The organism is Nitrospiraceae bacterium, from assembly GCA_021373015.1.
GTDB lineage: Bacteria > Nitrospirota > Thermodesulfovibrionia > Thermodesulfovibrionales > UBA1546 > JAJFTJ01.
Map to the genome: position 1 here is coordinate 57,672 of JAJFTJ010000006.1, position 57,671 is coordinate 115,342.

The window sequence follows — 57,671 nt, forward strand, 5'->3', positions numbered from 1 at the left end:
ACAGGTAGTTGTGCCTGTGCCTGATGTCAAAGGAAGACTTGAGATATTAAAAGTACATGCTAAGAATATCCCTCTTGATGAGAATGTAAAGCTTGAAGTTATTGCAAGAGGAACACCCGGTTTTTCAGGCGCAGACCTTGCAAATCTCGTAAATGAGGCTGCCCTGCTTGCTGCCAGAAAATCAAAATCAAATGTTGATATGAGTGATATTGAATTTGCAAAAGACAAGGTTATGATGGGCGCTGAAAGAAAAAGCATGATAATAAGCGATACTGAGAAAAAAAATACCGCCTACCATGAAGCAGGACACGCTCTTGTCGCAAAATTTACCCCTGGCACTGATCCAATACACAAAGTAAGTATCATCCCTCGAGGAAGAGCTTTGGGTGTTACACAGCAGCTTCCGATCGATGACAAATACACTTATTCAAAAGACTACTTAACAAACACGCTTAAGGTTCTTCTAGGAGGCAGGGCTGCTGAAGAAATTGCTCTTCATCACATGACAACCGGCGCTGGAAATGACCTTGAACGCGCAACAGATCTGGCAAGAAGAATGGTCACTGAATGGGGAATGAGCGAAAAACTTGGGCCGCTCACGTTCGGCAAAAAAGAAGAACAGATTTTCCTTGGCAGAGAGATTGCAAGACATAAGGATTACAGTGAAAAGATTGCAGAAGAGATAGATGAAGAGGTTAAGCATTTAGTAATGAGCGCTTATGAAGATGCAAAGGGACTTCTCATAAACAATGTTGACATCCTTGAAAAATTTGCAAGCACTCTGCTTGAAAAAGAGACTGTAAATGCTTCAGAGATCGATGAAATTGTAGAGAGTGTTAAGAGCCCAAAGACTGAAGCCGAGATTGCGCCTGAATAAAACTTAGATTGAGATTATTCAATCCAGCGTGAAAATTTATTTGCATCTATTCTCTCGCTTGTAAAAATCTTTGATGCATCAAGAACTTGAGGATACCCTATGGAGATTCCAAGAAGAAGTCTTTTGGAATCAGGGATAGCAAGAAATTTTTTAATTTGTTTTGAATAATCCGTGAGAAATGCCTGAGGCACAGTTCCCAGCCCTTTAGCGTGTGCTGCAAGCATAAGGCTTTGTGCGAACATGCCTGCATCCATAATAGACCATTGAGTCAGAGATGCGTCTTGAAAAATAAAAATTCCATGAGGCGCGTTATAAAACTTGAAGTTTAAGATTTTTGCTTTTTTTCTTACTTCAGGAGAATTTAAGTCAATCCCGAGCTTGAGCCCTCTTTTATTAAGATTATCCTGTATCCTTGCTTCGATATCAGAGGGCCATGTTTTAGGTTCAGGCATGTCAGGTTCCGCCTCTATACCTTTTTCAAAAATTTCTATCAGAAGTTTGGACAATTCTTCTTTCTTTTTTCCTGAAACAATAATAATTTCCCATGGCTGGCTGTTCTTGTATGAAGGACTATGTCTAGCAGCATCAATTATTTCAAAAAGCATATTTTTTGACACAGGCTCAGGTTTGAATCTCCTTACGCTTAATCTGGTTTTGACACATTCGATTGTATCCATAAATTCTCCTGTAATTAATATATTATTGATTTATGTTTTGATTATACTGCTTTTTATAAATAAATTCTTTTATAGAACAAATCGGTTAAAATAATATTCAAAATTCAATAATAGGAGTATGAATTGAAAATTGAATGGCTTGACTTCTCGCTTGATTTCACAAAAAAAACTTACATTATGGGCATACTTAATGTAACTCCTGATTCATTTTCTGACGGAGGCAGTTTCTTTGACAAGAATACTGCAGTAAAACGTGCAGTGCAGATGGTTGAAGACGGAGCTGACATTATAGACATCGGAGGCGAATCCACCAGACCCGGTGCTGAACCTGTTGAGCTTGAAGAGGAGATAAGAAGAACAATCCCTGTTATTGAGTTGATAGCAAAAAAAATAAACATTCCTGTTTCTATAGATACATATAAGTCAGAAGTTGCAAGAAGAGCTGTTGATGCAGGAGCTTCCATTATTAATGACATAAGCGGATTGAGATATGATAAAAAGATGTCCGAAATTGCGGCAAAGCAAAATATTCCTGTAGTTATAATGCATATGAAAGGCAGACCCAAAGATATGCAGCAAGCTCCGTCTTATGAGGCGCTTATACCTGAGATAATGGACTATTTCAGACAGAGCATTGATATTGCTTTAAAATCCGGGATTCCACAAGACAAGATCATAATAGATCCCGGTATTGGTTTTGGAAAAAACTTCGATCATAATCTTGAAATAATAAACAGGCTCAGCGAGTTCAGACTGCTGGGCAAGCCGCTGCTTATAGGACATTCAAGAAAGGCATTTATCGGAGAGATACTTGATAATGCCCCTGTTTCTCAAAGACTCTATGGCACTGCTGCTGTTGCTGCGATCTCAATTCTAAATGGAGCAAATATAATAAGAGCACATGATGTTAAGGAAATGGCTGATGTCGTTAAAGTTGCAGACGCTGTTTTGAGAGAAAAAATTAACCAATAAAAAAGGCGGATCTTTTAGTCTCCGCCTTTTTTTGCTTTTAATTAATTCCTATTTCTTGGATTTTGACTTTGACTTTGTTTTTTCTTTTGTTTCAGACTTCATGCCTTTTGACTCATTCAGCTTATTGATAATTATATCTGTAAGATCAATATCTTTTTTGGCGTGTATTACTACCTCACTGCGGACTATCATTGAGTAGTCATTCTCTTTGCCAAAAGCATCAATAATCTCGACCGCTTCTTTGAGAATTGATTCAGTAAGTTCTGCTTCTTTTTTCTGAAGCTCTTCTCTTATATCAGCAACCAGTCTCTGTATGTCTCTTTTCATCCTTTCAAGTTCTTCTTCTTTTGACTTCTTTGCATCTGCTGAGAGCACAGAAGACTGTTTTTTGAGCTCGTCTTCAATCTTGCCCATTGCTTTAAGTTTCTCATCAAGAATCGATTTTTTTGATTTTTCAAGAGTCTCCAAATCAATCTTTGCTTTTTTCCCTGCTTCTGATTCAAGAACTACGCGCTGAATATTGATAAACCCAATCTTATCAGCAGCAAGCGCACTAACTGCGAATAACATTCCTGCAATCAATATTAGTAAAAAAATCTTTTTCATCACTTCCTCCTGTTATCTAACTATTTTCTATTTATTATTATCTTTAAAAGAATGATCCTATTGTAAACTCAAATCTGCTCTTGCCTTCCCCTTCTTTTGGTTTTAGATTATATCCCCATTCAATTCTTAATGGGCCCACAGGTGATATCCATCTAAAACCAAGACCTGTTGTATATCTCAATTCAGCTTCCTTTAAAGAATCATATGCCATCCCACTATCAAAGAAAACAAGTCCTTTCAATTTTAATTCGCTGATCAGCGGATAAATAAATTCTGTATTAAAAAGTATCTGCTGCTTTCCTCCCATTGGGTCTCCACTGCTGTCCTTCGGCCCTCCTTCACCAAAACCAAGGCCTCTGATCGTATAAATTCCTCCTACATAATATCTCTCATATAAAGGCAGCTTTTTCCCATTCACTCCTTCTCCAAACCCGTAACGGCCTCTTATTGAAAATGTATTGTCGTAAATCGGGAAAAACCATGCTGAATCAAGATTAACTTTTACAAAATAATTATCACCGCCTACTCCTGCATAAGTAACGTAAAAAGCATTCTTCGAGCCCTTGTGCGGATCAAGATAATTGTCTCTGGAATCCCTTACAAGCCCGGGAGTTATACTGCTTGTTATTTTTTTCCCTTGTTGTTCTTTTACAAGTTCCGAGGCATCTGGATCAATGTTCGATATATCTGCATTTTCAAAATTATACGTAATGCTGCCCTTCACATATTCTGAAAAATCCTTTCCAAAAGACACATCAAAACCTGTAGCCTTTTTGTCATATTGGCCGTATTGACGGGTAGTCCTATATATGCTGGCGCCAAATGATATAGGCTTGTCCATAAACCATGGATCTCTGAAAGCAAGTTCATAATATGTAACTCTGGTGCCAAGCTCACTTCTTAATCTAATGTACTGTCCTCTGCCAAATAAGTTCCCCTGTGTGACATCAAACATCCCCATCGCTCCGTCAACCGAGCTGTAACCGCCGCCTACGCTTATTGATCCTGTGGGTCTTTCCTTAACCTTGATATCAACGTCCAAGACCTTTTCCTCTTGTTTCGGCTTAGGAACCAGATCAACAGTCTCGAAATATTGAAGATTTGTTATTCTTTCATAGCTTCTCTTCAAAAGCTTGCTGTTAAATTTATCTCCTTCATCAAGACGAACCTCTCTTCTTATAACCTTATCTATAGTCTTTGTGTTTCCTGATATCTCTATCCTGCCTATGTTGTATACAGCGCCTTCTTCAATTTTATAAGTGATCTTTACATTAAGTTTGGAATCATCAGGTAAAACCTCGGGAGAAACACTCGCAAGTGCATATCCCTTTTCTGAATAGGCTTCTGTGAGTTCATTAATATCCTGTCTTAAAATTCTTCTGTTGAACACATCATTGGCTTTAAGTTCAATAAGAGGCTTTAACTCTTCTTCCTTATACGCCTTGTAACCCGTTATATTTACAGAAGCCACTTTATACTGTTTGCCTTCAGAGACTGTTATGGTAATTACCATCCTGTCTTTGCCTTTATTAAGCTCTATCTTAGGCTCTGAAACTGCGATATTTATAAAACCCTTGTTGTAATAGAGGTCTTTTATCTTTTCAACATCTGAATTCATCTCAGCCTTTTTGTAGTAACCAGAAGATGTGATAAAAGAGAATATCCACCAGTCCGTCGTCTTTATAGCCTTTTTTATCTCTTTTTTTGATATTTCCTTGTTACCTTCAATAACAACATCTTTTATCTTTATCTTTGGACCTTCATCTATCTGGTATGTTAAGGTCACTTCGTCATCATTAACTCTTTTTATTACAGGAACCACCTTTGCAAGCCAATATCCCTCTTCTTCATAAAATGAATGCAGTTTCTCTGCATTATCCTGTATCAGAACAGTATCAGCGATTGCCCCTGCTGTTACAGTAATCTTCTCCTTTAATTTCGCGTCTTCGAATTCATCGTTGCCCTGGAAGTCCAGCTTTATAATTGTGGGTTTTTCCCTGATAAGATAAATAAGTTTGACACCGCCTTCAAAAGGTTCTACCTCCACGCTCACATCATCAAAATAACCCATTTTGTAAATGTTCTTTATATCATTTGTAGTTTTTTCATTTGCCAGACTCTCGCCTGTTTTGTGGGTTATCTTTGCCTTAACAGCGCCCTCTTCAATCCGCTTTAGTCCCCTGACTTCTATTGAATTGACCATTGGAAGTCCTTGAGCAAAAATATTAGATATGTCTGCTGCAAGAATAATAATTGTGAAGACAGATATGATAACTATTAGTTTTTTCACCATACATTCCTTTTTAGGCATAATCACAGATTGATAGTATATCTTCTTAAAAGCCTGCCTGTAAATAAAAAAATAAGCGACTGGATTGACTTTTTCATGTAAAATTATACTGTGGCAGAAATAAGGGAAATAAATATAAAAAATCAGGATTCAGGGAAAAGAATTGATATAGCAGCTGCTGAAACTACAGGTATAAGCCGTTCAAAAATTCAAAGACTGATAAAAGATAAAGCAGTATCAGTTAATTCAAGACCTGTTGTTTCGAATTACCGTCTGCAAACAGGAGATATTGTTTCTATTAATATACCTGAAGAAAAAGAAACAACCCTTGTTCCTGAAGATCTGCCGATAAAAATAATACATAAAGATGACTATGTCGTTGTATGCGACAAACCTCCTGGGATGGTTGTTTACCCTGCGCCAGGACATAATTCAGGAACACTCATGAATGCAGTTCTATTTCATTGCAAAAAACTTGCGAATATAGGATGTCCCTTAAGACCTGGAGTTGTTCACAGACTTGACAAGGACACATCTGGAGTAATGGTAATAGCCCTGAATGACAGAGCATATTACAGTCTTGCAGAACAGTTCAAAAACAGGACTATCGAAAAAATATATATAGCACTGGTTTATGGAAATATAAAAGGTGAACAGGGAGAGATAAATCTTAGCATTGGTCGGTCTGAATCCGACAGAAAAAAAATGTCAACCAGAGCAAGAAAATGGAAAGAGGCTTTAACTTCATGGAAAGTGCTTGAGAGATTCGGCAATGCAGCACTTGTTGAAGCGACGATTAAAACAGGCAGGACTCACCAGATCAGAGTTCATTTTGCATCAATAGGACATCCTGTGCTTGGAGACAGCACATATGGTAAAAAATTAGAGATAGACATACCAGATAAGGGGAAAATTGTTTTTTCGAGGCAGATGCTTCATGCAGCAATACTCCGATTTAAACATCCTTTTACTTCTGAAATTCTCAGCTTTCAAAGTGATATTCCTGAAGATATGAACAGTTGCATTGAAAAACTCAGAGGTTAAAACTCAGACTCTATCTTTGAAATAGTAGTTCTCATGATAAATCTGCCCTTACCGTAATTGCCGTCAGGCTGTATTACAAGCGCCAGATAGTAGTCCTGATTAATCTTTCTCATTATGATTCCGCATCTGTCGGAGATTATTGAGAATTCTTTTGCCTCACCCAACCCCAGCGTTTCAGCAGCTTCGCTTATGTTTTTTATCATTGCAGATGCCTCAGCGCCTAGATCTTCGAGATTAACCAGTTTTTCTGATGTATATTCTTCCACAGAGATTCCGTCTGCCCCTATTATCATGGCAGAAGCAGCGCCATCAACCCTTAATACTATCTCTTTAAGAACTTCTGAAAAACTCATCTTTCCTCTTTCTAAGCCCTTGTGCCAGGGTTTCCATTTTATTTATAGATACCTCATGTTTTTTTTGCGCCATATTAAGCAGCATCTTTAGTTCTTCAAGTTTTTGCAGAATAAATTTATTATTGGGATCTTCTGACAAGATAGAATTATAAACATCAGCTGCTTTTAGATAATCACCCTTTCCGATATAAGACTCTGCCTCTTTTATCTTTATTTTTTTTATGTCAAAAACTGGTTTTTCTCTTTTCTCAGAAGCAGCCACCACAATATGATCCTTGGAATTCTCAGCTTTTTTTGATGCCTCAAAAATAGTAGCTGTAAGTGATTCAGCCGTATCCTCCATAACATCCAAATAATTCTGCGTCCCTTTATCAGCTCCGTCTATATTTCCCATATCCCTGAGGCTCAAACTGTTTCCGGTAATGTCCGCAAGAGAATCCGCATCTTCAGTCTTTGCCTCAGTAAAGGTTTTTTTGAATTCTTCGAAATCACCCTCATTCATGGAATATCGTGTATGTTCTGCCGGAAGCAATTCACGGCTATCCTCTTCCTCTTCATGTGTCTGTACAAAAACAGGTTTTGGCGGCGTATTTACTATCTGCGGGATTTGCTCTTCCTTTTCTTCTGGTTCAGGCTCATCAGACAGGTTTTTCAGTCTCTCTATATTGGGAAGCGCATCCTCATCATTAGGGTTAAGTTTTAAAACCTTTTCGTATTCTTCTACAGCCTTTCGATTCTGCTTCAGGTCTCTGTATGTCTCAGCCAGTTTTTTGTGGGCATAGAGATTGTCAGGAATGGCCAAAATGACTTTCTCGAATTCCTCCCTCGCCTCATGCATCATATTTTTTTCTAAATAAATCTTGCCCAATGCTACACGAGCGCTCATATAATTCGGCTGGGCATCAAGCCCAATCAAAAGAGTTCCAATAGCTTCCTCAAGCATTCCCATCTTTTTGTATTCATCAGCAAGAGGAACAAAAAGCCTGGAGTTTGGATCTCTGTCTACTTTTTCTTTTAGTTTGGATATGTCTTCATTAGCCATGTTGATAAAAAAATCTTATCAGATTAACAGTCAAAAGTTCAAGAAAAGAAAAACAGCTCTAAAACTCCCTGATAATACACAGACAGAATCAGCTCCAAATTCCTTTGATCCCTGTATTACATTTTGGACACAACCCGTCTTTAATATTATTTGCAAAGATTCGATACCCGATTCTTTCGATAAGCAGTGTTTTGCATTTCGGACAATAAGTATTCTCACCGCCTTCGCCAGGGATATTCCCCTCGTATACATATTTAAGCCCATTGTTTAATCCAATCTCATAAGCCATTTTTAGTGTCTTTACAGGAGTAGAAGGAAGATCAGTTAATTTATATGTCGGATAAAATTTTGAAACATGCCACGGGATCGAGCTGTCAATTGAACTTATGAACTCAGCAATTTTTTTAAGACTTTCTTCTGAATCATTATGATTAGGGATTATCAGAGTAGTCACCTCTACCCAAATCCCAAGTTTTTTCATCAGTTTTATAGTCTTTTTAACAGGTTCGGCTTTTGCACCGCAAATCTCCTGATAAAATTTTTCATCACCCTTAAAATCAATGTTATTTCCGTCAAGATAAGGCGCTATTGTCATTGCTGCCTCAGGGCTTGTATATCCATTGCTCACAAAAACATTCTTTATGTTTTTTTCATGAGCGAGTTTTGCGCAGTCATAGGCAAATTCAAAAAATATCGTGGGTTCCGTATAAGTGTATGATATGCTTTGGCATTCATTTCTTAAAGCCATATCAACAACTTCTTCAGGAGTCGTGATCTTTCCGTTTATCTGGCCAGAATTTATTCTAGGATACTGAGATATTTCGTAATTCTGGCAATGTCCGCATCTGAAATTACATCCGGCAGCTGCAATCGAAAGAGATTTTGAACCAGGGAGGAAATGAAACAAAGGTTTTTTCTCGATAGGGTCTATATTTATTGAGATGAGCCTCCCGTATACAAGACTGTAAAGTCTGCCTTCGATATTTTCCCGTACATAGCATATGCCTCTTTTACCGTTTGAGATTTGACAGTTATGAGCACATAGAAAACACCTTACTTTCTTGTCTTCAAGCCTCTCATAAAACATCGCCTCTTTCATAAACAGATTATAGCAGACATTTATTTGACTTAAAATAAAATGGTATGCAAAATAAGAGAACGAATTTTAATTTTACATAAAACAGGGAATTGATTAAAAATGGAAATTAACTTCACCAAAATGCATGGGTTAGGCAATGACTTTGTCCTGATAGACTGCAGAAAAATAAAACTAACTAACCATTCAAAGCTCGCAAAAGATGTCTGTCATAGACGCTTTGGCATTGGAGCCGACCAGATGCTTCTGCTTTATTCTTCAAAAAAAGCAGACTTCAAAATGAGGATATTAAATTCTGACGGCAGTGAAGTTGAAATGTGCGGGAACGGAATAAGGTGTTTCGCAAAATACATATGGGATAGAAATTTATCAAAGAAAAAAACACTTAACATCGAAACCCTTGCAGGAATTATAAGACCTGAGAGAAATGGGAAACTTGTCAGAGTTGATATGGGAAAACCTATTCTAGAAGGCAGAAAGATCCCTGTTAATTTCGAAGGAAGGATAATCGACCATCCTATAAAAATTGAAGACAGAATATTTAATATTACATGCGTTTCTATGGGCAATCCTCATGCCGTTATGTTTGTTGACAGGGTTGAAGATTTCCCTGTAACTTATTACGGGCCTATTATTGAGAAACACCCACTCTTTCCTAAAAAGACCAATGCTGAATTTGTAGAGGTAATAAGTCCTTCAGAGATAAGGATGCGAGTATGGGAAAGAGGTTCTGGCGAGACAATGGCATGCGGCACAGGTGCATCCGCTTCTGCTATTGCATCAATGCTTAAAGGATTTACAGAAAGGAAAGTGACAGTGCATCTTATTGGCGGAGACCTTAATATCGAATGGCGGAATAATAATCATGTTTACATGACAGGTCCCGCTGTTGAGGTTTATAAAGGAAAAATAAAAATCGGTAAAAAATTACCGTATGCTTGATCTAAAACTGTAACCCAATCGGCTCCAGTTTTAGGATTGCAAGGGAGGATTAAATGTTTAAAGGTTCTATAGTCGCAATTGTAACGCCATTTAAAAACGGAAAGATTGATGAAAAAGCTTTTGGTGATCTTATAGAGTGGCACATATCAAGCGGTACTAATGCCATAGTGCCGTGCGGAACAACCGGTGAATCTGCAACTCTTGATTATGACGAACACTACAGAGTAATAGAGATTACTGTAAAAACAGTAAATAAAAGGATACCTGTAATTGCAGGCACTGGCGCAAACGCCACTGACGAGACAATAATGATCACAAAAGAAGCAAAAAAACTCGGGGCAGATGGAGCGCTGCTTGTTGCCCCATATTACAATAAGCCGACTCAGGAAGGTCTTTACAGACATTACAAGACTATTGCCGAAGCTGTTGACATGCCAATAGTTCTTTACAATGTGCCTGGAAGAACCTCTGTTAATATTCTTCCTCCAACAGTAGCAAGGCTCGCAGAAATAAAAAACATTGTGGCTATTAAAGAAGCTACCGGCGATATGAAACAGGTCAGCGAAGTAATAAGATTATGCGGCGGCAAAATCGCAGTGATTTCCGGCGACGATTTTACAACGCTCACACTTCTTGCGCTCGGCGGAACAGGGGTAATATCTGTTTCAGCTAATGTTGCTCCAAAAGATGTATCTGACATGTGCGCAGCATGGCAGCAGGGAAATATTGAGAAAGCCAGAAAACTTCACTACAAATTAGAGCCCATTAATACAGTTATGTTTATCGAAACAAATCCAATTCCTGCAAAAACAGCGCTTGCATTGATGGGAAAGATCAAAGAAGAATTCAGGCTTCCGCTCTGCGAGATGTCGGAGGCGAATAAAGATAAGCTCAAAAAAGCATTGAAGGATTACGGACTGATCTGAAAAAAATTTATTCTTGCAATGAAATTGCACTGACAGGGCAGTTTTCTTCTGCTGCTTCGCAGCATCCGGCATAGTCACAGCCGTCAGGATCAATAACCTTAGACTTGCCTATTGTTTCATCAACATGGAAAACTGCCGGACATATCTCCTGGCATCTTCCGCAGCCGATGCATTTATCTTCATCAACAGCAACATTCATCAAAAGTATTTTAACATTTTGGAAAAGATTTTCCAGTTTGCTGGATACAAAAACGAATTCCTCACGGGATCATTGCTTATAAAACAATCAACATGATATATTAAAAACCATGGGGAAACTAACTCATCTGGACAAACATGGCAGACCAAAAATGGTGGATGTGAGCGCCAAACCTTTAACCTCAAGGGAAGCTGTTGCCAGAGGTTCTGTTTATATGAAAAAAACGACTCTCAATCTCATCATGAAAGGCAAGGTTGCTAAAGGTGATGTATTTAATGTTGCAAAGATAGCCGGGATCATGTCTGCAAAAAATACGGATAAACTTATTCCCCTTTGTCATCCACTAAATATTACTTCAGTCGACATTGACTTCAAGCCTGACAACAAAAAAAACAGGATAGAGATTGAATCAAGGGTAAAGATAACAGGACAGACAGGAGTTGAGATGGAAGCGCTTACAGCAGTTTCAGTTGCAGCCCTGACAATCTATGACATGTGCAAGGCAGTTGACAAGGAAATGACAATCTCTGAAATAATGTTGATAGAAAAAAGCGGCGGTAAAAGCGGAACTTTTCTTAGAAAAACAAAATAAAATTTACTGCCCTTTTATTTTTTTTAACCACTTTAGCGCTTTAACATTTCCTGCTTCGAATTTTAAAGCCTTCTCGAATTGAGTAATTGCTCTCTTGTTCAACCCTTCTTTAGCATAAAGCAATCCTAGATTTGCATAATGCTCTCCAATCATAGGTTCGAGCTTTATTGTCTCAAGCAGCGCATCTTCTGCTTCTTTGAGTCTGTTTGGAATTTTTGAAAGCGCTAAAGAAAGATAGCTCCAGTATTGCGCTACTTTCGGATTCATTTTTACCGCCTCGTTAAATAATTCTACTGCGGTTTCGTAATCATCCTCTTTTAATTTTTCTGTGCCGAGCATGAATTTCTTTTCTCCGTCTGATGCGCCGGTTGAATTCTCTTCCAAATCTGACGTGCCTAAAGGTGCAGGATGAGAATCAAAATATTGTTTTCTTTTTGTCTCGTCTTTTAATTCTTCATATGCGTTAGACAGGGCATCGAATATCGCTGTAAGCTTGTCTTTTAATGTAGTATCATGCGCATAAAAACATCTGTCAGGATGGAATTCTCTAGAAAGTCTGTAATAATTCTTCTTAATTGTATCAGCGTCTGATTTTCCATTAACCTCAAGCAGCTTATCAGGTCCAAGTCTGTTGAGATTGGGATAAATCTCCCTAACCTTTTTTACGAATTTATCTTCTTCCTCTGCAAAAGGCTGCAATATATCGTCAAGTGATATTGTTTCGCCTGTATCTTTAACATCTGCCTGTACAGTTTCTTTCTTTTCAAGAATTCCTAATGACCAGAGGATATAAAGTGTTTTCATTGCCTCAAAAGATCCCATAAATGATCCGTCAATAAGTTCCTTTATGGTTTTTATGCCGTCTACTTGAGGAAGCATTTTTTTGTCATCAGGACTTAAGTCCACATCCTGAAAAAGATTCCTTGGGTCTTTTGTAAGCCTTAAAACAGAGTCGGCATCAGGCATATGTGCTTTCAGCATTCCCCAGTTATTTATACGCTTCACTCCTTCATATATCAGCTTGCCCATACTCATCTGCAAGGTAATTACCTCGTCTTTTGGAACCTCTCCTTCAATAAATTCGCATTCTCCCTCTTCAAGAAGGAAAAGACTGTGTATAATCTCTTTAACCTGATACTTAACTCCCCAGAAAAGATCTTTCGCCGTAAGATAACCGAGTTCAACAAGGATAGCTCCCTGACGCTTCTTTGTCTGCTTTAAAATTTTTACAGATTCTTCATACTGGTCAACAGTAATCTTGCCTGCCTTAAGGAGCATCTCGCCCAGTCTGTCATCTTCATATGTTGATCCGGCAAATATTGCATCTCCTTTAACAAGGTAAACTTTCTTTGTAAAATTAGGAGTTGTTACTGCAAGAGTTCCTGTTAATCTTTCATGATTCAGCTTAAATAGTATTTTTTGAAGGCTTAAATTTCTTAGGTTGTATTTTAGTGTCTGAGCCATTTATCCACCTTTCAGTTATGTCTCCTTACTTCAAACCTGAAAATCTTTATATCTTTATCATCGGGAGAGATTCCTCCCTTAATTTTTGCAATTCTCAGCTGCTCATCAACAGTATCAACACCCTCAAGATCAGGAAGCAGCAAGCCCTTTTTGTAGCCTTTTGATATTATAACTCCGTATTTCTTAGTATCCAATTTATTTACATCTATTACTTCTTCAGGCGGTGTAAGCACATCAATAGAATATGTAAGTTCATCCAGTTCATCTTTCTTAACACTATTGAATCTTGGATCTTGTGTTGCCGCACAGATAGCATTTTTTATAATCTCTAACGCCACATTTTGGCAGGATGGAATAAATGTTCCTATGCATCCCCTTAATTCTCCATGTTTTTTAATGCAGACAAAAACTCCGGCCTGTTCTTTCATTTCCAGGGTTAGTTCTGACGGCGGGGATATAGCGCGTCCTTCTTTGATATAAGCCTCTATAGCTTCCTTCGCCAGCTTAACAAGAGAATGCATTTATTTCTCCCTTAATACGGCATAATCAGCAAGACTAAACATGTATTCCTTTTCCTTTGAATCAGGGAACACAGACAACTCTGCTTTTGCCTCCTCAATCATCTCTCGCGCCCTTTGCAGAGATTTATCAAGAACATTATATTTTTTAAAAAGTGTTAATACTTTATTAAGACTGCTTTCCGAAAAAACATCAATCACAGCTTTTATCTCTTTTCTCTCGTTTTCGTCAGCGCTCTCGAATAAATAAATAAGAGGCAATGTTATCTTGCTCTCTTCAAAGTCTTTACCGAGTTTTTTGCCGAGTTCATTTTCATCAGCCATATAATCAAGTATATCATCTGCCATCTGAAATGCAGCGCCTGCCTTAAGACCAAATCCAGCCAAGGCTTTTTTTTCAGCGTTTGTTCTAGCGCCAAGTATAGCGCCGATTCTGCATGATGCTGATATAAGCTCACCTGTCTTTGCAGATATTATTCTGAGATATTCTTCTTCTGTTATATCTATGTCTGCTGTTTTCTGAAGCTGTAATATCTCACCTTCTGTCATAGCTGTTGTAGCGCCTGACAAAGACTCCATTATCTCTTGATTCTTGAATGAAACAGCAGATTTAAGCGCATTAGAATACAAAAAATCCCCTACAAGAATAACAATCTGATTGCCCCATATTGAATTTGCAGCAGACTTTCCCCTTCGTATCTGCGCTCCATCCACAACATCATCATGCAGAAGCGATGACATGTGTATAAGTTCTACAATAGCCGCAAGCCTCAAGTGTTCATCGCCCTTATATCCTGAAATTCTTGCACTGGACAGAAGAAAGAGAGGTCTCAATTTCTTGCCTCCGCTGTCAAGGAGATATTTTCCCACAAGCGGAATTAACGGAACACTGCTCTCGAACAATTCCATTAATCTGTCATTTACAAGGCGAAGCTCGCTGTCATATTCATCAAAAACTTGTTTTATGTCCACTGTCTTATGATAAACCATATAATTAATTAGATGCGTATCTCCTCAAGATTAGCATTTTTTTTCGCAATTTTCCTTAAATCCTTGGGCCTGAATGCTCCCTTCTCAGTGACAATCGCTGTTATATATTTAGCAGGAGTAACATCAAAAGCGAGATTCCTTACCATTATATTGTCTGGCGCTATCTGGCACTTTCCGAATATGTGCGTAACTTCTTCAGTATCGCGTTCTTCTATAGGAATCATACTGCCATTTGGCATCTTGAAATCAATACTGCTCAGTGGCGCTGCAACATAAAATGGTATCTTGTTTTCTTTGCAAAGCACTGCAACAGTGTATGTCCCAATCTTGTTTGCAACATCACCGTTTCTTACAGTTCTGTCTGTTCCAACTATAGCAAGATTTATTTCTCCCTTTTTTATAAGAGCGCCGGCAGTATTGTCTGTTATAAGAGTCACAGGCACGCCCGCCTGCATGAATTCCCATGCAGTAAGCCTTGCGCCTTGCAGCACAGGCCTTGTCTCATCAGCAATAACCTGAATCTTTTTGCCCTGTTCAATAGCAGTATAAATAGCTGATGTTGCTGTGCCGTATCCGCCTGTTGCAAGACACCCTGCATTGCAATGTGTGAGAATTGTATCCCCGTCTTTTATGAATTTTGCTCCATATCGTCCTATTGCTTTATTAACCTCAATGTCTTCTTCATGTATCTTGAGAGCCTCTGAAATCAAAAGCTCTTTAAGCCTGTTTACGGATTCGTGTTTGTTTTCACGAAGCATTTTTTTAATTCTTTCTATAGCCCACTTTATGTTTACTGCCGTGGGTCTGGTCAAAAGGAGAAAGTCGCATATTTTATTAATGCCTTCAAAAAACTCTTTAAATTTTTTTGCTGTTAAATCCTGTGCTCCAAGAGCGATCCCCATGGCTGCAGCAATCCCGATAGCAGGCGCTCCCCTAATCCAGAGTTTTTTTATTGCCTCTACAATAAGCTGATAGTTGTTACACTCTATAAATTTTACTTCTATGGGGAGTCTGCTCTGGTCGAGCAATATTACCTTGCCGTCTCTCCATTCAATGGCTTTTACCATAATGCCTTTATTCCTTCAGGAATAAAATTTGATGCAATGAAAAATATTGTAAGACAGATTATTACGATTATTGTCGCCAGGCAGATGTAATTGTAGCTTTTGGGATTTATGTATTCACCCATCAGTTTTTTGTCATTAACAAGCATAAGTGCATAAACCAGAACAAATGGGAGCAAGAGTCCGTTAATAACAGCAGACAGCACCATTAAAAAAACAAGCGGAGCTCCCGGTATTAAAATTATAATTGACGCCAGAGCTATAGTAAGCGTGTATATCCACATGAACTGAGGCGCCTCTTCAAAGGTTTTGTTTACGCCTGCCTCCCATCCCATTGCCTCGCATATATAATAGGCTGTTGCAAGAGGCACTATGATTGCGCCAAGAAGCGCCGCGTTTGCAAGACTCACTGCAAACAGAATATAAGCATAATCTCCGGCAAAAGGCTTTAGAGCCAGAGCTGCCTCTGATGCCTCATTTATTCTGATACCATGAGGAAACAACACGGTAGCGCATGTTACTATTATGAAAAAACTTACTATGTCTGTGATTGAGCAGCCTATTATTACATCGAGCCTTGATGCCTTGTATTGTTCTTTTTTTATCCCTTTTTCTGCTATCGAAGACTGCAGATAAAATTGCATCCATGGCGTTATGGTCGTGCCAATTATTGCAATGCTAAGCATTATGTATTCTGAACTGTATTGAATTTCAGGCACAAAAGTGCTCTTAAGAACAGGAAGCCATTCTGGTTTTGCCATAAGACCAGAGACAACGTATCCAAAATATAAAAGGCACGCAAACAAGAGTATTCTTTCAACAAACCAGTAACTACCTTTTATGACCAGCATCCAGATAAGTCCGGCTCCTATTGGAACCATGATATATTTGCTTATCCCAAGCGTTTCCATACTTGCTGCCCATCCAGCAAGATTTGCAACCGTATTTCCAAAGTTCGCTATCAACAAACCCAGCATCATGAAAAATGCTGCCCTTACGCCGAACTTCTCTCGTATTAGATCGGAAAGTCCCTTGCCTGTCACAACACCCATGCGCGCTACCATCTCCTGAATGACAACAAGAGCTACTGTGGTTGGGACAAGAGTCCATAGAAGGGCATAACCGAATCTTGCCCCTGCAACAGAATAAGTCGTTATACCACTGGCATCATTATCAATATTTGCGGTTATTATTCCAGGACCCATTACAGCAAGGAAAAGGGTTATTTTTTTATAGAACTTCAAACCTTTCTCCTGGTTTTCTTTGCCGCCGACGGAAGAATCCTGTCAATTATGTCATCTATCGTTACAATCCCAAGCATACAACCATCAGCATCAACAACAGGCAATGCAACAAGATTGTACTTTGATATGATTCCTGCAACTTTCATTTCGTCAGCATCAGGCGTTACTGTTTTGGTTTTTTCCTCCATTATATCCACAAGTTTTGTCTCAGGAGAAGAAAGCAGAATCTCCCTCAAAGATACGACCCCTTTTAGCTTTTCTTCAGCATCTGTGACATATATGTAATAAACAGTCTCTACTTCCTCGGCATCTTGTCTGAATCTTTCAATAGTCTCGCCGACTGTTGTCTCAGGTCTGTAAGCAATAAACTCATTAGTCATAATACCGCCTGCTGTATCCTCTTCATGCCCAAGTAGTTCCTTTATATCTTCTGCATCTTCTTTTTCAAGGCTTCCAAGAATTTTTTGCGCCTTTTCAACAGGGAGATCGCTAAGAACATCCGCAGCCTCGTCAGGCGCCATCATCTCGATAATGTCCGAAGCTTTTTCTGTATCTAGATCAGTAATAATTGCAGTTTGTGTTTCAGGTTCAAGCTCTGAAATTGCATCGGCAGCGGTCTCTGCATCAAGATCTTGAAGAAATGTTGTTCCTTCTTTATGAGAAACCTGACTGATTATAGCTGCAAGGTCTGCAGGATGAAGCTCTGTAACCATCTGTCTTGGTATTGTAAGAGATATTGCAGTAAGCCTGGGTTCCAGCGGCTGAAGATAATTCCAGCTTATCATATTGTATGGAAGCTGAGCTTTGAATAATCTTAAAAAATCTTCACCGCCCCTCTCAACTCCAAGCCTTCTCATTATTCCTCTCATACCAACATCAACAGCTACAAGCACTGCCTCTGTGTTAAGACCTTCAAGCTTAACATCATTTACCCTTACAACCTTTGCACCATTAACATCAACAATCTGCTTGTCAAAAACATCTCTGACTAAAAGAAGATCTTCTTCATTGAACTGATATTTTCTAAGGTTTTCGAGATAAACATTTGCTGAGATTATTCTTTTGTTGAATATATTAAGATCAGTCCAAGGAAGATAAAAAGACTTTCTTTTTCTTTCTATTATCAAACGTGAGATCTTTGGCAAAGGATCCCCTTTTACAACTATCAGCTCCTTTACCTTTCCCAATTCCTCGCCCTTTGGATCAAGCACAGGCTTGCCTAAAATCTCACTGACAAAAAGTTCACCCCAAAAAGACATATCGCTGCTCCATTTTTGAAGATTTTATTAACTTTTGAGTATAACTCAACATATGCATTTCGACAATACAAAAATTGCAGGGTATCACACACAATTTTTACCTTGTAAGCTGAAGACAAACAAAAAATAATATTATCCTTTATTGCCAATTCCAGATAAAATACCTATATAAAATATTATGGAGGCAATATGGACGCGATAGATGCGATTTTGACCAGAAGGAGCATTAGAAAATATACAGCGCAGCCTGTTCCAAAAGAACTGATAACAGAACTTATCAGAGCTGCCATGAGCGCGCCTTCAGCCGGGAACCAGCAGCCATGGCATTTCATTGTTATTGATGATAGAAAAACTCTTGACAGCATACCTGAATTTCATCCTCATTCATTAATGCTTAAGAAGTCTCCAGCAGCTGTACTCGTCTGCGGAGACCCTTCACTTGAGACACACAAAGACTATTGGATGATAGACTGTTCGGCAGCAACAGAAAATTTTCTTCTTGCTGCACATGCCAAAGGGCTGGGCGCTGTATGGCTGGGGATATATCCACGACAAGACCGTGTTGCAAATATAAGAAAACTCCTTAATGTTCCAGAGAACATTATCCCTTTCTCCCTAATATCCATAGGATACCCTGCTGAAAAAAGACCTGCAGAAAATAGATTTAAAAATGAAAGAATTCACAAAAACAGTTGGTAAGCAGATATTTTTTAACAATCAACTGCAAGCCGTGAGTGTTTTGTATTTTCTTTGAACACTTGATAGATTTAATGAATCTGTTTTATAGTTTAACAAAAGATTATTGCAAATTTATGCCAGAGAGAAAACAGGTTAATTATGACACAAATTTATCTTGATAATATTGCTACTAATCCTCTTGACAGCAGAGTATTTGATGCAATGCTTCCTTATCTCAAGGAGAATTTCGGCAATCCCATGAGTTTTTATGAGCTTGGGATAAAGGCAAAGGAAGCAGTGGAAAATGCGCGGTCACAGACAGCTGGATTAATAAATTCTAAACCACAAGAAATAGTCTTCACATCCAGCGGAGCAGAGGCAAATAACTTTGCATTGAGAGGAATCGCCCATGCAAGACAGAATGAAGGCAAACACATTATAGTCTCAAGGATCGAACATAATTCGATAATAAACCCAGCAAGATTTCTCGAGAAAATGGGATTTACAGTCACATATCTTCCTGTGGACAAATATGGAATGGTGGACCCGGATAATGTAAAGGAATCTATCACCAAAGAGACAAAACTCATCTCATTGATATATGCAAGCAGCGAAGTGGGAACAATTGAGCCTATTAAAGAGATCGCTGCTATCGCAAAACAAAACAGCATTACATTCCATACTGATGCAGTTGCAGCAGCCGGGAATCTGCCTATTGATGTTAATGAGCTTGGCATTGATCTTTTAAGCATGTCAGCGCATCAGTTCTATGGACCAAAAGGCGCTGGCGCTTTATATGTGAGAGAAGGCACAAGAATAGTCCCTTTAATTTACGGAGGCGTGCAGGAGAACGGCAAAAGAGCAGGCACAGAAAATGTTCCTGCAATTGTGGGCATGGGCATGGCGGCTGAACTTGCAAAAAAAGAAATGTCAGCGAGAACAGATCACATGAAAAAATTAGCAAAAAAACTCTTTAAAGGAATCATGAGCATTGACAATGTTATTTTCACAGGACATCCTGACAAAAGACTGCATGGGCATGCAAGTTTTTGCATAGAATTTATAGAGGGTGAGGCAATGCTATTATTGCTTGGCGCAAAAGGAATTTATGCTGCAAGCGGTTCAGCATGTTCTTCAAAGGCATTAAAGTCATCGCCTGTCCTGCTTGCAATGGGCATATCGTCAAGTATTGCACAGGGTTCAATAATATTTACCATAGGCAAAGACAACAAGGAAGAAGAAATCGATTACCTGATTGCTGAGTTTCCTCAGATAATAAAAAGATTAAGAGATATTTCTCCCTATAATAAAAAATGGGGGATTGAAGGAGAAGGTGGAGAATGTATAGTCAAAAAGTAATGGATCATTTTACAAATCCAAGAAATGTCGGAGAGATTCCGGATGCCGACGGAGTCGGCACTGAAGGAAATCCGACATGCGGCGATGTAATGCAGATATTCATAAAAGTGGAAAATGACAGGCTTGTGGATGTAAAGTTCAAGACATTCGGCTGCGGAGCTGCAATTGCAGTAAGCAGTATGATAACAGAGATGGTAAAAGGCAAAACGCTTGATGAAGCTCTTTCTATTACAAAGGAACAGGTTGCAAAAGAATTGGAAGGACTTCCTCCTCAGAAAATGCACTGTTCAAATCTAGGCGCCGATGCTTTAAAAAAAGCTATCGAGGATTATAGGAGCAAAAAAGGGATTAAATGACTTTACTGAAAAACAAAAAGGGCTCAAGCATCGTAGAAACCTTAATAGTCCTGATAGCAATAAGCGTCTTGATAGTAACAGTTATGGGCTATTATGAAGATTTAGCATGGGAAGCAAAACAAACTGCGTTAAAAACAGAACTAACCAATATCAGACAGTCAATACTTCTTTTCAAAATTACAAAGGGAAGATACCCAAAAAGTCTTCAGGAACTTTTGACAGAGAATTTTGTCGTACCTGCTAAAGATACAATGATCAGGTCAAAATACCTGGAGCCTCACATTATTGATCAGAATAAAAACATACTAGACCCATTCGGAATTCCTTTCGTTTATGATCCCTCCACAGGCAAAGTAAAGTCTCAGAAAAAAGACTTCGAAAGCTGGTAACTTTACAAATAGTTTTTCAGGCTGTTAGAATATCATTCGCTTTTGAGTCTTTGACTCTAGAGGAGAGGTGGCCGAGTAGGTCGAAGGCAGCCGCCTGCTAAGCGGTTGTGGAGGTAAAACTTCACCCAGGGTTCGAATCCCTGCCTCTCCGCCATAAAATAGGATGGTGTATAAAATGACAGAGAAAAATAAGAAAATTTTAGCGCTAGCGCTCAGCTTGTTTCTTACGGCACTCGTTGCGTGCAAGAAACAAGAAAACCAGCCAGTGCCAGTTGCAGCAACCGCACAACAATTTTCAGATGCTAAGAACTCAGATCAATTGAAGCCTGCAAACACTGAGCCGATTCAGAAAAATGAATTAAAGATAGTAGTTCCTGCTGATGTAAAAGGAAAATGGAAGGCTGTAAAGATTATTGTTGAAAACAAATCAACAAAAAAAACTCAGGAATACGAGATTAATTTAAACAGTGATTTTACAGTTCCGGATTCCAACCTGAAAATAATTGTTGGAGAATTTCTCCCGCATTTTATGATGGATGTAGATGCAATTACTTCTACTTCTAATAAACTAATTAATCCTGCAGTTGCAGTAAGGATATTTGACGGGAAAAACCAGATATTCCCAACATCGGAAAAACAGTGGGGATGGTTGTGGGGAAGAAAAGAACTACAGTCAATACATCCATTTGATCATCCTGTTTACAACTTCAGCTTAAAAGAAGCTGTAATAAAATAATTACGGATATCGCGCCCTTAGCTCAGCTGGATAGAGCGTCGGACTACGAATCCGCAGGTCGGGGGTTCGAATCCCTCAGGGCGCGCCATATAATCCAGTGGATATAAAAACCGACGAATTTTTTATGAGACTGGCTTTAGAAGAAGCCTCTCTCGCCTTTTTAAAAGGAGAAGTTCCGGTTGGAGCTGTTCTTGTTAGTAAAGGCTCAATAGTATCGAAAAATCATAACCTCCGTGAGACTTCTAAAGACCCGTCTGCCCATGCTGAATTACTGGCATTAAGAGCTGGCAGTGAAAAAAGCGACAGCTGGCGCCTGAGCAATGCAACTCTATATGTGACAAAAGAACCATGCATTATGTGCGCCGGCACAATGCTGAATGCAAGAATCGCAAGGCTTGTTTATGGATGCAGGGATGAAAAAGGCGGAGCAGTCAACAGTCTCTATCAGATTCTTTCAGATAACAGGCTCAATCATCAGGTTGAAATTGCCTCAGGTGTTCTTGAAAAAGAATGCGCAGAAATGTTGAAAAATTTTTTTAAAGAAAGGCGGTGATTCACCCCGGTATTTAGAATATTTTTCATCGAACATGATATTCATTTATTTAGCTTCTTTATTTAAACTAAATAATTCTTAGTCTTTAGAATTTAGCTTTTTCTTTGGAGGGGTGCCAGAGTGGCTGAATGGGACGGTCTCGAAAATCGTTGTGGGGGCAACTTCACCGAGGGTTCAAATCCCTCCCCCTCCGCCAATAATAAAAAACTTCGGAGGAATAAATGTACGAAGATATTAAAAAAATGTTAACTCCAGTTCTTGTCTGTACAATCTCTATAACTGTTCTTCTTGTCCTTAGAAAACTAGGGTTTGGATTTTTTCATAAATGGGCTGAAAAAACAGAAACCAAACTCGACAATTTGATGATTGAATCATTCAAAATACCGACTATTTACATTGTCTTTGCTATAGGAATTTATATCGGAATAACATCATCAGATCTGTCTCAAAAATATATGTCTCAGATAACCAAAATAATTTACATAATTATCATATTTGCAGTCACAATAATATCTGCCAATCTTGCGGGTAAACTCTTCAGAAACTATATACAAAAATCAAATCTTCCTGTTCCGACAACAGGACTTGCATACGGCATTCTCAAGGGAACAATTATCGCAATCGGGATACTGATAATCCTGAGTTTTCTTGGAATATCCATAACTCCCATCATTACTGCTCTTGGGGTCGGAGGTCTTGCAGTTGCGCTTGCTCTTCAAGATACTCTTGCAAATCTTTTTGCCGGGATACATATACTGGTTGAAAAATCAATACGAATCGGGGATTTTATAAAACTTGACAACGGACAAGAAGGATATGTTGAAGATATCACTTGGCGTACAACAAGGATAAGGATGATACAAAATAATATGATTGTTATCCCCAACAATAAACTTTCACAAAGTATAGTCACAAATTATCACCTTCCTGAAAAAAGATCAGCTTTATCGATCGTCATACCTGTAAGTTACAGCTCAGATATAGATAAAGTAGAGAAAATTATTCTCGAAGAAACAAATGAGGCTGTTTTTGAAACACAGATTATATTGGACAATCCTCAGCCTTTTGTCAGGTTAATCCCGGGCTTTGGAGAAAGTTCACTGGATTTCACACTCACAGTTTCTGTCAGAGAATTTGCCGATCAACAGTCTGCACAACATGAACTGAGAAAAAGAATATTTAAAAGATTTAAAAAAGAGGGGATAGAGATACCCTTCCCGCACAGGATAGTGTATATGAAGCATGGCCAAGACACAGGGCAGTAAAGCTTATTAAAGCTGATGCAAGATGAACTTATACCCGGATTTTTTGCAGATAAAAGTTTCATTTTTTTGGACAGATTTAAAATGCTTGATTTTCCTGCAATTCGGACATTTTTTATAATTGAATAGAGCAGTAAACACCGCAATAAAATAAAACATATTTTATGCTACTATAAAATTAATGGAATTTGAGTTTTTAAAATCGCTGGTTATTATTTTTGCTGCTTCAGCGTTCGTAGTCCTGTTGTTGCATAGATTCAAGGTTCCTTCCATCGTAGGTTTTCTTATAGCAGGCGCCATAATAGGTCCCCACGGCATAGGATTGATTAGAGATTCACACTATGTTGAAATGCTTGCAGAGATAGGAGTTATATTACTTCTTTTTACAATCGGAATAGAATTTTCTTTGGCTCGACTTGCTCGAATAAAAAAAGCTGTTATAGGCGGTGGGATAGCACAGGTATCATTGACAATTTCATTGTCTGCTGTAATCGCATACATATTCAATAAAAATCTTAACCAAGCAATCTTCTTTGGTTTTCTTGTTGCCTTAAGCAGTACCGCAATCGTACTTAAAATACTTTCGGAAAAAGGTGAAATAGACTCTCCTCATGGCAGAACGATGGTAGGAATTTTGATTTTTCAGGATCTGTGCGTAGTTTTGCTTATGCTCCTCATTCCAGTGCTTTCTGGAAGTGGCATGAATTTAATTGAGATAGGATTTAAGACTGGGAAAGCACTTTTAATACTTACCGCAGTTATATTAAGCGCAAGATGGATTGTTCCAAAAATTCTCCATCAAGTAGTGCATACAAAAATCCGCGAACTGTTCATGATAACAATCATCCTTTTATGCTTAGGGGTAGCGTTTCTCACTTCAAGATTTGGCCTCTCGCTTGCCCTCGGAGCTTTTCTGGCAGGACTCATAATAGCTGAATCAGATTATGCTGATCAGGCAACTTCAGACATTTTGCCCTTTGCTGACAGCTTTATAGGACTGTTTTTTGTATCAATCGGAATGCTTATAAATCTGAATTTTATCTCTTCGAATTATTTGAATGTATTAACTGCAGTCGGAATAATATTATTTATTAAAATTATTACAGGATTTTCTTCAGCGCTAATTATTGGCAGTTCTCTTAGAGTGGCTATCAATTCAGGATTAGGGTTAGCGCAGATTGGCGAGTTTTCTTTTGTTCTTGCAATTGCAGGAAAATCAGCGGGGTTATTATCAGATGGCATATATCAGATGTTTCTTGCTTCATCAGTTTTAACAATGGCATTAACGCCTTTTATTCTGAGAGTTTCGCCCTCAGTTTCTGCATGGGTAACAGCAAGCCATCTGGTCAGAAAAATCAGTATGCGCAAAAAATATCAAGACAGTGAATCTATTCCCGGGAAGAGACAAGGCCATGTAATAGTAATTGGTTTTGGCCTAAACGGGAAAAATCTTGCAAAGGTATTAAAAGAAGCCTCTCTGCCTTATGTTGTACTTGAAATGAACAACGATACTGTGAGAGAAATGAAGAAAAAAGGAGAACCAATATATTACGGGGACGGCACAAGCAAAGATATTCTCCGCAAGCTGGGCATAGAAAAAGCACGAGTGCTTGTTATCGCTATTTCAGATCCAGCTTCAACAAGAAGAATAGTTTCAATCTCAAAAAAAGAAAATCCCAAGATTCATATCGTCGTCAGAACCAAGTATCTTGCAGAGGTTGAAGACTTAAGGAGACTTGGAGCTGATGAAGTAATACCAGAAGAATTTGAAACCTCCATCGAGTTGTTCGCACGAGTTTTGAATCATTATAAATTCCCATACAGCGTAATCCAAGACATGATAGAGCAAATAAGGAGCAACAGCTATAATGTCCTGCGAAATATAGGATTCAGCGATAAATTGTTTGAAAAATATGATTGGCTATCAGAACTTCCATTTGACAGCTACAGGATTCCAGAAAATTCCGATATGATACACAAGAGCATCGGCAGTCTTCAGATAAGAAGAAAAACAGGCATTACTATCATTGCAATAAGACGATCAGATGAGGTATTTACTAATCCTAATCCTGAATTCAGTTTCAACAAAAATGACATCATATTTTTTACAGGCAACAAAGACAGCATTAATACAGCGATGAAATATTTCAAAAAGATGGAAGCCTAATATGCAGCTTGAATTAATAATACCAACATTTTTATAATTATCATTGCAAAATTAATATTTGAAAGGAGTTAAGTGATGGACGAATTACTGGACAAAAGCAGGTATCTTATATGGATTGCGATTATCGCTTCCACTGTTTCATCTGCATTTGCTTTTTTATGGGGTGCTTACAAAACTATTGCTGTGACTTTTAATCTTATTGTTACCTATGGGAGAGATCCATATGCATTCGCAGGCTTTATAGAAGTTATGGATATTTTTCTTATTGCAATAATTCTCTTTATCTTTGCTATCGCCTTGCACGAGCTTTTCATAGGCAAGCTTGCCCTTCCAGAGTGGCTTGCTATAAACAATCTTCAAGAACTAAAAGTAAAACTAAGCAGCGTGATAATACTCATCATGGCCGTTACATTTCTCAAACATCTTGTTGAATGGAGAGATCCGCAAGGAACTTATAATTACGGCTTAGGCGTTGCTGCTGTTTCTGCAGCGCTTATAGCATTCACTTACTTTGGTGGAAAAGAGAAACAGAACTAATTATCCGTTTAGATATATATTTTTCAAAACATAAAAAAGACAGATATTTTTATAAATATCTGTCTTTTTTAAAAAACAAATTTAATTAAAACATCCAATTACCTTTTTTGAAATCCTTTTGTATAATATATGCTCAATTTATTCCGTCATTAAAGGGCTGATATGAACAAAAAAATCCAAAGTGTTTTAGTTGCAAATCGCGGAGTGCCTGCTGTAAGAATTATGCACACATGCAGGGACAGAAAAATATCTACAACTGCTGTATACAGTGCGCCAGACAGGCTGGCTCACCATGTATTCATGGCAGATACTGCTGTGCATATTGGAGAAGCTCCGCCAATAGAGTCCTATCTGAACATGGAAAAAATAATTAAAGCTGCTATTCATAGCAGGTCAGACGCAATACATCCAGGCTGGGGATTTCTGGCAGAAAATCCTGTCTTTGCACAGATGGTTATTGATGAGGGGCTGGTCTGGATTGGGCCTAAGCCCGAGGTTCTCAAAATAATGGGAGACAAGATCGAATCAAAAAAAATTGCAGGCAAGGCTAATCTGCCAACCATCCCCGGCATTGATAATGTCACAAGCATAGACCAGATAAAAAAATGGCTGAAAAACAGCAATGTTAGTTTCCCTATTATGCTAAAGGCATCGGCAGGCGGCGGCGGAAAAGGAATGGTAAAGGTCGAAAATGAAGACAGTCTTAAACTGGCCTTTGCACAGGTAAAATCTGAAGCAAAAAAATCATTCGGAAACGATACCATATTAGTAGAAAAATACATTGAACGCGGCAGGCACATTGAAGTCCAGGTAGTGGCTGATGATGATGGCAATGTAGCGCATCTGTTTGAAAGAGAATGCACTATACAGAGACGCAATCAAAAAATTATAGAGGAAGCGCCGTCTCCGACACTTGACGATAATCTTCGTTATGATATCTGCAGTCAGGCAGTCCGCCTCATGAAAGAAATAGGCTATTCAACTGCAGGAACAGTTGAATTTATTTTTGACTCGGCTGCAAGAAAATTTTATTTTCTGGAAGTCAATACAAGGCTCCAGGTCGAACACGGAATAACAGAACTTATAACAGGATTAGATATTGTCGGAATAATGTTTGATACAGCAGTGGGGAAAAAACTGCCTTTCAATCAGTCTGACATTCACCCAAACCGCTGGGCTCTTGAAGTCCGCCTTAATGCGGAGGATCCAAAAAATTTCAGCCCATCTTTTGGAAAGATAACAAGACTTCAGGTCCCGATGGGTCCTAACGTAAGAGTAGCATCAGGCGTTTATGAAGGCTCTGACATCCCTCCTTATTATGATTCACTGTTCATGCTACTTATGACAGCAGGAGCTGACAGAAAAGATGCGATCAGGGTTATGGACCGTGCACTCGGAAGAAACCTGAGAGTGGAAGGCGTAAAAACCCTTGCGCCGCTTTTGTTGAGCATCATAAGACATCCGTCTTTCATAGAGGGAGATTTTTCCACACGCTTTATCGAAGAACATATGGATGAATTGATATCCATGTTTACAGAAAAGAACAGTGAAGACGAAGTGCTCAAGATAGCAAGATATGTCGCTGAAATATCAGCGCTGGGAACTCAAAAATGGATGTAAGCATGAAAGATTATATTTTTACAAAACCAGGGCATTCCCCAAGGGAAATAATTAAAAACATACGCTCTCTTAAAGGTGTATGCCTGACATCTGTTGGTATGCGTGATGCCGGACAATCTGATTTCAAGAACCGCCATCGCATATATGATCTCAAGACATTAGCTCCATACTACAATAGGATGGGACTTTTCAGCGCTGAATGCCATGGAGGAGCAAAATGGCATGTAGGCATAATGAACAGAAGAGAAAGCCCTTTTGAAGAAATTGATATTCTAAGGCAGTCAATGCCTGATGTGCTTTTGCAGACATTAGTAAGAGAGACTAATCTCTGGGGATACAGACCATATCCTAAAAATGTCATCGAATATGTTTTATCAAAGATTGATATCGACATATGGCGGTGTTTTTCTTTTCTTAATGACGTAAGAAACATGCGCACAGTAGCAGAGGTTGTAATGAAAAGGGGGAAACTCTTTGAGCCTGCAATATCATTTACATCCGCTGATTGGACAACAAATGATTATTACCTTTCGGTTGTTAAAGACATCATAGATCTATGCGGAGGAACAAACGAGATAGTCCTCTGTATCAAGGATATGGCTGGTGTTGGAGATATCTCAAGAATAGGCAGTCTTGTCAATGCAATAAAACAGAAATATCCGGACTTAATCATACAATATCACAGGCACATAACTGATGGTCTCGCAATACCTGCTTTTTTAGCTGCTGCAAAAGCAGGAGCCAAAATATTCGATGTTCAGGAAGATTCGCTTGTCCGTTTTTACAGCCATCCTCCTATTCTCAGCGTTCAGGCTTTTTTTGAAGAATCAGGAATTCCTGTTCATCTAAACAGAAAAGAGACAGAACAAGCTGTTCAGAAAGTACGCGAATGGATCGGACAATATGAATGGGCTGAGTCGCCTTTTAAAGGCTATGATCATACAGTTACTCTTCATAGAATGCCCGGCGGAGCATTTCCAAGTTCATTCGAACAGGCTGAAAAAGGCGAGTTTCTTCATCTTATGCCTGCTATTTTAAAAATTATGTCTTTATATAACAGGATTGTAAAATATTTTGATGTTACACCCGGCTCACAGATTACATGGGTCACATGCAGCGGGATCATAAACAGATATTCAAAAGAAAAAGGAGATGCCGGAGTAAAACATATAATCAAGCTTCTGACAAAATTTATAGAAGAAAAAGAACAGAAAATCGAAGAGATGACCAAAGAAGAACAGGAAGAACTTTTTATGCTTTTTAGAAATGCGCCCGGAGATTTTAAAAACCTTCTTCTTGGAAATTATGGGAAACTCCCTATTGGGTGGCCAGCAGACTGGGTGTATAAAAGCACATTTGGAGATAAATGGAGGGAAAAGATAAACGAACGCAAAGAACTTTCCCCTCTTGAATCGCTGGAGCCTGACGACATTCAAAAAATTCGGGAAGAACTTTCTGAATATTTGGGCAGGGAATCTGAAGAAGAAGAACTTATACTCTACCTGATGCATCCTAAAGATACGCTGGGGTATATTGAATTTATAGAGAAATACGGCGAAGCCCCATTGGCGCTTCCAACAGATGTCTGGAGAGAAGGACTTAAAAAACCCGGAGACATAGTAAATTTTGAATTATGGGGGAAACCTTATTCAGTAGAATTTGTCTCTATAGGCTCTGAAAACGAAGGCATCATTCATGTTGTTATGAGTGTTAACAACAGAACCCGTGTCTACAAAGTAGAAACTCCAAGAGCCAAGAAAACAGAAATACGGATCGCAAAAACAGCTAATGATATCGGAGCTCCTATTAATGGAAATGTCTGGAGAATAGGCAATACTGAAAGAGGAACTCTCCGAATCGGAGATATAGTCCATAAAGGCGAAGAGATCGCAAATCTTGAAGCCATGAAGATGGAAAATGTAATCACCGCGCCATTTGACGGCCAGATAATCGAGATATGCATAAAACTCAACGATTCTGTACAAGAAGAACAACTACTTTTTGTTATTGAGAGATACTGATTAAGCTTATTCAAAGAAAATTACAGGAGGACAGGAATGGCAGATATAGTGCTGGAAACAAATCTGAATGATCTTAAACTTCTAAGGCGCGGGAAGGTCAGGGATGTGTACGAAGTTGATGATTATTTACTGATTATAGCTACTGACAGGATATCTGCATTTGATGTTGTTTTGCCGAACGGGATTCCTGATAAGGGAAGGATACTTACGCAAATTTCGATATTCTGGTTTGATAAGATAAAGAATATTATCGAGAATCATATTGTTGCAACAGATGTAAAAGAATATCCTAAGATTCTTCAAAAATATAAAAACATTCTTGAAGGCAGAAGCATGCTTGTCAGAAAAGCAGAGCCCCTGCCTGTTGAATGTATTGTCAGGGGTTATCTTTCAGGCTCAGGATGGAAAGAATATAAAAAAAGCAAAACTGCCGGTGGGATAAAACTTCCTGAAGGACTTTCTGAATCATCAAGGTTGGAAGAGCCTATTTTTACTCCAAGCACAAAAGCAGAAGAAGGACATGATATAAACATAAGTTTTGAAGAGGTAAAAAGAATAGTCGGCTCCGAGCTTGGAGAGAGTTTGAGAAATGTAAGTTTTAAGGTTTATAGCAAGGTCAGAGACATTGCTGAGAAAAAAGGGATCATCATTGCTGACACAAAAATGGAATTTGGCATTTACAAAAACAAACTTATTATCATCGATGAACTCTTAACCCCCGATTCATCAAGATTCTGGTCTATCAAAAACTATCAGCCCGGAAAACCGCAGGACAGTTTCGATAAACAGATAGTAAGAGATTATCTGCTCACACTTGACTGGAATCAAACTTATCCGGGGCCGGAACTCCCCGATGAAATTGTTAACAAGGCGGCTGACAGGTACAGAGAAATATACAAGATACTTACAGCGTAGAAATTTTTATTCTAGCCTAAATTTCGCAGCAATACGGCCTGCGTATTTATTTATCAAATTGCTTCTTTTTAAAAACGGGAACACAGGTTTTCTTCTGCTTCCAAGCTTTCTGATTTCCCAGAGAAGGTCATTGTTTGTGTTATCAACTCTGAGACCAAATCTGAAAGCTGCTATGGCAAGCTTCTTCTGTCTTGCTGCAAGATATGCCCTGCCAAGATTAAGACAAAGCAATACCTGATATCGTTTCTCTTCTGATGTAAACGCAAAGCCCAGTCTGTCTACAGCATCCTTGCACAATTTGATTCCCTCTGCAAATCTGCCCTCTACACAAGTAAGCAGGTAACCATAATAAGACTTTATAAATGGATCATCAGGAAGTTCAATCATTGCATCTTTTATTGTTTTAAAAGCTTGTTTCTTGTTTTTTCTTTGAAGGAGTTTTTCGATAATATCAAAATATTCTGTTCTTTTGGGAGTTCCCTTATAATCCAGCGTTACAACCTCAATGGTATCTCCAGGTCTTTTTTCTGCAGCCATATTTATCTTATGCTCATCATTCACGAGTATTATTCTTACTATATCTACATATTAAATCAAGTTGAAATACCGCAAATGCTCTGTTATAATTCAACATTAATTCTTCCATACACAAGACTTGCATCTGGAAAGAAAACTTATGGCTATGAATCTGACAATAAAAAACGTAAAGGAAAGACAATTCCCATGCAATGCTTTAATATTGCCTGTAGTAGAGGGTGAACTTGATTATTACAGTAAAATAAGTCCTGAAACTCATTCTTTCCTGAAAAAAATTTCTACGGAAGAATTCAGCGGCAAACATAATGAAGTTCTGCTTATTCATTCACCCAAAGATATCAAACCTCAAAGACTGCTCTTTATTGGTCTTGGCAAAAAAACTGATATTTCTCCTGAAAAATTGAGACAGGCGGGCGGCAAGGCAGCTGCGTATCTTGCTGAAAGAGGCATTAAAAAAACAGGTCTTTCAACAAGCCTTATTGAATCATTAAAACTCTCTTCTTCAGATTTTATCGAAGGCTCGCTTCTGAGTTTATATAAATTCAGAAAATATTTAAAAAAAGAAAAACAGTATGGGATAGATATTCTTACGCTTCTTGCAAAACCCTCACAACTTCTTAAAGAAAAACTTATCTGGGCAAAAACAGCTGTTGATGCAGTGAATTTTGCAAGAGATTTGATTAACACACCATCAAATGACATGACGCCGACCCATCTTGCAAAAACAGCTCTGTCATTAAGAAAAAAGAACCTTTCAGTAAAAGTTTTAGGGAGAATAGAAGCCGAGAAACTGGGGATGGGAGCTTATCTTTCAGTAAGCAAAGGTTCTCATCAACCTCCAAAATTTATCTTGCTTGAATATCGAGGTAAAAAATCCAGCTCAAAAATAAAACCCCTTGTGCTCATAGGAAAATCAATAACTTTTGACAGCGGAGGCATATCACTCAAGCCTTCTGAAAACATGGAAAAAATGAAGGATGATATGTCGGGCGGCGCTGCTGTGTTAGGAATATTCAAGGCAGTTTCTGAAGCTGAACTTCCTATACACATTGTCGGCATATTGCCTGCAACAGAGAATCTTCCGGGCGGATCTGCAACAAAACCCGGCGATATTGTAAAAGCGCTGGACGGGAAAACCATAGAGATAATAAATACCGACGCTGAAGGCCGTCTTGTTCTTGCAGATGCAATAACATATGCAAAGCATTTTAACCCGAGCGCAATAATTGACATTGCAACATTAACAGGAGCATGTACAATCACATTCGGCAATGAGGCAATTGCAATGATGGGGAATAATCGTGAACTGCTTGATAAGATCAAAAAATCATCGGAGAGGACTTATGAACGAGCATGGGAAATGCCGCTGTTCGATGAATATAAGGACTATTTAAAAAGTGATATAGCTGATATTAAAAACACCGGCGGCAGAAGCGGTTCACTGATAACAGCAGCATATTTTTTGTATGAATTTGCTCAAGATACGCCATGGGTGCATCTTGATATAGCCTCAACAGCATGGATTGACAAGGAAAAACCTTATCTTGCAAAAGGCGCATCAGGAATAGGTGTAAGGCTTATTCTGGATTTTATAGCAAAGGAATTAAAAACTTTCAGTTAATATATCCCTCAATCAAAATATCCTCTCCAATAGTTTTGTGATTTATGTCTTTTATCTGATATGCCTCTGAAAGTTTTCTGAAAGTCTTTCCTCCAACAGCAGTAAATGATTCTTTTCCGCCTATTATTTTCGGGGCTATAAAAAACATGATTTTATCCACAATACCGTCTTCAAGCGCATGGCTGTTCAATGAAGACCCTCCTTCAATCATTACAGATGAGATCTCCAACTCTCCAAGAATATTCATCAGCCACTTAAGATCAAGATTCTTTTCCTCATATTCAATAATCCTGACCCCCCTGCCAAGCAAAGTATTTTTCTTCTCTTTATCCTGCAACTTTGAACTGGCAACTATTATTGTCTGAGGCGGGGTAATAAGAATTTTAGAATCAATGGGAATATCGAGTCTTGGGTCAATTATGATTCTTACAGGATCTTTCTTGCCTTTTATTCTTGAAGTTAATTGCGGGTCATCTGCCTTAATAGTCCCGATCGCAGTCATAACTGCATCAGTGCTGCTTCTCAGGTTGTGAACATATTGTCTTGCCTTTTCTCCTGTAATCCATTTTGACTCGCCTTCCGGAGTTGCTATCTTTCCATCCAGAGTCATTGCAACTTTCATTGTTACAAAAGGTATTTTTTTTGTTATGTATTTAATGTAAGCTTCATTTAATTTTACGCATTCTTTTTCCAGCACACCAGAGACAACCTTTATCCCTGCATTCTCCATCTCTTTAATCCCTCTGCCAAAAACTTTGGGATTAGGATCTTTCATTCCTAAAATAACTTTTTTTATCCCTGATTCAATTATTGCCTTTGTACAGGGCGGAGTTAATTTTTCTGTGTGGCAGCATGGTTCGAGATTGACGTAAAGTGCAGTGCCTTTTGCTTTTGCACCTGTTTTTTGGATTACAAGCGCTTCAGCGTGCGGAGTTCCGGGTTTTTTATGAAAATCCTCAGCAATAATCTTTTCGTTTTTAACAAGAAGAGCGCCAACCATCGGATTAGGGCTTGTCATTCCGCTTGCCTTAGCTGCAAGCCTCAAAACCCTCTTCATCATCAGAGCATCATTCATAGATAAATATTTTACCTTATTCTGATTGGATTTCTAAGAATAAACACGCTGTAAGAATTTAATAATTATTTTTTATAGTAATGCATCGCTTCTGGGATAAATGTCTCAATACCATTTATCCTTGTTGCATCAGAAGGATGCGTGCTCAAAAATGCCGGCGGTTGTTTCCCTTTGTGTTTTTCAGACATCTCCTTCCAGAAAACAACTGCGGCTCTTGGGTCATACCCTGCGAGCGCCATAAATATTAATCCTAATCTGTCTGCTTCTGTCTCTTGCAGTCTGCTGTAAGGCAGAAGGACTCCTATCTGAGCGCCGATGCCATATGCAGCCATGAACAGCTGATTAGTCTTTCCATACTGTTTTGAAAGAGCCACATCAAGAGCCACTCCTCCTAATTCTGCGACGAGCATCTGGCTCATCCTTTCGTCACCGTGATTTGCAATTACATGCGAAATTTCATGCCCTAGCACCACAGCAAGGCCGGTCTCATTTTTTACAACAGGAAGTATCCCTGTATAAACAACTACTTTTCCTCCGGGCATAGCCCATGCGTTCACACTTTTATCTTCGATTAGATTGAATTCCCACTTGTAATCTTTCACGATATCAGACAGGTTGTTCTGGGCAAGATATTTTTCTACAGCGTTTGCAATTTTTTTGCCTACTTTGCTTACCATTAATGCTTCTTCTGTATTATAAACTGCTTTATTTTTTAACAGGAACTCTTTGTATGAGTCATTGCTCATTGTCAGGATTGTATCGGAAGGTATGAGTTTCAGCTGCTGCCTGCCTGTAATAGGGACTGTTGAACACGCAACCAGAAATACGAGAGCTGATACTGCAAAGATTATTTTTTTCATAATGCTTATTTTAAGCCTCAACATTCTCAATTCATTGATTCAGAATTAAAATCTATTGCTGCTTTGTATAAGGCAGCAGCCCGCCTTTTATAATTATGTTTTTTTGCCTGTCATTAAAATCAGACAGAACCTCAAAAGTAAAATTCTTTGTCAGATTTTCGATCTTATATATCTGCTCAGAATTCAGAGAATTAATAATATTCCTTATTGCAAGCATGTCGCCCTTTTCTATCTTTTCATAATCAGACGGATTCTTGAATTGCAGAGGCAGGATCCCGAAATTTATCAGGTTTGACTTGTGTATTCTTGCAAATGATTTCGCAATAACAGCCTGAAGACCCAAAAACATCGGAGCCATTGCAGCATGTTCGCGCGATGAACCCTGACCGTAATTTTCTCCGCCGACTACGATGCCTCCGCCGTGTTCACTCGCTGATTTTGCCCTTTTACTGAATGTCGCATCAATGCCGTGAAAAACATATTCCGATATAGCAGGAATATTTGACCTCAAAGGCAGAAGCTGTGAACCAGCAGGCATAATATCATCGGTCGTTATATTGTCCTTTAGTTTAAGCAGTACCTCTGCCTTTATCTCCTCACCAAGAGGTTTTTTTACAAGCACTTCTTTTATATTAGGTCCTTTAATAACCTTAACTGATCTGTAATCTTCTCTTGGAGGAATAAGCATGTTGTCGTTAACAGGATACGTTGACGGTTCTTTGAATTCTTCAACCTTGAGTTCGGAATAACGCGGGTCCGTAATTACGCCTCTTATCGCAAACACAGCGCAGCTCAAGGGATTTGCAAGATATACCAGTGCGTCTTTTGTCCCGCTTCTTCCCATGAAATTTCTATTGTAAGACCTTACTGATACCTGTGCGCTTCCAGGCGAACCTCCCATCCCAATGCAGGGTCCGCACGAAGATTCAAGCATTCTTGCGCCTGAAGCAATCATCTCGGCTGTAAGCCCTTCTTTTGCCATCATCTCATAAACCTGCTTTGATCCTGGATTGATCAGAAGATTAACTTTTTCTGAAACAACATTCTTTCTTAGAATTGATGCAACTGCCTTCATTGTCTGATACGAAGAATTTGTGCAGCTGCCAATGCATATCTGATTTACCTCTGTGCCTGCAAGCTCTCTGACAGGAACAACCGAATCAGGACTGTGAGGCTTTGCAATCATTGGCTCGAGCGAATTCAAATCCAGTTCGATGATATTAGAATATTCTGCATCTTTGTCAGCAGAAAGCTCTACCCATTCTTGTTCTCTTTTTTGCGCTTTCAGAAAATATTTTGTTCTTTCGTCGCTCGGGAATATGGATGTTGTTGCGCCAAGTTCAGCGCCCATATTAGTAATTGTCGCTCGTTCTGTAACGCTTAAGTCCTTAACGCCTTCTCCTCCGTATTCGATTATCTTTCCAACTCCGCCCTTGACAGTAAGCCTTCTTAATATCTCGAGTATCACATCCATTCCCATTACCCAAGGCCTAGGGAGTTTTCCGTTAAGCTTTACAAGCACAACCTCAGGCATATTAATCTCAAAAGGAGAGCCTGCCATTACAGTTGCAGCATCGAGACCTCCGACTCCTATTGCGATCATTCCCATGCCGCCGTTTGTCGGTGTATGGCTGTCTGTCCCAAGAGCAATCCTGCCTGGAGCTGCAAATCTTTCAAGATTTATCTGGTGGGATATTCCATTGCCTGGCCGTGAAAAATAAGCGCCATATTTCGCGGCAGCAGTCTGAAGGAACAGGTGATCGTCAGCATTCATATAATTTGACTGAAGCATATTATGGTCAACGTATGACACAGCAAGAGGTACCTTAATTTTATCGAGTCCTATTGCCTCAAATTGAAGCCATGTCATTGTTCCTGTTGCGTCTTGAGTATAGACCTCATCAACCTTAAGGCCAATAGGGCTTCCAGGTTTGATATCTCCATAAACCAGATGTGATCCAAAAATCTTTTCAACTATATTCTTTCCCAAACTATCCCCCGATAAAATTCTAATCTGCTTGCTTATAAAAATTTAACATATCTGAATAAATTAAATCCAAAATGAATTATGGTTATATCTTGCATTAAATTGCATTTTGTTAATTATTTTACTTTTTCTTGAGGTCATATGAAATTTTTTGCGCCTTGACTTTTCATTCTAGCAGGACTATAACTTTGACATAAAGGAGGCTTTAAGCTAAAGGAGGTAATTGAAAAATAAGTTAATCGTCAAATATATTCGTTGCATTAGATTCTCTATTTAAACAAGGAGGAGACTCATAATGTCTAAACGAAAAAAAATTACAAGACGAGAATTTATAAAAACAGGGGTGGCCATAGGTACTGTTGTAACATTCTGTCCTGATTTATTTAGGATGGTATTCGGTGTTGATGCTGAAGCCCGCTCCAAATCAATAACTTACGATCAAATTATCAGAACCGCCTGCTCACCCTCATGCGCAGGGCAGGTATGCGGGATGAACGCTTTTGTAAAAAACGGTAAGATTGTGAAAATAGAGCCCGCTGAGTTTCCTGACCCCAAGTATAAAAGAATCTGCCTTAAAGGACTAACTCATTTGGAGCGAACATACCATAAAGATCGTCTTAAATATCCTATGAAAAGGGTAGGGGAAAGGGGTAGTGGGAAATGGAAGCGTATCACTTGGGATGAAGCGCTAGACACTATCGCATCAAAAATCACAGAGATAAAAGAAAAGCATGGGAGTGATTCGCTCGTGTTCATGCCGGTTGGAGGAGGCACAAGTACAGTTCTGAACAGCAGATCAGGATGGCGTCTTGCAAATCTTCTGGATGCTCAGGCAGTAGCATCAATCTCGCTTCATGGCGATCTTGCTGTAGGGAACCTTATGACGCTGAGTTGGAAAGGTGGAACTCCTCGCGGCTCGCTTCTCGGCTATACAGAACCTTCTGACTATAAAAACTCAAAGCTTATTATACTTTGGGGCGAAAATACCTCTGAATCAAGAATGATGGATATGCATTTTATGTATGATGCTATGGATAATGGCGCAAAAATAGTTGTAATTGACCCCAGATTTACTTCTACTGCATCTAGAGCTAATAAGTGGATTCCAATCAAGCCTGGAACTGACGGCGCACTGGCTCTTTCGATGATGCATGTGATTATTGATAAAAATCTGCATGACAAGAACTTTATCGCCAAGTATACTGTCGGACCATTTCTTGTCAGAAGTGACAACGGAATGTTTCTGCGAGACAAGGACATAAATGAAAAAGGCGGCGATGACTACATGGTATTTGACCAATCAGGAGATAAGCTTGAGCATGCGTCTGAAAATGTGGATCAGGCATTAATCGTTAAAAAAGAGGTCATACTTAAAAATGGCTCGAAAATTAGTGTTGAAACAGCTTTTTCGCTGCTCAAACAGCTTGCTGACAAGTATCCTCCAAAAGTTGCATCTGAAATTACAAACATACCTGCAGCACAAATTGAACAGCTTGCTATCGAGTACGGCAAAACAAAGCCCAGCCTTATCAGAATAGGCAGGTCATTTCATGTGTACATGGACGGACATAATGCGCAGAGAGCGGTAATCACTCTTGGCGCTTTGACCGGGAACATTGGCAATTCTGGAGGTGGAGTTCTTCATGGCGGCGGGACACAAGCTATCGGCGGTTCTGCCTTGTCACGGTTTAACATGAAGGAGTTTCTCAGCCCTACAGGTAAGCCTCTGAAGGTTTTGCCAGGACTGCACCTTACAGGAAATCCTGATATAGCAAAGAAAACAAAATTTCTCTGGGTGTCGGGAAAAAATCCGATCAATCAATCTCCAGCAAAAAACAAGTTTGTAAATGAGATATTGCCTAATTATGAATTTTTTGTTGTGATGGATCAGTTCATGACTGTCACTGCTGAATATGCTGATATTGTTCTTCCTGCATGTTCATGGTTTGAAAAAACAGATATTGCGGTTGCTGTGCATTACTACTTGCAACTTCAACAAAAAGTGATAGAGCCGATGTATGAAGCAAAGCCGGAAATAGAGGTGTATGGTGAGATAGCCAAGAGACTCGGCTTTGGAAAATATTTTGAAAAAACAACTGAGGAGTGGCTTGAAATTCTGCTCAATAATCCAAATGCAACCGAGCTTAAAGGGATCACGCTTGCAAAGCTGAAACAGGGGGCGTGCCGTATAAATGTTCCTGACCCATATATTGGATGGGCAGATAAAAAATTCCTGACTGATTCCGGGAGGATTGAATTTTATGTAGAGTGGCTGAAGGAGTTTGGGGAAGAACTCCCTCTATATAAAGAACCTTTTGAAGTTTCTCCTTTAAATCCGCTCTTTAAAAAATATCCTCTTATGTTCCAGCAGGGACACACTCGATATTATGCTCATTCGCAGTTCGGAGGCTATAGCCCCTCTATACTCGAATTGAACCCAGAACCGCAAATCAGTATACATCCATCGGATGCAACGCCTCGTAGAATCAAAAGTGGTGATTTTGTCAATATGGTTAATGACAGGGGCAGATTGAAATGCAAAGCACTCGTTACTGAAGGTATAATGCCTGGTTGTGTTCATATACCTGAAGGATGGTGGCCGAAGCACTATCGCGGAGGACATCATAATGACCTTACGCATGACACGCTTACAAAGGCTACATCAAATAACAAGAAACTACGCAGGGAATCAAACAGCCCGTTTTATGATACCCTTGTTGAAGTAAAAAAAGCGTAAAGGAGGATGATGAAAATGGGCAAACAATACGGATTAATTATAGACTTGAAAAGATGTTTTGGCTGTAATACCTGTACGCTTGCATGCAGAATGGAAAACACTACAAAGGTGGGTATTTTGTTAAGCGAAGTGCACACTGTTGGTGCAGACAATAAATGGAATAAAAAAGATGTGCCAGCTGGAAAATTTCCCGACTTGAAAATGTATTATCTCCCTGTGTTATGTAACCATTGCGAGAAACCGGCATGTAAAACAAATCTGAAGAAAGGTATGATAAGCAAACGAGATGATGGGATAGTAATAATTAATCAAAAGATGAAATATGAAAAGAGCAACATTAATGCATGTCCTTACGGTAGATTGAAATGGGACGCAGAAGATAAGGAATTGATAAAATGTGATTTTTGTCTAAGCAGAGTAGAAGAAGGCAAGAAACCCTTATGCGTTGAAAGCTGTCCTGCAAAAGCAAGACATTTTGGAGAATTCAGCAATCCTGATTTTGCTAAAATCGCAGCTAATGCGAAACCGCTATTCCCTTTTTTAAAAACAAATCCTTCAGTTCTGTACATTATGCCTAAAGGACAAGAAGATAATGCAGTAGGAAACATAAGATAGTTTTAAATGCTTCCCAAATACCGGCTGGTGCGCTTATAACCCAGCCGGTATCTTGTGTATTAAAATATCACTAATATTTTCTAGAGCTAAGAAAATTTAACTTTACGTTAAGTTAAATTTTGAAATTAATTATCGAAAAACATATTTTTGACTTTATTTTGTTTGCTGTGTAAAAATATATGATATTTTAGTTCAAGGAGAATTATAGATGCATTTTTTTAAATACAAAAAAAATGAATTATATGCTGAAAATGTCCCTGTAAAAAAACTTGCCGAGATATATGGGACGCCTCTTTATATTTACAGCCATGACACTTTGCTAAGACACTTTCGAGCTTATGATGAGGCGTTTAGGGGCTATCCGCATATAATCTGTTTTGCCGTTAAATCAAATTCAAATCTCGCAGTGCTGAGACTGCTCGGAAAACACAGCAGCGGAGCAGACATAGTATCAGGCGGTGAACTGCATCGAGCGCTCAAAGCAGGGATATCTCCCAAAAAAATAGTTTATGCCGGAGTAGGAAAAACAGATGACGAGATAAAATACGCTCTAAGATCAAAGATTTTGATGTTCAATGTGGAATCTGAATCTGAATTGAAAAAGATTGATGAAATAGCAGGCAGAATGAAGACAAAGGCGCCCGTTGCATTGAGAATCAATCCTGATATCAACCCTCAGACACACCATTACATCTCAACAGGATTAAAGAAAAACAAATTCGGGATCCCGATAGAAAACGCGCTTGAGTATTACAGAATTGCGAGCAAGCTCAAAAATATCGCGATTGTCGGAATCCACAAACATATCGGTTCTCAGATCACAAAAGTCTCTCCTTTTGTGGATGCATTAAAAAAAATACTGGTTCTTCTTCAGAATCTCGAAACACACGGAGTGAATCTCAGATATCTAGATATAGGCGGCGGACTTGGAATTCCTTATAATAACGAGGAACCGCCTCTGCCCAAAGATCTGGCAAAAAATCTTCTGCCTCTTTTGAAAAACAGGGAAATGACACTTATAATTGAGCCCGGCAGATCTATTACCGGGAATGCAGGGATACTCGTCACAAAAACTCTTTATATTAAAAAGGGCCATAAAAAAGAATTTTTCATTGTTGATGCAGGAATGAATGACCTGATGAGACCATCCCTGTATGATGCATATCACAATATTCAGCCTGTTATTAAATCCAAGAGGCCGAATGTCAAGGCTGATGTTGTAGGCCCTATATGTGAATCAGGAGATTTTCTCGCTAAAGGCAGAGAGATTCCAAGATTAAAAGAAGGCGAATATCTTGCAGTAATGAGTGCAGGAGCATATGGATTTTCTATGAGCTCAAACTATAACAGCCGTCCGCGTGCTGCAGAGGTAATGGTCAAAGGCAATAAGCATTTTCTGATAAGAGAGAGAGAGACGTTAAATGACTTGATAAGCAGTGAAAATATCCCTTCTTTTCTAAAGTGAATCTATAAACTCCTTTCATCCATCGAACCAACAAGGCGATAAACCTTGACTTTTCCATAGGTAAACAATAAAATTTTGAAAAAGCACTGAAGGAGTAAATAATGACACGCAAGCTGCTTCTTGCTGACGACAGCATAACAATACAAAAGGTCGTTGAACTTGTACTTACAGATGAGGGCTTCGAAATAAAAGCTGTTACAAACGGCGAGGAAGCTCTTGCTGCAATAAAAAATTTCAGGCCTGATATTGTGCTTGCTGATATTGACATGCCTAAGATTAACGGCTATCAGTTGTGCGAAAAAATAAAATCAGATACTGAAACAAAAGACATCCCTGTGATACTCCTTTCAGGAGCTTTCGAACCGATCGATGAAGCACTTTCCAAACAGGTAAGGGCAGACAGCTACATAGTAAAACCATTCGAGTCACAAGAACTTATCAGCAAAATAAATTCCATATTAAGATCACTTGCAAAAAACACTCCAACCATCCCTGCAGAAGAAGTAGTATTTGCTCAGGAAGCAGACGATGATTCATCTGTAGTAACAGCAGAGGTATTTGAAGAAGCTCCACAGAAAAATAAATTAAAAATAACTAGTGCTGAAGAAACCACATCAGAATACAGCGGAGATGTGATAGAGATTCAGGATGTGAGCATTGATGAAGCCATGAATGCCGCTAAACAGGCTGAATCACTTCTTGAGCAAACAACTGAGATGTCAGCTGTTGAAACATCTCGATTTTCAGAGTCTGTTGTTCCTTCATATGAAAAGAAAAGCATTCTCAAACAGGAAATACCAGTACAAAAAAAATCTGCTGACATACCCATGCCCTCTCAATCAGACATGTCAAATATAATTAAAAAAACAGTTGATGAAAAGGTTCAATCGCTTTTGTCATCTCTGGATTTAAAAGATACGGTTATGACAGCAATTAGTCCTACTATCAAGGAGTCTTTAGAAAAAATATTATGGGAAATATCGACTGAGCTCACAGAGAGAATGCTGAAAGAGACAATACAGAACTCTATGGCTTCTATAAACAAGGAAGTCGAAAAAGTGATATGGGAGACTGTGCCAGAGGTTGCAGAGACATTAATTTCAAAAGAGATTAAAAAGATCAGGTCAGAGACGTAGAAATTGTTATTTCCATTTTTGGATTCTACTTTTTATAAATCGCATCTAATCTAAAATGATAGAACTAGAGAAGAGTTATACGCCAAAAGGCATTGAAGAAAAGTGGTATGAGATATGGGTTCGCGAAGGTTATTTTAAACCCGAGATAAATCCTTCGGGCAAACCATATTCCATTGTCATTCCTCCTCCTAATGTAACAGGCTCGCTCCACATGGGTCATGCGCTCAATGCAACTTTGCAGGATGTTCTTGCCAGATGGAAAAGAATGTGCGGATTTAAAGTTCTCTGGCTTCCGGGAACAGACCATGCAGGCATTGCAACACAAAATGTTGTAGAGCGTCAGCTTACATCTGAAAAAATCACAAGACAGCAGATAGGGAGAGACGCATTCATAGAGCGCGTATGGAGATGGAAGGCTGAATACGGAGGCAAAATAATCCATCAGCTTAAAAGCATGGGCGCATCATGCGACTGGTCAAGGGAAAGATTTACTCTTGATGAAGGACTTTCCAAGGCGGTAAAAGAAGTGTTTGTAAGGCTTTATGAAGAGGGGCTGATATATAGAGACAACAGACTTATTAACTGGTGCCCGCGCTGTCATACGGCTCTGTCAGACCTTGAAGTTGAACATGAAGAACTGGATGGGAAACTTACATATATAAAGTATCCGCTGTCTGATTCAGATGAACATATAATAGTTGCCACAACAAGACCTGAGACAATGCTGGGAGATACTGCGGTTGCCGTAAATCCTTCTGACAAGAGATATAAAAAACTGATCGGCAAGACAGTTTCTCTGCCTTTGACAGAAAGAAAAATTCCTATAGTCCCTGATGCTGCGGTTGATTTGGCATTTGGAACAGGAGCAGTAAAAGTCACGCCTGCGCATGATTTCAATGACGAGGCAATAGCAAAAAGACAGGATCCTTCACTGCCGTTCATTATGGTCATAGGAAAAGACGGAAAGATGACTGACGAGGCAGGCAAAAAATACTCCGGTCTAGACAGATATGAATGCAGAAAACTAGTAGTCAATGACCTCAACGAGCTTAATCTTATTGAAAAAGAGGAGAAACACAAACACTCAGTCGGATATTGTTATAGATGCAAGACAATAATAGAGCCGCTCCCGACACTCCAGTGGTATGTGAATGTTAAAACACTTGCAAAAGATGCAATGAGTGTTGTTAGGAAAAAGAAGATAAGGATACTTCCTCCGTCGTGGGAGAATGCATATTTCGGCTGGATGGAGAATATCAGAGACTGGTGCATATCAAGACAGATATGGTGGGGACACAGAATTCCTGCATGGTATTGTCAGGAAATGAAGAACAACAAATGCCGTTCAAAAAACGGAGTAATAGTATCCAGAACAATACCTGAATCATGTCCTTATTGCGATTCAAAAAATCTTGTTCAGGATGAAGATGTGCTTGATACATGGTTCTCGTCTGCACTCTGGCCTTTCTCAACGTTGGGCTGGCCTGAAAAAACACCAGACCTCAAGGCCTTCTATCCGACAAGCGTTCTTGTTACTGCATTCGACATCCTATTCTTCTGGGTAGCAAGGATGATAATGATGGGACTTAAATTTATGGATCAAGTGCCGTTTAAGGATGTTTACATCCATGCAATTATCAGGGATGCCTCCGGACAGAAGATGTCAAAGTCAAAAGGCAATGTTGTTGATCCTTTATTGATAATAGATAAATATGGGACAGATGCATTTAGATTTACTCTTTGCGCATTTGCTGCTCAAGGGAGAGACATAAAATTTTCCGAAGACAGAGTTGAAGGATACAGACATTTTGTTAACAAGCTCTGGAACGCTGCTAGGTTTATAATGATGAATCTTAAAACAGATTCGATTCCTGAAAAACCAAGAGTGGAACTTGATATCGCAAGCAGATGGATATTAAGCAGACTTAGCGCTGTTGCCGAAGACGTGAACTCTGCCCTTGAAGAATATAGATTCAATGATGCGGCAAACAACATATATCAATTTGTCTGGCATGAATTCTGTGACTGGTATATTGAAATGTCAAAGACAGATATGGATGATCCACAAAAGGGAAACGGCATAAGATGGTGTCTTGTCACCACACTTGAAGCAACTCTAAGGCTGCTGCACCCATTCATGCCTTTTGTAACTGAAGAAATATGGCAGAAACTTCCTTATATTAAAACCTCACAGCCAGAAGTGAGAAAAAGCATTGTTATTGCCAATTTCCCAAAATCACTACCAGAAGATGCCAGCGCTGAAAAAAAACTATCTTATGTTATGGAGGCTATAACAGGAATAAGGAATATTAGGGGCGAGCTTAATGTTTTGCCTTCAGCAGAAGTAAAATGCTCGATAAAGGTCTTTTCTTCAAAAACAACAGCTATCCTGAAAACAAACATCCGCTATATAAAGAAACTTGCTCGCACATCAGAGGTAGAGATTGGAGAAGCCCTGAATAAACCTGCAGATTCAGCTGTTTGCGTCAGAGACAGCATGGAAATATACGTTCCCCTTAAAGGGCTTTTGAATATTGATGCAGAAATTGATAGACTTATGAAAGAAGACAAGAAAGTCGAAGAGTCTGTTGAGTTTCTAAGGAAAAAACTTATGAGCGAGGATTTTTTAAACAGGGCTCCTGAAGAAATAGTAAAAAAGGAACAAGCCAAGTTTGATGAACTGCTTGCGAAAAGAGAAAGGATCAAGGAAAATATTCAAAAAATGAATGATTTAAGGGGGTAAAATGAAGTCAAATATTAATAAGAAGATTATAGAAAAAAAGGATGCTGAATTCATAGAGGCAGAATTCGTCAGCATAAAACACAGTTCTGTAAGGGCAGTTGAAGGCAATCATATAGAAATGCAGCAGGTTGGCGCTTTGAGCGTTGATGCTGAAAAGATAGATGTCACTCAGGGAGTAACCGGCATTCTGAGAGGCAATAACATAAACCTGAATCAGAGCATAAGCGGGGTAACTGCAGGCAATAACATTTCACTCAATTTTTCATTGTCCCCGATGGTTATATCAAAAGGCGGAACAGAATCAAATAAAAGCGCTGTCGGTATTATGGCTGGCATGAAGATTAAATCCAATAACAGCACTTCCTTGATCATGCTTGGCAATAAAGTAGAAGGCAATGTGACAACACTTCTGGACTGGCGTGGTGCATTGGCATTGGGAGCTGTATGCGGCGGAATTCTGGGATTATTTTCTATTCTAAGAAAAAAATAATTTCTTATGAAAATCCCCTATAGCGTAAAAGAAATCATCCGCATAGCTTTAGATGAAGACATCGGCAACGGCGACATTACAACTTCCCTGCTTATTCCGGAAGACAGCGAATCAAGAGCTCTCTTAATAGCAAAGGGACAGTTCGTAGTAGCAGGAATGCCGTTTATAAAAGAAGTGTTTCTTAATCTTGATAATGCCATAAGAATTGATGTCTTGATAAATGACGGATCAACAGCAACAAAGGGAGCAGTAATAACTGAGATAACAGGAAAGACAAAAGCCATTCTCTCAGGAGAAAGAGTATGTCTTAATATCCTCCAGCGTTTATGCGGCATAGCAACACTCACCAATATGTTCGTCGAAAAAATAAAAGGACTTGATGCAAAAATTGTTGACACAAGAAAGACAACGCCCGGATTAAGATTCATGGAAAAATATGCGGTAAGATGCGGCGGCGGAAGTAATCACAGATTCGGGCTTTTTGACGGTATTCTTATTAAAGACAATCACATCGAAGCCGTGGGAAGCATTTCTAAGGCTGTAAGCATTGCAAAAAAAATGCATCACCTTGGGAAAATTGAGGTTGAAGTAGAAAATTTAAATGATCTCAAGCAGGCGGTTGATTCTGACGCTGACATTGTAATGCTGGACAACATGTCTCTGAAAGATATGAAAGATGCTGTCCGCATAGTAAAGGCATCTGGAAAACAGATACTGCTTGAGGCATCAGGCAATGTAAATCTTGACAATGTCAGGGCTATTGCAGAAACAGGAGTAGATCTAATCTCGATAGGAGCACTCACACACTCTGCTGAGGCAGCAGACATCAGTATGAAGATTGTGCAGTGAAAATTAAAGTGGTTTGTTTTAAATTTTCTAAGGGAAAAGAGCTATTGTTGCAAGACTGATCGTCTCATTAAATCCCATCATTATGTTCATGTTCTGAACCGCCTGCCCCGAAGCCCCTTTAACAAGGTTATCGATCGCAGAAACAATTATGAGAGTCTTAGTTCTGTTGTTTACAGCAAGTCCTATACTGCAGAGGTTTGTACCACGCACATCCTTTACATCAGGAAATTCCCCTTGTTCAAGAACCCTGACAAACGGCTCTTGGGCATATGCTCTTTTGTAAAAGCCTATAATTGCATCGATATTTATGTTCTTGTTGAGCCTTGCGTATATAGTGCTAAGTATTCCTCTGTCATAAGATCCAAGATGAGGCGTAAAATTAATCTTTAAATCTTTTTTAGCTATACCAGAGAGTTCCTGCTCTATCTCAGGAGTATGCCTGTGCTTTCCGATAGCATAGGCGCTGAACCCTTCATTAACCTCGCTGAATGCAAACGCTGGGTCACTGCTCCTGCCTGCGCCTGTTGTGCCTGATGTTGAATCCACTATGATTGAGTGAGGATCTATAAGCCCGGACTTGAAAGCAGGGGAGAGTCCTAGTATTGCGCTTGTAGGATAACAGCCCGGATTTGCTACAAGGGAAGCATCTTCAATCTTTGCTCTGTGTAATTCAGGAAGACCGTATATTGCCTTTTTTAGAGTTAGTGGAAATTTATGATTTGTTTTATACCATTCTTTATATGTTTTTACTGATTTGAGCCTGTAATCAGCGGATAGGTCTATTACTTTTTTATTGTTTTTGAAAAAAAAGTCTACTGCTTCCTGCGAGGTTCCGTGAGGCAAGGCCATGAAAAACAGGTCAGCTTTGTTCAGCAGTTTCTTCCTGTCAAGATTTTCGTATTTAAGATCTGTAAACCCTTTAAGATGCGGAAAAATATCTTTTACGCATTTGCCTGCGGATTTTTCTGAAGTTACAGCGGTTATTTCGACAAAAGGATGGTTCAAAAGGAGACGAATCAATTCGCCTCCTGTATATCCACTGCCTCCACAGATAGCAATTCTTAGCATAGATAAATCGTCCGTGATAGAGACATCAAATTAATGAAAAAACTATCATTAATTCCTGAGAAATTATCTCTTTGAGAACTGGAATCTCTTTCTTGCGCCCTTCTGGCCGTACTTCTTTCTTTCTTTCTCTCTAGGGTCTCTTGTAAGAAATCCTTCTTTTTTAAGCTTCAGCCTGAAGTCGCTGTCTATAGATATAAGTGCACGAGCTATTCCATGCCTTAAAGCACCAGCCTGTCCGGTAAGACCACCGCCTACAACTTTTGCAACAACATCATATTTGCCAACCATACCTGTAAGTTCAAGCGGCTGCCTTATCATCATCTGCAGTGTTTCACGCGGGAAGTATGAAGCCAAAGGCTTGTCATTTACAGTAATCTGGCCTTTGCCATGATACATGTCTACTCTTGCAATCGATGATTTCCTTCTGCCTGTGGTGTTATATTTTATTTCTGCCATTAAAAAAACTCCTTATTGTAAAGTCTCTGGTTTCTGAGCCTTATGTGGATGCTCGCTTCCCTTATAAACCTTCAATTTCTTTATAATCATCCTGCCAAGCCTGTTTTTTGGAAGCATTCCCCATACAGCGTCAATAATTACCTGCTCAGGTTTTGTGTCAAGTCTCTTTTTTAGAGGCACTGCCTTAATGCCTCCTGGATATCCGCTGTGATGATAGTAAATCTTGTCTTCAAGTTTGTTGCCTGTCACTTTAATTTTTGCCGCATTAACTACAACTACAAAATCTCCCGTATCCACATTAGGAGTGAACACAGCCTTGTTCTTGCCTCTTAGGTAATTGGCAACTTTCACTGCAAGTCTGCCAAGGATTAACTCCTTTGCATCCACAATATACCATTTTTTCTCATTATCTGTTTTCTTAGCAAATTTTGTTTTCATCTGTTCACTCACCTTCCAAAATATAATCCCTTTCTCTTTTAAAGAACTAGAGATTTTAATAGAAAATCTAGCAAATTGTCAATATGTATGATCATCTATGATAAAATCATCCTAAAAGAGTTGAAAGCATAATGTTCATATTCTTATTCTTAATCTTTTAAATCTTTATCAGTTCTATCAGCCCTATTAAAAATATGCGATAATTTTATACAATATACAAATGTCTGATAAAGCGTCGATAATAAAAGAAGCACAGAAATATCTTGCCCGCGGGCAGGTTGATAAGGCCATCATTGAATGGGAAAAACTAAGCAAAGAATTCCCTGATGGAAATACATTCAATACTATTGGAGATCTGTATCTTAAAAAAAATGACAAGTCTCACGCAGTAGAATCATTTCATAAAGCAGCCCGCTATTTCAGGAATGAAGGTTTTTCCTTAAAGGCCTTAGCTCTTTACAAAAAGATTTTAAATTTAAACCCAGCAAATACCGATGCACTTTTTGCGCTCGGCGAACTTAGTGAAGAAAAGGGAATATCAACTGATGCAATAAAATACTACCTGACATGCGCCGATATACTTTCTAAGGAAGGCAAGAAAAGTGCAATTCTAAAAACTTACGATAAAATACTTAACCTGTCTCCTTCAAATATTCCGCTAAGAACCAAAGTTGCTGAACTATTCTTAAAAGAGGGGCTTAGTGTAGAAGCAGCAAAAGAATATCTCAGCATCGCAAGACTTCACGAAGACAAAGAAGATTTCAGCAATACTGAAAAATACTTCAAAAAAACACTCGAAATAAATCCCGGCAACAAAGAGGCAATGTCCGGACTTAGCGCTCTGGCTGAGAAAACAGGCGATTCAAAAAAATCGGCAGATTATTTAAAAGATGCGCTTGAAATCTCTCCTGATGACCTTGAACTTAACCTTAAATATTCTGAACAGATGATTGCTCAGGGGAAACAATCATCTGCAATCTCATACCTTAATAAAGTGCTTCAGGCAGAACCAACAAATATTAAGGCCAGAAAACTAATGGGTGAACTTTACCTTAAAGAAGGCGACAAACAAAAAGCATGGGGAGAATACAGCAGAATAATTGATGAAATAATATTCAGCGAAAAAACTGAGGAAGCAATCGAGATACTGAATAATTTCAAAGACACAGAACCTGTTGAGTCAAGAAAAAAACTGATTCCTTTATACAAACAAAAAGGAAGTTTTGATAATGCAGTAAAAGAACTCGCAGCATTAGGAGAAATATTTCTGCTTTCAGAAAGCAGCCAGCCAAAAGATGCATTGAAATGCTATCAAGAGGCGCTTCAGATACAACCAGATAATGCTGAGATACAAGAAAAAATAGCAGACATTGAAAGCGAACTGGGGGAAAAACCCTCAGCTAAAACAGCAGCTGAAAAACCCATTGAAGAATCGCTCGCAGAGGCTGATATATTTGTAAGATATGGATTATACGAAGAAGCAAAAACTTTGCTTGAAAAATTAAAAATTTTGCATCCTGATAATATCGAAGTGCATACTAAGCTCAAATCTTTATACATCGATACAAATGACAAAGAACTTGCTGTAACTGAATGTCTGATACTTGCTGAAATCCATACGAGAAGCGGCGATACAAACTTAAGAGATGTAATATTCAAGGAAGCATATGATATAAATCCCGAAGATCCAAGACTCGTTGAGCATGCACCCAGACATGAGACTGATACATTCTCTAAAGAAAGTTTCGCAGGGAAGGGAACAACAAGGGAAATGCACCAGACATTGGAAGACTACAGCGAGGAGATGGCAGAGGCGGAATTCTATTCCAGACAGGGCCTTTATGATGAAGCGCGAGGCATATGTTATCGTCTGCAGAAAATATTCCCTGACAATAAAATAATAAAGCAAAAACTCGCGTCTCTTGACACTGCTGCAATGGAAGCTAAAGAAGAAGAAACAATCAAAGAACCAAAAAAGACGATTGAAGCCGAAAAGACTGAATCCACATTTTCTGAGATGTCCATGGAAGATATCGGCATAAACAGCATTTTTGAATCACATGAAGCATCTGAGCCAAAACTTGAGAATGATGTAAAAGATATATTTGATGAATTTAAAAAAGGCCTGGAAAAAGAATTAGGTGCAGGAGATGCAGAGACTCATTACAACCTTGGCATTGCATATAAAGAGATGGGACTTACTGAAGATGCGATAAGGGAATTTCAAATGGCTAAAAACGATCCCAAGATATCTGTATCTGCGACAAATATGCTGGGTCTCTGTTATATGACAAAGGGACTGTTTGATATGGCTGTCGAGGCATTCAGCAGTGTGATTAAAAATATAACGACAAGAGATGAGGGCTATTGGGGCGTAAAATACGATCTTGCAGAATCACATGAAAAGAATGGTAATATAAAAGAAGCGTCTGAACTATATAAAGATATCTACGGCTGGAATTCAAAGTTCAGAAATGTTTCTGAAAAGATAAATTCATTACAGACAGCGTATACAACGAATACCTCGACAAAACCAATTGTCGAGGAAAAATTAAAACTTAGAGAAGAAAAAATAAAGATAAAAGAAGAAAAAGAAAAATTGAAAGAAGAAAAACAAAAGAAAAAAAAGGAGAGAGTTTCTTATCTGTAAAACATGGACTATTTACAACACTATAATTTAAAAGAACATCCGTTTTCGAACATAGTCGATAACAGATTCTACTATAAAGGTTCCCAGCATTCCGAGGCGCTCGTAAAACTTAAGTATGCGATAACATCGAAGAAAGGCCTTGCAGTTGTAATCGGAGATATAGGCACCGGCAAAACTACTCTTGCAAGAAGACTGCTCGACGAATTGGATGAGCAGACATATGAAGCAGTTCTTCTTGTTGTAGTGCATTCAGCAGTAAGCGCTGATTGGCTCCTTAAAAAACTTGCGATCCAGCTTGGCGTAGATGATGCAAAGGAAGACAAGATCGAGATCCTGAGCAGGATTTACAAAAGACTTATCGAGATTGGAGAAGACAGCAAAACAGTCGTAATAATAATGGACGAAGTTCAGATGCTGAACTCAAAAGAGATTATGGAAGAGTTCAGAGGACTCCTGAACATGGAAATGCCGCAAGGGAAGATGGTTAATTTTATTTTTTTTGGGCTACCTGAACTGGACAATGTTCTGGCGCTTGATGAACCGTTAAGACAGCGTGTAGCTGTAAGGATAAAACTTGAGTCTCTGTCTGAAGAAGGCACAAGAGAATACATCCTGCACAGGCTTCAAGTAGCAGGCAGTTTAAGAAATCCATTTACTTCTGGAGCGCTTAAATTGATATATCAATATTCAAAAGGCGTTCCAAGAATTATAAATGCAATCTGTGACAATGCACTGCTTGACGGCTATCTTTTTAAAACAGTTTCAATCGATGAAAAAATTATAAATGCTGTTGCAGTTGATCTTGGTATTGTCAATAAATAAAAATAATATCCTTTATTTTAAGCCTTACTGTATATTTCAATAGTTTAATGCGCATCTTTGATTGATACCATATTCCATCTGTCCTGATAGGCTCTTCATAGAAAATACTCAGCTCCCTGCCTTCATTAAGTTCTATTGTTTGGGTCACTGGCAGCATTGTGCTCTTATCAACAGAAATATATTGTGAAGAATTATTTATAGTGTAAGTTCTTTCAAATTCGGCAATATTGTAGTTCTTAATGAGCCACCACATAATACTGCTTCGGAGTCCGTTTATGAGTATAAGGCTTTGGTTCTTGCTCCTCTCCGGCTTGCTGGTTATCACGCCGTTTTCTTCTTTGATCTCGCCTACGAGAAATCCCATTGAATATATTCTTAGATTTAATGTCTTCTCAGTAATTTCCGCCGCAGCCTCCCCTGACATTGTGCTGTCATCTTTTTCAAATTCAACTGAGAATATTGCTTCAACACGCTTTATTCTCTGCCGCTCAGCAAGAAGAACAGAAAGTGCAGGTTTTTCAATTTCAGGGAGTTCAATTTTTTTTGTTGCGCATGAAAGCAATGATATTGTGAACAATATAATTATGATTAATCTTATCTCTTGCATGCAATGTGAAAAAATGTTGCTTCCTTTTTATCTGATTTTTTCTATACAAGCGCCTCTAGCGCTTCTTCGACATTCTTTACGCCTATTATTTCAATGCCAAACGAATCCTTGATCCTTTCAGAATTCATCTTGGACATTATTGCCTTTTTAAACCCGATCTTTGATCCCTCTCTGATCCTCAGCTCACCATGTGCAACAGCCCTTATTTCTCCTGACAGACCTACTTCTCCAAAAACAAAAGTTTTAGGATCGATAGGCCGTTCTTTTAAAGAAGACGCGATCGTTGCTATTATGCCAAGATCTATTGCAGGCTCGATAATCTTAAGTCCGCCTACAACATTTATGAAAATATCCATTCCGCCAAGATGGCAGCCTGCTCTTTTCTCCAGTACTGCAGTAAGAAGATTTACCCTGTTATAGTCAACGCCTATACTCGTCCTTCTGGGCATCCCAAAGGTTGTTTGAGAAACAAGCGCCTGCACTTCAACCATAACCGGCCGTGTTCCTTCAATGCTTGCAACAACTGTAGAGCCTGATACATTGATCGGTCTTTCAGACAAAAATAATTCTGATGGATTTTCTATCTGAGAAAGACCATTATCTGTCATCTCAAAAACACCTATCTCATTTGTGGAACCAAATCTGTTTTTAACAGTGCGGATAATTCTGTAAGGATGTCCTCTGTCTCCCTCAAAATAAAGCACTGTATCAACTATATGCTCCAGAACTCGAGGTCCTGCTATAGCGCCTTCTTTTGTCACATGCCCAACTATAAAGATCGGGATATCAGATCTTTTTGCAAACAGCATCAGCCTTGCAGCGCACTCTCTGACCTGACTTACAGAGCCCGGGGCTGATAAAATCTCTTCTGTATACATCGTCTGGATAGAATCCACTACTATCACGCCTGGATTCAGTTTGGATGAAGAGTCTATCACGCTCTCAAGGGAGGTTTCAGGGAAGACCATTATTTTATCTGAATCGATAGATAATCTTTCTGCTCTTAGTTTTATCTGTTCTGGAGATTCTTCTCCTGAAACATAGAGGACTGTGCCGCATTTTTTAGACAAGCCTGCTATTGCTTGAATGAGTATTGTTGATTTGCCGATTCCGGGATCACCGCCTACAAGAATCACAGAGCCTGATATAACACCTCCGCCCAGAACCCTGTCTAGTTCCTTGATGCCTGTTGATATCCTGTCTTCTCTTATGCTTTCTATTGAATTAAGCGGCTGGAGCTCTGGTCTGCCCGGAGAAGATCTCCTTGATTGTTTGGCTTCTTTTCTCTCTTCAACAAGGGTATTCCATTCACCGCAATCAGGACATTTGCCAAGCCATTTCGGACTTGCATATCCACACGCTTGGCACTGATAAAAGGTTTTCGCTTTAGCCATTTACAATCTCAGTGCCTATGCCTTCTTTTGTGAATATCTCTAATAGCAGACAATGCGGAATCCTGCCGTCAACAATATGCGTTTTTTTAACACCGTTTTCAACCGCCTTTATACATGCCTGAACTTTTGGAAGCATTCCGCCTGAGATAGTGTTGTCCTCGATTAATTTTTTAATTTCTTTTTTTGAAAGAGTCGAGATTGTAACGCCCTTCTTATCTTTAATCCCTTGCACATCAGTAAGAAGAATCAGTTTTTCAGCCTTTATCTCAGAAGCAACAGCAGCTGATACATAATCAGCATTTATATTCAGGGTCTCTTCCTTCTCCCCAACACCAATTGGTGAAATAACCGGGATAAATCCTTCGTTCTTAAGACTCTGAAGCACCTCGGCATTTATACTTGCAACTTCACCAACAAGACCTATGTCTATTATCTCCTCTTCGTTTTCTTCGGACAAGACTTTTTTCATTAATTTCTTTTTTGCTTTTATGAGCTTCCCGTCTTTCCCGCTTAATCCGATTGCCTTTCCGCCGTGCTTGTTTATCATCGAAACGATTTCTTTGTTCACAAGCCCGCCAAGCACCATCTCGACAATATCCATCGTCTCTTTGTCAGTGACACGCTGGCCATGAACAAACTCGGGTTTCTTTCCCATCTTTTCCATTGTTGAACTTATCTTTGGTCCTCCTCCGTGAACAACAACAGGCCTGATGCCTATGAAGCTGAGAAGTGCTATATCCTGTGCAAAGGCGTCCTTCAAAGATTCCTCAACCTGCGCAGCGCCTCCGTATTTGATAACAACAGTCTTTCCTGAAAAATTTCTAATATATGGCAATGCCTCGATCAAAACATTCGCCTTTGTAATTATGTCCTTCATCGTTTTTTCTCCATGCATGGTATACAGACCATCCTGCTGTTCTTAATTCTTATTCTCGGCTCCATGGTCTTTTCTCCGCACCTCTGACAACTGATGCTGGGGTAAATCCTCGCCTCATCCGGCAAGTCAATCTTAATATGCTTTACCTTGAAAAGTTCTTTATCGCCTGCCTTTAAAATCGCATCTATCTTTTTTGTCTTTCGCGCATGAACTGCCTTTATTACAGCAGGTGTGTGTTCGCCCTTCATATATCTATTCCACATCTCTTTTTCTTTTTCTGTTTCAGCAGGCGAGGTCCATACAATAGAAATCCTTATAGCCTTGTGAGAAGGTCTTTTTATGAATGTATATACCTGTTTGCCGTAATCATTAAATATAAGATTCCCCTTTCCAAAAGTGCACCCTGTCATTGCCTGAACAGCATCAACAGCGCATGAATTATTCTCAACTATTGCGACAATCTCTTCATCTTCTGACTTTTTGCCAAGTTCTTTTAATGCAAGCAATGACACCCTGTATCCCAGAACAAGCCCAGGACATATATGACCGTGAAACTTTACAACTTCATTTATTTTTTTCATAGATGGATTTTATAATAAAAAAAGAATTTTTGGTAGGGATTTGATATTTGAAAAAAAATTTAGTCATGCTAAACTGAGAACATGAAAAGATATTTCTTTCTTGTTATTACTTTATTCATCCTCTTGCCTGCATGCAGGCCTGTGATCAGCAGAAATGTCATGGACATGGCAGCCTTCAATCCTTCACTTGCAGATCTCAATGCATCTTCTGCTTCTTTCAAGGGTAATTTGTTTGTCTTTGGAGGAAAAATAATCAATACCAGGCTTACCAAAGACGGTTCGCTAATAGAGGCTCTTTATGTCTCGGTCAGCTCAAAAGGATATATTAAAGATTATGACAAACAATCCCTCAGATTTTTGGCGCTTATGCCAAAAGAAAAAGGAATTCTCGATCCTCTAATATTCAAAAAAGACATGGAGATAACAATAGCTGCAATTTACAGAGGCACGAAAACAGAAAAACTCGAGGAGCTGGATTATCAATACAGTTATTTTGAGATCACAGAGATATATCTCTGGCAGGAGCAGCAATATAATTTCCGCTATGATCCTTATCCATTCTGGTTATATGATCCATGGTACTATCCACGATACCCTCGTCATTAGTTAAAAAATTTCAGTTATATTTTTTCTTCATAGTGCGTAATCAATACTCCATATCCCTCATCGGCAAGCGTCTTTGCGAGATTCTGAGCTTCTTCTTTCTGATTGAATTTCCCGATTCTGACTCTGTAATACTTTGCATCATTTATATCAGCGCTAGTCACATACACATTAGTATATTTAAATTCAAGCGCAGCCTTAAGACGTGTTGCATTAGAAAGCTCTTTAAAGGAACCGATTTGTATAGTATACGGTCCGCCCTTCCCTGATGAAGGAATATACTTAACGTATTTTACATAACGCGTATCCCTGTCAATATAATCAATCCTCACCTTGCCTGTTCCGGTGCCTATGATATCTATCTCTTTTGCACATGTATATGAAAGGTCCAGGTCTCTTCCTGCGACAAAAGGCCCTCTGTCATTTACAGTGCACTCAACAGCTTTTCCATTATTTATATTAGTCACCTTGAGTTTTGTGCCAAATGCATATTCTTTATGTGCGCATGTCTTTGCATACATATTATAAGGTTCTCCTGATGCTGTCGGCTTCCCATGAAAATCAGACCCATACCAAGAAGCAACTATATACTTTGATTCGATGGGAGCCTCTTTGGGAATTGTCTTAGGGAAACTTTCAATCGTAGAATCCTGATAAGGTTTGTACTTTACAACACATGCTGAAAGCAGTAAAAGCATTACACAAAAAAAAGTACAGCTCAATTTTCTCAATCCTGCATTTTTCATCTCTGACCTCATAGTATGTACCTGCTTAAGTCTTCGTCTTTTACTATATCGCTTAATTTGCCTTTTACATAGTCTTTGTCAATATTCAGGCTGCTGTTCTTTTTCTCAGGCGCCTCGAATGAAATATCTTCAAGAAGTTTTTCAAGCACTGTGTGCAGTCTTCTTGCTCCTATATTTTCTGTCTTCTCATTCACAACAGCCGCTATTTCTGCAATCTCCTCTATTGAATCTTTTCTAAATTCCAGATTCACATCTTCTGTTGCAAGCAATGCCGTATATTGTTTTGTAAGCGCATTATAAGGCTCTGTCAAAATTCTTATGAATTCATCCTTGCCCAAGGCATCGAGCTCAACCCTTATCGGAAATCTTCCCTGAAGTTCAGGGATCAGATCAGACGGTTTTGACATATGAAAAGCTCCTGCAGCGATAAATAATATATGTTCTGTTTTTACAGAACCGTGTTTTGTATTTACTGTCGTGCCTTCAACAACAGGAAGCAGGTCGCGCTGTACGCCTTCCCTTGACACGTCGGGTCCATTAGACTGTCCTCTGCCTGCAATCTTATC

General features: G+C 39.0%; 55 protein-coding genes and 3 tRNA genes (2 of these 58 cut by a window edge). 32 read left to right on the forward strand and 26 right to left on the reverse strand.

Annotated elements, in window-relative coordinates; translation table 11 throughout:
* Positions 1-877 carry the 3' end of an ATP-dependent zinc metalloprotease FtsH gene (ftsH, locus tag LLF28_03530; protein ID MCE5194515.1) on the forward strand. The gene continues 947 nt to the left of window position 1, outside the view, so 877 of the gene's 1,824 nt are visible here — the last part of the coding sequence; the start codon falls outside the window, past its left edge; the stop codon is at positions 875-877.
* A gap of 14 nt (positions 878-891) precedes the next feature.
* Here ftsH and LLF28_03535 read toward each other — a convergent pair whose 3' ends face one another.
* Entirely contained in the window at positions 892-1,554 is a 663-nt protein-coding gene (locus tag LLF28_03535; GenBank protein MCE5194516.1) for a nitroreductase, read from the reverse strand.
* A gap of 123 nt (positions 1,555-1,677) precedes the next feature.
* Between LLF28_03535 and folP the strand changes: the two genes are divergently transcribed.
* On the forward strand, positions 1,678-2,526 hold the full coding sequence (gene folP, locus LLF28_03540; protein ID MCE5194517.1) for a dihydropteroate synthase: 849 nt from the start codon (positions 1,678-1,680) through the stop codon (positions 2,524-2,526).
* 48 nt (positions 2,527-2,574) lie between these two features.
* Here the strand turns inward: folP and LLF28_03545 are convergent, their stop codons facing one another.
* Positions 2,575-3,132, reverse strand: coding sequence for an OmpH family outer membrane protein (locus tag LLF28_03545; GenBank protein ID MCE5194518.1), 558 nt, complete (start codon positions 3,130-3,132; stop codon positions 2,575-2,577).
* A 43-nt stretch (positions 3,133-3,175) separates the two neighbouring features.
* Positions 3,176-5,425 carry an outer membrane protein assembly factor BamA gene (gene bamA / locus LLF28_03550; GenBank protein MCE5194519.1) on the reverse strand — a complete coding sequence of 750 codons (2,250 nt, stop codon included), beginning with the start codon at positions 5,423-5,425 and terminating at the stop codon, positions 3,176-3,178.
* Between the two features lie 108 nt (positions 5,426-5,533).
* On the opposite strand from bamA, the gene LLF28_03555 reads away from it, so the two are divergent.
* Entirely contained in the window at positions 5,534-6,466 is a 933-nt protein-coding gene (locus LLF28_03555) for an RluA family pseudouridine synthase (GenBank protein ID MCE5194520.1), read from the forward strand.
* Here LLF28_03555 and LLF28_03560 read toward each other — a convergent pair.
* The 3 genes from LLF28_03560 to amrS form a co-directional block, all read right to left on the reverse strand.
* Positions 6,463-6,819 carry a roadblock/LC7 domain-containing protein gene (locus LLF28_03560; GenBank protein MCE5194521.1) on the reverse strand — a complete coding sequence of 119 codons (357 nt, stop codon included), beginning with the start codon at positions 6,817-6,819 and terminating at the stop codon, positions 6,463-6,465. The genes LLF28_03555 and LLF28_03560 overlap by 4 nt on opposite strands.
* Complete coding sequence (locus LLF28_03565; protein ID MCE5194522.1) at positions 6,797-7,861, reverse strand: tetratricopeptide repeat protein; 1,065 nt, start codon at positions 7,859-7,861, stop codon at positions 6,797-6,799. Before LLF28_03565 ends, LLF28_03560 begins: the two co-directional genes overlap by 23 nt.
* 88 nt (positions 7,862-7,949) lie before the next feature.
* Positions 7,950-8,960 (reverse strand): AmmeMemoRadiSam system radical SAM enzyme, encoded by a 1,011-nt coding sequence (gene amrS / locus LLF28_03570; protein MCE5194523.1) that lies wholly within the window; start codon positions 8,958-8,960, stop codon positions 7,950-7,952.
* Between the two features lie 99 nt (positions 8,961-9,059).
* On the opposite strand from amrS, the gene dapF reads away from it, so the two are divergent.
* Both dapF and dapA read left to right on the forward strand, forming a co-directional pair.
* Positions 9,060-9,899, forward strand: a complete 840-nt coding sequence (gene dapF, locus LLF28_03575) for a diaminopimelate epimerase (GenBank protein MCE5194524.1) — start codon at positions 9,060-9,062, stop codon at positions 9,897-9,899.
* 53 nt (positions 9,900-9,952) lie between these two features.
* Entirely contained in the window at positions 9,953-10,825 is an 873-nt protein-coding gene (gene dapA, locus LLF28_03580) for a 4-hydroxy-tetrahydrodipicolinate synthase (protein MCE5194525.1), read from the forward strand.
* 7 nt (positions 10,826-10,832) lie between these two features.
* Here dapA and LLF28_03585 read toward each other — a convergent pair whose 3' ends face one another.
* Positions 10,833-11,024, reverse strand: coding sequence for a ferredoxin (locus tag LLF28_03585; protein MCE5194526.1), 192 nt, complete (start codon positions 11,022-11,024; stop codon positions 10,833-10,835).
* Between the two features lie 109 nt (positions 11,025-11,133).
* Between LLF28_03585 and moaC the strand changes: the two genes are divergently transcribed.
* Positions 11,134-11,616, forward strand: coding sequence for a cyclic pyranopterin monophosphate synthase MoaC (moaC, locus tag LLF28_03590; protein ID MCE5194527.1), 483 nt, complete (start codon positions 11,134-11,136; stop codon positions 11,614-11,616).
* A gap of 3 nt (positions 11,617-11,619) precedes the next feature.
* On the opposite strand, the gene LLF28_03595 is transcribed toward moaC, so the two are convergent.
* Genes LLF28_03595 through LLF28_03620 form a run of 6 tightly spaced genes read right to left on the reverse strand, consistent with a single transcriptional unit; the run spans position 11,620 to position 18,155 of the window.
* Complete coding sequence (locus LLF28_03595; GenBank protein ID MCE5194528.1) at positions 11,620-13,080, reverse strand: DnaJ domain-containing protein; 1,461 nt, start codon at positions 13,078-13,080, stop codon at positions 11,620-11,622.
* An 11-nt stretch (positions 13,081-13,091) separates the two neighbouring features.
* Positions 13,092-13,601 (reverse strand): AmmeMemoRadiSam system protein A, encoded by a 510-nt coding sequence (gene amrA / locus LLF28_03600; GenBank protein MCE5194529.1) that lies wholly within the window; start codon positions 13,599-13,601, stop codon positions 13,092-13,094.
* Positions 13,602-14,570 carry a polyprenyl synthetase family protein gene (locus tag LLF28_03605; GenBank protein ID MCE5194530.1) on the reverse strand — a complete coding sequence of 323 codons (969 nt, stop codon included), beginning with the start codon at positions 14,568-14,570 and terminating at the stop codon, positions 13,602-13,604.
* 26 nt (positions 14,571-14,596) lie between these two features.
* Positions 14,597-15,655 (reverse strand): S-methyl-5-thioribose-1-phosphate isomerase, encoded by a 1,059-nt coding sequence (gene mtnA / locus LLF28_03610; protein MCE5194531.1) that lies wholly within the window; start codon positions 15,653-15,655, stop codon positions 14,597-14,599.
* Complete coding sequence (locus LLF28_03615) at positions 15,649-16,896, reverse strand: divalent metal cation transporter (GenBank protein ID MCE5194532.1); 1,248 nt, start codon at positions 16,894-16,896, stop codon at positions 15,649-15,651. Before LLF28_03615 ends, mtnA begins: the two co-directional genes overlap by 7 nt.
* Positions 16,893-18,155 carry a CBS domain-containing protein gene (locus LLF28_03620; GenBank protein ID MCE5194533.1) on the reverse strand — a complete coding sequence of 421 codons (1,263 nt, stop codon included), beginning with the start codon at positions 18,153-18,155 and terminating at the stop codon, positions 16,893-16,895. Before LLF28_03620 ends, LLF28_03615 begins: the two co-directional genes overlap by 4 nt.
* Positions 18,156-18,344: 189 nt before the next feature.
* Here LLF28_03620 and LLF28_03625 point away from each other — a divergent pair, with 189 nt between their 5' ends.
* The 15 genes from LLF28_03625 (at position 18,345) to LLF28_03695 (ending at position 30,748) form a co-directional block, all read left to right on the forward strand.
* Positions 18,345-18,854 carry a nitroreductase family protein gene (locus LLF28_03625; GenBank protein MCE5194534.1) on the forward strand — a complete coding sequence of 170 codons (510 nt, stop codon included), beginning with the start codon at positions 18,345-18,347 and terminating at the stop codon, positions 18,852-18,854.
* Between the two features lie 138 nt (positions 18,855-18,992).
* Positions 18,993-20,192: a cysteine desulfurase gene (locus tag LLF28_03630; protein ID MCE5194535.1), complete on the forward strand. Its 1,200-nt coding sequence runs from the start codon at positions 18,993-18,995 to the stop codon at positions 20,190-20,192.
* Complete coding sequence (gene nifU / locus LLF28_03635; protein MCE5194536.1) at positions 20,174-20,548, forward strand: Fe-S cluster assembly scaffold protein NifU; 375 nt, start codon at positions 20,174-20,176, stop codon at positions 20,546-20,548. Before LLF28_03630 ends, nifU begins: the two co-directional genes overlap by 19 nt.
* Positions 20,545-20,937 carry a type II secretion system protein GspG gene (locus tag LLF28_03640; GenBank protein ID MCE5194537.1) on the forward strand — a complete coding sequence of 131 codons (393 nt, stop codon included), beginning with the start codon at positions 20,545-20,547 and terminating at the stop codon, positions 20,935-20,937. The genes nifU and LLF28_03640 overlap by 4 nt, the downstream gene beginning before the upstream one ends.
* Before the next feature lie 61 nt (positions 20,938-20,998).
* A tRNA-Ser gene (locus LLF28_03645) sits at positions 20,999-21,091 on the forward strand.
* A gap of 21 nt (positions 21,092-21,112) precedes the next feature.
* Positions 21,113-21,673 (forward strand): hypothetical protein, encoded by a 561-nt coding sequence (locus tag LLF28_03650; GenBank protein MCE5194538.1) that lies wholly within the window; start codon positions 21,113-21,115, stop codon positions 21,671-21,673.
* Positions 21,674-21,684: 11 nt separating this feature from the next.
* Positions 21,685-21,761: transfer RNA gene (locus LLF28_03655), tRNA-Arg, on the forward strand.
* A gap of 9 nt (positions 21,762-21,770) precedes the next feature.
* On the forward strand, positions 21,771-22,226 hold the full coding sequence (gene tadA, locus LLF28_03660; protein MCE5194539.1) for a tRNA adenosine(34) deaminase TadA: 456 nt from the start codon (positions 21,771-21,773) through the stop codon (positions 22,224-22,226).
* A gap of 106 nt (positions 22,227-22,332) precedes the next feature.
* Positions 22,333-22,422 (forward strand) — tRNA-Ser (locus tag LLF28_03665).
* A gap of 25 nt (positions 22,423-22,447) precedes the next feature.
* Positions 22,448-23,491, forward strand: a complete 1,044-nt coding sequence (locus tag LLF28_03670; GenBank protein ID MCE5194540.1) for a mechanosensitive ion channel family protein — start codon at positions 22,448-22,450, stop codon at positions 23,489-23,491.
* Positions 23,492-23,669: 178 nt separating this feature from the next.
* Positions 23,670-25,655: a cation:proton antiporter gene (locus LLF28_03675; protein ID MCE5194541.1), complete on the forward strand. Its 1,986-nt coding sequence runs from the start codon at positions 23,670-23,672 to the stop codon at positions 25,653-25,655.
* Positions 25,656-25,730: 75 nt separating this feature from the next.
* Positions 25,731-26,192 carry a YqhA family protein gene (locus LLF28_03680; protein ID MCE5194542.1) on the forward strand — a complete coding sequence of 154 codons (462 nt, stop codon included), beginning with the start codon at positions 25,731-25,733 and terminating at the stop codon, positions 26,190-26,192.
* 162 nt (positions 26,193-26,354) lie between these two features.
* On the forward strand, positions 26,355-27,812 hold the full coding sequence (locus LLF28_03685) for an ATP-grasp domain-containing protein (GenBank protein ID MCE5194543.1): 1,458 nt from the start codon (positions 26,355-26,357) through the stop codon (positions 27,810-27,812).
* Between the two features lie 2 nt (positions 27,813-27,814).
* A complete protein-coding gene (locus LLF28_03690) occupies positions 27,815-29,833 on the forward strand; it encodes a hypothetical protein (GenBank protein ID MCE5194544.1) in 2,019 nt (672 codons plus the stop codon).
* 36 nt (positions 29,834-29,869) lie between these two features.
* The gene (locus LLF28_03695) at positions 29,870-30,748 is read left to right on the forward strand and encodes a phosphoribosylaminoimidazolesuccinocarboxamide synthase (protein MCE5194545.1); all 879 of its coding nucleotides are present in this window, start codon (positions 29,870-29,872) and stop codon (positions 30,746-30,748) included.
* A gap of 6 nt (positions 30,749-30,754) precedes the next feature.
* Here the strand turns inward: LLF28_03695 and LLF28_03700 are convergent, their stop codons facing one another.
* Positions 30,755-31,285 carry a hypothetical protein gene (locus LLF28_03700; protein ID MCE5194546.1) on the reverse strand — a complete coding sequence of 177 codons (531 nt, stop codon included), beginning with the start codon at positions 31,283-31,285 and terminating at the stop codon, positions 30,755-30,757.
* A 139-nt stretch (positions 31,286-31,424) separates the two neighbouring features.
* On the opposite strand from LLF28_03700, the gene LLF28_03705 reads away from it, so the two are divergent.
* Complete coding sequence (locus tag LLF28_03705) at positions 31,425-32,906, forward strand: leucyl aminopeptidase (protein ID MCE5194547.1); 1,482 nt, start codon at positions 31,425-31,427, stop codon at positions 32,904-32,906.
* Here LLF28_03705 and ribD read toward each other — a convergent pair.
* The 3 genes from ribD to LLF28_03720 form a co-directional block, all read right to left on the reverse strand.
* Complete coding sequence (gene ribD / locus LLF28_03710) at positions 32,899-33,981, reverse strand: bifunctional diaminohydroxyphosphoribosylaminopyrimidine deaminase/5-amino-6-(5-phosphoribosylamino)uracil reductase RibD (protein ID MCE5194548.1); 1,083 nt, start codon at positions 33,979-33,981, stop codon at positions 32,899-32,901. The genes LLF28_03705 and ribD overlap by 8 nt on opposite strands.
* A gap of 65 nt (positions 33,982-34,046) precedes the next feature.
* A complete protein-coding gene (locus tag LLF28_03715) occupies positions 34,047-34,841 on the reverse strand; it encodes a M48 family metallopeptidase (GenBank protein ID MCE5194549.1) in 795 nt (264 codons plus the stop codon).
* Between the two features lie 52 nt (positions 34,842-34,893).
* On the reverse strand, positions 34,894-36,831 hold the full coding sequence (locus LLF28_03720; protein MCE5194550.1) for an aconitate hydratase: 1,938 nt from the start codon (positions 36,829-36,831) through the stop codon (positions 34,894-34,896).
* A 292-nt stretch (positions 36,832-37,123) separates the two neighbouring features.
* Between LLF28_03720 and LLF28_03725 the strand changes: the two genes are divergently transcribed.
* The 7 genes from LLF28_03725 to nadC all read left to right on the forward strand — a co-directional run bounded on the left by LLF28_03725 (position 37,124) and on the right by nadC (position 46,863).
* On the forward strand, positions 37,124-39,565 hold the full coding sequence (locus LLF28_03725) for a molybdopterin-dependent oxidoreductase (GenBank protein ID MCE5194551.1): 2,442 nt from the start codon (positions 37,124-37,126) through the stop codon (positions 39,563-39,565).
* A 15-nt stretch (positions 39,566-39,580) separates the two neighbouring features.
* On the forward strand, positions 39,581-40,180 hold the full coding sequence (locus LLF28_03730; protein MCE5194552.1) for a hypothetical protein: 600 nt from the start codon (positions 39,581-39,583) through the stop codon (positions 40,178-40,180).
* Positions 40,181-40,388: 208 nt separating this feature from the next.
* Complete coding sequence (gene lysA / locus LLF28_03735; GenBank protein MCE5194553.1) at positions 40,389-41,645, forward strand: diaminopimelate decarboxylase; 1,257 nt, start codon at positions 40,389-40,391, stop codon at positions 41,643-41,645.
* 101 nt (positions 41,646-41,746) lie between these two features.
* Positions 41,747-42,781 carry a response regulator gene (locus tag LLF28_03740; protein MCE5194554.1) on the forward strand — a complete coding sequence of 345 codons (1,035 nt, stop codon included), beginning with the start codon at positions 41,747-41,749 and terminating at the stop codon, positions 42,779-42,781.
* 55 nt (positions 42,782-42,836) lie between these two features.
* Positions 42,837-45,524, forward strand: a complete 2,688-nt coding sequence (locus LLF28_03745; GenBank protein MCE5194555.1) for a valine--tRNA ligase — start codon at positions 42,837-42,839, stop codon at positions 45,522-45,524.
* 1 nt (position 45,525) lies between these two features.
* On the forward strand, positions 45,526-46,014 hold the full coding sequence (locus LLF28_03750; GenBank protein ID MCE5194556.1) for a hypothetical protein: 489 nt from the start codon (positions 45,526-45,528) through the stop codon (positions 46,012-46,014).
* A gap of 6 nt (positions 46,015-46,020) precedes the next feature.
* Positions 46,021-46,863 (forward strand): carboxylating nicotinate-nucleotide diphosphorylase, encoded by an 843-nt coding sequence (gene nadC, locus LLF28_03755; protein MCE5194557.1) that lies wholly within the window; start codon positions 46,021-46,023, stop codon positions 46,861-46,863.
* Between the two features lie 27 nt (positions 46,864-46,890).
* Here nadC and argC read toward each other — a convergent pair whose 3' ends face one another.
* The 3 genes from argC to rplM form a co-directional block, all read right to left on the reverse strand.
* A complete protein-coding gene (gene argC, locus LLF28_03760; protein ID MCE5194558.1) occupies positions 46,891-47,931 on the reverse strand; it encodes an N-acetyl-gamma-glutamyl-phosphate reductase in 1,041 nt (346 codons plus the stop codon).
* A gap of 63 nt (positions 47,932-47,994) precedes the next feature.
* Entirely contained in the window at positions 47,995-48,387 is a 393-nt protein-coding gene (gene rpsI, locus LLF28_03765) for a 30S ribosomal protein S9 (GenBank protein MCE5194559.1), read from the reverse strand.
* A gap of 12 nt (positions 48,388-48,399) precedes the next feature.
* On the reverse strand, positions 48,400-48,825 hold the full coding sequence (rplM, locus tag LLF28_03770) for a 50S ribosomal protein L13 (protein MCE5194560.1): 426 nt from the start codon (positions 48,823-48,825) through the stop codon (positions 48,400-48,402).
* A 220-nt stretch (positions 48,826-49,045) separates the two neighbouring features.
* On the opposite strand from rplM, the gene LLF28_03775 reads away from it, so the two are divergent.
* Both LLF28_03775 and LLF28_03780 read left to right on the forward strand, forming a co-directional pair.
* The gene (locus tag LLF28_03775) at positions 49,046-51,475 is read left to right on the forward strand and encodes a tetratricopeptide repeat protein (GenBank protein ID MCE5194561.1); all 2,430 of its coding nucleotides are present in this window, start codon (positions 49,046-49,048) and stop codon (positions 51,473-51,475) included.
* A gap of 3 nt (positions 51,476-51,478) precedes the next feature.
* Positions 51,479-52,297 carry an AAA family ATPase gene (locus tag LLF28_03780; GenBank protein ID MCE5194562.1) on the forward strand — a complete coding sequence of 273 codons (819 nt, stop codon included), beginning with the start codon at positions 51,479-51,481 and terminating at the stop codon, positions 52,295-52,297.
* Here the strand turns inward: LLF28_03780 and LLF28_03785 are convergent.
* From LLF28_03785 to LLF28_03800, 4 genes are read right to left on the reverse strand one after another with little or no spacing between them, the layout of a single operon-like run.
* Complete coding sequence (locus LLF28_03785) at positions 52,287-52,904, reverse strand: hypothetical protein (protein MCE5194563.1); 618 nt, start codon at positions 52,902-52,904, stop codon at positions 52,287-52,289. The two genes, LLF28_03780 and LLF28_03785, sit on opposite strands and share 11 nt — an antisense overlap.
* 41 nt (positions 52,905-52,945) lie before the next feature.
* Positions 52,946-54,298, reverse strand: a complete 1,353-nt coding sequence (radA, locus tag LLF28_03790) for a DNA repair protein RadA (GenBank protein MCE5194564.1) — start codon at positions 54,296-54,298, stop codon at positions 52,946-52,948.
* Positions 54,291-55,193 (reverse strand): acetylglutamate kinase, encoded by a 903-nt coding sequence (argB, locus tag LLF28_03795; GenBank protein MCE5194565.1) that lies wholly within the window; start codon positions 55,191-55,193, stop codon positions 54,291-54,293. The genes radA and argB overlap by 8 nt, the downstream gene beginning before the upstream one ends.
* The gene (locus LLF28_03800) at positions 55,172-55,756 is read right to left on the reverse strand and encodes an FmdE family protein (protein ID MCE5194566.1); all 585 of its coding nucleotides are present in this window, start codon (positions 55,754-55,756) and stop codon (positions 55,172-55,174) included. The genes argB and LLF28_03800 overlap by 22 nt, the downstream gene beginning before the upstream one ends.
* 81 nt (positions 55,757-55,837) lie before the next feature.
* Here LLF28_03800 and LLF28_03805 point away from each other — a divergent pair, with 81 nt between their 5' ends.
* Positions 55,838-56,362 (forward strand): Slp family lipoprotein, encoded by a 525-nt coding sequence (locus LLF28_03805; protein ID MCE5194567.1) that lies wholly within the window; start codon positions 55,838-55,840, stop codon positions 56,360-56,362.
* A 14-nt stretch (positions 56,363-56,376) separates the two neighbouring features.
* On the opposite strand, the gene LLF28_03810 is transcribed toward LLF28_03805, so the two are convergent.
* Together LLF28_03810 and hslU are read right to left on the reverse strand one after the other, a co-directional pair.
* On the reverse strand, positions 56,377-57,117 hold the full coding sequence (locus LLF28_03810) for a septal ring lytic transglycosylase RlpA family protein (GenBank protein MCE5194568.1): 741 nt from the start codon (positions 57,115-57,117) through the stop codon (positions 56,377-56,379).
* Positions 57,114-57,671 carry the final stretch of an ATP-dependent protease ATPase subunit HslU gene (gene hslU, locus LLF28_03815; protein MCE5194569.1) on the reverse strand. It continues 789 nt past the right edge of the window, so the window shows 558 of its 1,347 coding nt (coding positions 790-1,347); its start codon lies off the right edge, out of view; it ends in the stop codon at positions 57,114-57,116. Before hslU ends, LLF28_03810 begins: the two co-directional genes overlap by 4 nt.

Excerpts from the sequence above, each read along its gene's own strand:
- LLF28_03535 (MCE5194516.1), bottom strand. The coding sequence starts at position 1,554 with ATGGATACAATCGAATGTGTCAAAACCAGATTAAGCGTAAGGAGATTC.
- LLF28_03545 (MCE5194518.1), bottom strand. The coding sequence starts at position 3,132 with ATGAAAAAGATTTTTTTACTAATATTGATTGCAGGAATGTTATTCGCA.
- bamA (MCE5194519.1), bottom strand. The coding sequence starts at position 5,425 with ATGGTGAAAAAACTAATAGTTATCATATCTGTCTTCACAATTATTATT.
- LLF28_03560 (MCE5194521.1), bottom strand. The coding sequence starts at position 6,819 with ATGAGTTTTTCAGAAGTTCTTAAAGAGATAGTATTAAGGGTTGATGGC.
- LLF28_03565 (MCE5194522.1), bottom strand. The coding sequence starts at position 7,861 with ATGGCTAATGAAGACATATCCAAACTAAAAGAAAAAGTAGACAGAGAT.
- amrS (MCE5194523.1), bottom strand. The coding sequence starts at position 8,960 with ATGAAAGAGGCGATGTTTTATGAGAGGCTTGAAGACAAGAAAGTAAGG.
- dapF (MCE5194524.1), top strand. The coding sequence starts at position 9,060 with ATGGAAATTAACTTCACCAAAATGCATGGGTTAGGCAATGACTTTGTC.
- dapA (MCE5194525.1), top strand. The coding sequence starts at position 9,953 with ATGTTTAAAGGTTCTATAGTCGCAATTGTAACGCCATTTAAAAACGGA.
- LLF28_03585 (MCE5194526.1), bottom strand. The coding sequence starts at position 11,024 with ATGAATGTTGCTGTTGATGAAGATAAATGCATCGGCTGCGGAAGATGC.
- moaC (MCE5194527.1), top strand. The coding sequence starts at position 11,134 with ATGGGGAAACTAACTCATCTGGACAAACATGGCAGACCAAAAATGGTG.
- LLF28_03595 (MCE5194528.1), bottom strand. The coding sequence starts at position 13,080 with ATGGCTCAGACACTAAAATACAACCTAAGAAATTTAAGCCTTCAAAAA.
- amrA (MCE5194529.1), bottom strand. The coding sequence starts at position 13,601 with ATGCATTCTCTTGTTAAGCTGGCGAAGGAAGCTATAGAGGCTTATATC.
- mtnA (MCE5194531.1), bottom strand. The coding sequence starts at position 15,655 with ATGGTAAAAGCCATTGAATGGAGAGACGGCAAGGTAATATTGCTCGAC.
- LLF28_03620 (MCE5194533.1), bottom strand. The coding sequence starts at position 18,155 with ATGTCTTTTTGGGGTGAACTTTTTGTCAGTGAGATTTTAGGCAAGCCT.
- LLF28_03625 (MCE5194534.1), top strand. The coding sequence starts at position 18,345 with ATGGACGCGATAGATGCGATTTTGACCAGAAGGAGCATTAGAAAATAT.
- LLF28_03630 (MCE5194535.1), top strand. The coding sequence starts at position 18,993 with ATGACACAAATTTATCTTGATAATATTGCTACTAATCCTCTTGACAGC.
- nifU (MCE5194536.1), top strand. The coding sequence starts at position 20,174 with ATGTATAGTCAAAAAGTAATGGATCATTTTACAAATCCAAGAAATGTC.
- LLF28_03640 (MCE5194537.1), top strand. The coding sequence starts at position 20,545 with ATGACTTTACTGAAAAACAAAAAGGGCTCAAGCATCGTAGAAACCTTA.
- LLF28_03650 (MCE5194538.1), top strand. The coding sequence starts at position 21,113 with ATGACAGAGAAAAATAAGAAAATTTTAGCGCTAGCGCTCAGCTTGTTT.
- LLF28_03670 (MCE5194540.1), top strand. The coding sequence starts at position 22,448 with ATGTACGAAGATATTAAAAAAATGTTAACTCCAGTTCTTGTCTGTACA.
- LLF28_03675 (MCE5194541.1), top strand. The coding sequence starts at position 23,670 with ATGGAATTTGAGTTTTTAAAATCGCTGGTTATTATTTTTGCTGCTTCA.
- LLF28_03680 (MCE5194542.1), top strand. The coding sequence starts at position 25,731 with ATGGACGAATTACTGGACAAAAGCAGGTATCTTATATGGATTGCGATT.
- LLF28_03685 (MCE5194543.1), top strand. The coding sequence starts at position 26,355 with ATGAACAAAAAAATCCAAAGTGTTTTAGTTGCAAATCGCGGAGTGCCT.
- LLF28_03690 (MCE5194544.1), top strand. The coding sequence starts at position 27,815 with ATGAAAGATTATATTTTTACAAAACCAGGGCATTCCCCAAGGGAAATA.
- LLF28_03695 (MCE5194545.1), top strand. The coding sequence starts at position 29,870 with ATGGCAGATATAGTGCTGGAAACAAATCTGAATGATCTTAAACTTCTA.
- LLF28_03700 (MCE5194546.1), bottom strand. The coding sequence starts at position 31,285 with ATGGCTGCAGAAAAAAGACCTGGAGATACCATTGAGGTTGTAACGCTG.
- LLF28_03705 (MCE5194547.1), top strand. The coding sequence starts at position 31,425 with ATGGCTATGAATCTGACAATAAAAAACGTAAAGGAAAGACAATTCCCA.
- ribD (MCE5194548.1), bottom strand. The coding sequence starts at position 33,981 with ATGAATGATGCTCTGATGATGAAGAGGGTTTTGAGGCTTGCAGCTAAG.
- LLF28_03715 (MCE5194549.1), bottom strand. The coding sequence starts at position 34,841 with ATGAAAAAAATAATCTTTGCAGTATCAGCTCTCGTATTTCTGGTTGCG.
- LLF28_03725 (MCE5194551.1), top strand. The coding sequence starts at position 37,124 with ATGTCTAAACGAAAAAAAATTACAAGACGAGAATTTATAAAAACAGGG.
- LLF28_03730 (MCE5194552.1), top strand. The coding sequence starts at position 39,581 with ATGGGCAAACAATACGGATTAATTATAGACTTGAAAAGATGTTTTGGC.
- lysA (MCE5194553.1), top strand. The coding sequence starts at position 40,389 with ATGCATTTTTTTAAATACAAAAAAAATGAATTATATGCTGAAAATGTC.
- LLF28_03740 (MCE5194554.1), top strand. The coding sequence starts at position 41,747 with ATGACACGCAAGCTGCTTCTTGCTGACGACAGCATAACAATACAAAAG.
- LLF28_03745 (MCE5194555.1), top strand. The coding sequence starts at position 42,837 with ATGATAGAACTAGAGAAGAGTTATACGCCAAAAGGCATTGAAGAAAAG.
- LLF28_03750 (MCE5194556.1), top strand. The coding sequence starts at position 45,526 with ATGAAGTCAAATATTAATAAGAAGATTATAGAAAAAAAGGATGCTGAA.
- nadC (MCE5194557.1), top strand. The coding sequence starts at position 46,021 with ATGAAAATCCCCTATAGCGTAAAAGAAATCATCCGCATAGCTTTAGAT.
- argC (MCE5194558.1), bottom strand. The coding sequence starts at position 47,931 with ATGCTAAGAATTGCTATCTGTGGAGGCAGTGGATATACAGGAGGCGAA.
- rpsI (MCE5194559.1), bottom strand. The coding sequence starts at position 48,387 with ATGGCAGAAATAAAATATAACACCACAGGCAGAAGGAAATCATCGATT.
- rplM (MCE5194560.1), bottom strand. The coding sequence starts at position 48,825 with ATGAAAACAAAATTTGCTAAGAAAACAGATAATGAGAAAAAATGGTAT.
- LLF28_03775 (MCE5194561.1), top strand. The coding sequence starts at position 49,046 with ATGTCTGATAAAGCGTCGATAATAAAAGAAGCACAGAAATATCTTGCC.
- LLF28_03780 (MCE5194562.1), top strand. The coding sequence starts at position 51,479 with ATGGACTATTTACAACACTATAATTTAAAAGAACATCCGTTTTCGAAC.
- LLF28_03785 (MCE5194563.1), bottom strand. The coding sequence starts at position 52,904 with ATGCAAGAGATAAGATTAATCATAATTATATTGTTCACAATATCATTG.
- radA (MCE5194564.1), bottom strand. The coding sequence starts at position 54,298 with ATGGCTAAAGCGAAAACCTTTTATCAGTGCCAAGCGTGTGGATATGCA.
- argB (MCE5194565.1), bottom strand. The coding sequence starts at position 55,193 with ATGCATGGAGAAAAAACGATGAAGGACATAATTACAAAGGCGAATGTT.
- LLF28_03800 (MCE5194566.1), bottom strand. The coding sequence starts at position 55,756 with ATGAAAAAAATAAATGAAGTTGTAAAGTTTCACGGTCATATATGTCCT.
- LLF28_03805 (MCE5194567.1), top strand. The coding sequence starts at position 55,838 with ATGAAAAGATATTTCTTTCTTGTTATTACTTTATTCATCCTCTTGCCT.
- LLF28_03810 (MCE5194568.1), bottom strand. The coding sequence starts at position 57,117 with ATGAGGTCAGAGATGAAAAATGCAGGATTGAGAAAATTGAGCTGTACT.